Below are 57,671 nucleotides of genomic sequence, written 5' to 3'. Positions count from 1 at the left end.
TGCGGCAGATAAAACGGTCGCCAATGGGTTGGCAATGTCTTTTCCAGCAGCTTGTGGGTAAGAACCGTGAATGGGCTCGAACAAAGAGGTCTCTTCGCCCAATGAAGCGGACGGCATCAATCCCATAGACCCTGAAATTACGGAAGCTTCATCTGTTAAGATATCGCCGAATAGGTTTTCTGTAATCAAAACATCGTAAGCACTTGGCCATTGCACCAAACGCATCGCCACGGCATCCACAAATTCATAGGACACTTCCACTTCGGGATAGTCTTTTTCCAGTTTTTGAACGGTTTCCCTCCATAAACGCGAAGTTTCCAAAACGTTGGCCTTGTCCACGCAACAAAGCTTTTTGGAACGTTGCATGGCCATTTCAAAACCTTTTTTTGCCAAACGCTCCACTTCGGCTCGTGTATAAGTACAAGTGTCGTAAGCTGTATTATCGTTGTCCTCACGACCTCGTTTTCCAAAGTAGATGCCTCCGGTCAGTTCGCGAAGAAAGACAAGGTCAGTTCCCTCAATCCGCTCTTTTTTCAATGGAGATTTTTCAATCAATGATGGGAAAGTAAAGGTGGGTCGAACATTGGCGAACAATCCCAATTTTTGACGCATCTTCAACAAGCCTTGCTCAGGACGTACCTTGGCAGATGGGTCGTTGTCAAATCGTGGATGACCGATGGCTCCAAAAAGAACGGCATCGGCAGCAACACAGGCTTCGTGGGTTTCGTCCGGGTAAGGTTCGCCAACGGCATCAATCGCAGCGGCACCGGTTAGGGCAGGGGTCCAGCTTATTTCGTGACCGAACTTTTCGGCTACGGCATCGGATACTTTTACGGCTTGATCAATTACTTCGGGGCCAATTCCATCTCCGGCCAAGAGCGCTATGTTTAGTTTCATTTCTTCTAGTTATTCGTTTATCGTTGATAGTTCATGGTTTTTAGTGTCAAACCAGATTAAGCATTTTTTCCGTGGCTTTAATGGCGGATACCGTTTGGTCTGAATCGAGCCCACGGGTAGTAAAGTCTTTTTCTTTGGTCTGCCAAGTGATGACGGTCTCGCAGAGTGCATCGGAATTACTGCCAGGAGGTATGCGAACTGCATAATCCACCAATTTTGGCAATTCCCGACCCTCTTTTTTGTACACTTTTTTCAATGCTGTGATAAAAGCGTCGAACTGCCCATCTCCTTGAGCATTTTCTTCGTAGGTCTTTCCTTCAATTTCAATGGAAAGAGTAGTGGAGGGCTTCAGTCCTTTGGAATGTGTCAGCACATACGATTTCACAAAAACCTTTTGTTGATGAAGGTTGCTGTCCAGAACATCCGAAATGATGTAAGGCAAGTCGTCTTTTGTAACACGTTCTTTTTTGTCGCCAAGCTCAATGATTCGCTCCGTGACTTTTTTCAGTTCGTCATCGTTCAAGGTCAATCCAAGCTCTTGAAGGTTCTTTTGAATGTTTGCTTTTCCTGATGTTTTACCTAGGGCATATTTACGTTTCCTACCAAAACGTTCGGGTAATAAGTCGTTAAAGTAAAGATTCTTTTTGCTGTCTCCATCTGCATGTATTCCAGCTGTTTGTGTGAATACATTATCGCCGACAATGGGTTTGTTGTCAGGTATGCTGAAACCAGTAAAGGCTGACACCAATTTACTTACTTTGTATAGGGATGATTCTTTTACACCAATCTTAATTTCAGGTAAAAAATCGTTGATTACCGCCACGGCACTGGCCAAAGGTGCGTTACCGGCTCGTTCACCCATGCCATTAACGGTAAGATGCAATCCGTGGGCGCCAGCTTTTAGTGCTTCCATTACGTTCGCTACGCTCAAATCATAATCGTTGTGTCCGTGAAAATCAAAATGGTTGCTTGGATACCTTTCAATGATTTCCTTGATAAATTCTCCCGTTTCCGTATGCGTCAACACGCCCAAGGTATCTGGAAGCAGAATTCGCTTTATGGGCTGTTGGGTCAAGAAATCCAAAAACTGAAAAACGTAGTCTTTGGAATTGCGCATCCCATTGCTCCAATCCTCCAAATAAACATTGGTTTCAATTCCGAGCTTTTGAGCTTCGGAAACTACATTTTCAATTTCCGCAAAATGCTGCTCTGGAGTCTTTTTAAGTTGATGGGTTAAATGATTTAAGGAACCTTTGGTAAGCAGGTTCTGCACTTTTGCACCAGCTTCTTGCATCCATTTTAGGGATACCCCTTTATCCACAAAGGTCAAAACCTCCACCTTGGAAATATAGCCTTCCGCTGCCGCCCAATCGGTAATGTTTTTAACCGCCAGCAGTTCTCCTTCGGAAACGCGGGCAGAAGCCACTTCAATACGGTCTACCTTGAGTTCTTCCAGCAGCAGTTTGGCCAAGGTAAGTTTTTCGGAAGCCGAAAAAGAAACCCCAGAGGTTTGTTCACCATCCCGTAGGGTGGTGTCCATAATTTCTATGGTGCGTGTTTTCATTTTTTAGTGCCGTAGTGTCTGGGCAATCAATTACAAAGGCGTGCTTTCAGCGTATTTCTCAATGTCTTTCTGGATGTTCAACAAATAGTCGATATCGTCAAAGCCATTGAGCATATTCTGTTTTTTATAATCGTTGATGTCAAAGCTTTCACTCTCACCTGTTGCCAAAATGGTAATCTTTTGTTCCGGTAGATTGACTTCCAATTCCGTTTTTGGGTCAGCTTCAATAGCCTTAAAGATTTTGTTCAAGAACTCTGGACTTACCTGAACGGGAAGTACACCGATGTTCAAGCAGTTGCCTCTAAAGATATCTGCAAAAAAACTGGATACCACACAGCGGAAGCCATAGTCGTACACAGCCCAAGCTGCATGCTCTCGGGAAGAACCTGAACCGAAGTTTTTGCCTCCCACCAATATTTTTCCAGAGTAGATGGGGTTGTTCAGTACAAATTGCTCTTTTGGCGTGCCATCGGAATTATATCTCCAGTCACGGAACAAATTGTCCCCGAATCCTTTACGTTCAGTAGCTTTTAGGAATCGTGCCGGAATGATTTGGTCGGTATCCACATTTTCTATGGGCAATGGTACCGCTGAACTTGTTAGTATGTTGAATTTATCGTAAGCCATTTTTCTTTCAATTATCAGTTATCAATGTTCAATTAACAATAAGCCACTCATTGCTAATAGTTTATTGTATATTATTATGCCAAAACTTCTTCGTGCATTAATTCCCTTGGGTCGGTCACCTTACCGGTAACAGCTGCTGCTGCAGCCACTAAAGGACTTGCCAATAGGGTACGAGCTCCTGGCCCTTGTCGTCCCTCAAAGTTTCTGTTAGAAGTACTTACCGCATATTTTCCAGCTGGAATTTTATCATCGTTCATCGCCAAACAAGCAGAACAGCCAGGTTCCCTCAATTCAAAACCAGCATCGGTCAAAATATCCAAGATGCCCTCTTCCTTGATAGCCTCTTCCACTTTGTGTGAACCGGGAACCAACCAAGCGGTCACGTTGTCCGCTTTTTTTCTTCCTTTGATGATGGAAGCGAAAGCCCTAAAATCTTCAATTCTACCATTGGTACAGCTTCCGAGGAACACAAAATCGATAGGTTTGCCTACCATGGCCTCGCCTTCGCTGTAGTCCATATATTCCAAGGATTTCTTGTAAGTAGCAGGAGAACCATCAATAGTTTCAGCCAAAGGAATATCCTTGCTAATACCGATGCCCATTCCAGGGTTGGTACCGAAAGTGATCATAGGTTCTATCTCGCTGGCATCAAAAGTCACTTCTTTGTCAAACTCAGCATCATCATCAGAATAAAGAGTACTCCAGTATTCCATGGCAGCATCCCAATCCTTACCTTTTGGCGTGTATTCCCTTCCTTTTATATATTCAAATGTGGTTTCATCAGGAGCAATCATACCGCCACGGGCACCCATTTCGATACTAAGATTACAAACCGTCATACGACCTTCCATGGACATATTTTTGAAGACATCACCTGCATATTCTGCAAAATAGCCGGTTGCACCGGAAGTGGACAATTTGGAAATGATGAAGAGCGCTACATCTTTGGGTGTAACAGCTTCGCTTAATTCCCCATTCACATTAATGCGCAAACTTTTGGGTTTGGGCTGCATGATGCATTGTGTGGAAAGCACCATTTCTACCTCACTTGTTCCGATACCAAAAGCGATAGCACCAAAGGCTCCGTGCGTGGAAGTGTGTGAATCCCCGCAAACAATAGTGGCTCCGGGTACTGTAATTCCATTTTCCGGGCCAATTACGTGTACAATTCCGTTTTTCTTATGTCCAAGTCCCCAATAAGGTATGTTGTGCGCGTTGGCGTTTTCTTCCAAAGCCTTTAACTGATTTGCGGACAAGGGGTCCTTTACCGGCAAGTGTTGATTTCTGGTTGGGGTATTGTGGTCCGCGGTCGCAAAGGTGCGTTCTGGATACAATACTTTTATACCTCTGTTCTTTAATCCTAAAAAAGCTACGGGACTCGTTACTTCGTGAACCAAATGCCTGTCAATAAAAAGTACATCCGGACCGTTCTCAATATGCTTCACCACGTGTGAATCCCAAACTTTATCAAAAAGTGTCTTGCTCATTGTGTCTTCAATAATTTGTAAGCCTACAAAGTTAAAATTTGTGTGTAAAACCGATTTTCGGTTCTGGTAAAATTACGATGTTCAACCGCAATTTCAATGGGTTGTTTTTAAAGTTAACAAATCTTAAGGGTTGATTTTCAATTTGTAACAAAGAAGTGTAGAGAATTGCTTCATCTTCCAATTACAAACCTAATCGATGTTAACTAATATAATTCCAAATGGTTTTGTTGGCCATCATTTTGGAATAGGCATTTAAAATAGGTGCATTTTCTGCTTTTTCCAATCTTGGGTCGTCTTTCAGCAATTGGATGGCATGGTAACGAGCTGTTTTCAGGATTTGGTTGTCCTTTACAATATCAGCAATCTTAAGATTCAGCATACCACTTTGTTGCGTGCCCATCAAATCGCCTGGCCCACGTAGTTTAAGGTCTACCTCCGCAATCTCAAAACCATCGTTGGTGCGGACCATGGTTTGTAATCGGGTTTTGGAATCCTCGGAAAGCTTGTGGCCTGTCATTAAAATACAAAAGCTTTGTTCCGCGCCTCGGCCCACACGACCACGAAGTTGATGTAATTGGGAAAGACCGAAGCGCTCGGCACTCTCAATGATCATCACGGAGGCATTGGGTACGTTTACGCCAACCTCGATTACCGTAGTGGCAATCATAATCTGGGTTTCACCTTTAACAAAGCGTTCCATTTCGTAGTCTTTGTCGGCAGGCTTCATTTTGCCATGAACAATTGAAATCTGATACTCGGGCTGCGGAAAATCACGTACAATGCTTTCATAGCCATCCATCAAGTCTTTGTAATCCAAAGCTTCGGATTCTTGAATCAGTGGATATACAATATAAATTTGACGTCCTTTTTTGATTTCATCTTTGATGAAACCAAACACCTTTAATCGGTTACTGTCAAAACGATGTACTGTTTTGATTGGTTTTCGGCCTGGCGGGAGTTCATCTATAACAGAGATATCCAAATCCCCATAAAGACTCATTGCTAAAGTTCTGGGAATGGGGGTCGCTGTCATTACTAAAATATGGGGGGGTATGGCCCCTCCATCCTCGGATGAATTAGGGCTTCCTTTTTTCCACAATTTAGACCGTTGCGCCACACCAAAACGGTGTTGTTCATCCACAATGGCCAAACCAAGATTTTTGAACTGGACTTTGTCCTCCAAAACCGCGTGGGTGCCCACTAATATGTTCAAATTGCCATTTTCCAGTTGATTGTGAAGCAAAGTGCGTTCGGATTTTTTGGTAGAGCCCGTCAATAAGGCAATTTTAACGTCCATGTTTTCCAACAGTTCTTTGAGTCCGTTGTAGTGTTGTGTCGCTAAAATCTCTGTTGGGGCCATCAAGCAGGCTTGAAAACCATTGTCAATCGCCAATAACATGCACATCAATGCGACAATGGTTTTTCCTGAACCCACATCACCCTGTAAAAGTCGGTTCATTTGGGCATTGCTCCCCAAATCGTTGCGGATTTCCTTAATTACGCGTTTTTGCGCTTTGGTCAAATCAAAAGGCAAGTGGTTTTCAAAGAATTCGGTAAACTTTTCGCCTACGGCCTCAAAGGGCATCCCTTTGATTTTTTGCTTCCGCTGTAAATTTTGGGATATTAATCGTAATTGCACAAAAAATAACTCCTCAAACTTTAAGCGGAACTGTGCCTTGGCCAACAATTCCTGATTCTTCGGAAAATGAATATTGAACAGCGCGGAACTCTTCGAAATCAATTTCAGTTCCTCCAAAATGGTGGGCGATAACGATTCTGGAAACTTGCCTTGACATTCCAAGAACAATTGTTGGATCATTTTACCAATCACCCGATTCGTGATGCCTTTATTACTCAATTTTTCTGTAGAAGGGTAGATGGGCTGCATCACCATTTTTAATCCTTGTTGATGCTTTTGCAAGGTTTCCATTTCGGGATGGGGCATCGAATAGCTGCTTCCGTATTTATTTACCCGCCCAAAAACCACGTAGGGTTCGTTTAATTTTAAATTTTCCTTGATCCATTTGTGCCCTCGGAACCAAACCAGGTCCATTTGTCCTGTTTCATCCATAAAAGTGGCCACCAATCGCTTTCCCCGTTTTTGCTCTACGGTTTTTATATGGACAATTTTCCCAACTACCTGCACATCAGCGCCGCTAGGTTGCAGTTGATTGATTTTGTAATAACTGGTCCTATCCAAATAGCGATTTGGGAACAGATGTAGCAGGTCCCTAAAGGTCTCAATGCCCAATTCGGCCTTTAGTGCATCGGCCCGATTTGGGCCAACACCTTTTAAATATGCTATGGGAGTTTGTAGAAAATTGGGATTCATCGAACTAAAATATGTAATTTGGAAGGACTTTTGATAAGATGATGGTATGAAGCTGAGCCCCACACTTATATTTTTCTTGTTTGTACAGTTCCTGTCAGCCCAAATTCAGGATAAAGTAGACTTTGTGCATGCCAATGTTTTGATTGAACCCACACCTGCCGAAAACCGTATCAAAGGTACCGTTGCTTATGAGTTTAAAGTGATTCAGGATGTGGATTCCATTTTTTTGGATGCCGTGAACCTGGATTTTTCGAATGTTTCTTTTGATGGTGCAAAAATCGATTACGATTACAACGGCAAGAGGATTACCATCAAAGATGAAATGAAAAAAGGGGAGAACCACATCGTTTCAATGGATTATGTAGCTAAACCAAAACAAAACGGTATATTTTTTAGGATGGGATGACGAGGTCAGGAACAACGAACAAGTTTGGACGCAGGGTCAGGGAAAATACACAAGCCGTTGGTTGCCCAGTTTTGATGATATGACCGAAAAGGTCGAGTTTGATCTTGATATTCTTTTAAAAGAAGATTATACCGTGATTGCCAATGGGAATCTCATCAAAAAGGAACCCTTGCCAGAATCAAAGGGACATTTGTGGCAATTTGACATGAAAAACCCCATGAGCAGCTATTTGGTCGGTTTTGCCATTGGAGGCTACAATAAAAAAGTTATTGAATCAGCCTCGGGAATTCCCATTGAATTGTACTATGAACCCACGGATTTCACCAAAGTAGAGCCAACTTACCGATATACTCAGCATATTTTTGACTTTTTGGAGACGGAAATCGGCGTTCCTTATCCTTGGCAGAACTATAAACAGGTCCCGGTACAGGATTTCCTCTACGCGGGAATGGAGAATACTACCTGCACTATATTTTCGAATCAATACGTGATAGATTCCACAGCTTTCGTTGATAAAAACTACGTCAACGTCAATGCGCACGAACTGGCCCATCATTGGTTTGGCGATTTGGTCACGGAAACCAGCAGCGAGCACCATTGGTTGCATGAAGGCTTTGCTACATTTTACGCTTACTTGGCCGAAAAGGATATTTTTGGCGATGATCATTACTATTGGCATTTGTTGGAAACGGCCAACGCTTTACAACGATTTTCTGGAGATGATGGAGGCGAAGCATTGCGAAATTCAGGGGCCGGTAGCCTTACTTTTTATGAAAAAGGAGCTTGGGCCTTGGTAATGCTGCAAGAGCGGGTGGGAGCGAAGGCTTTTAAAAAAGGTCTCCAAAACTATTTGAACAAATATGCCTTTAAAAATGTGACCATTCCCAATTTAATGGAGGAATTAGAAGCGGTTTCGAATACCGACCTTGAAGATTTTGAGCAATTGTGGTTGCAGGAATCTGATTTTCCGTATGATCAAGTGGTTTCGTTTTTACAAGATAAGAATCCATCCATCAAAACCTTTTTTGAACTGAAAAACAAGATAGCGGAACAGCCAGATAAAACAGAGGAGATTTTAAAACGTCAATGGAGAAAATTTAAATCCAGTCCATTAAAGGAAAACCTTGTTTTGGATTATGGAATCAAGTTGTCGCCTGGGTTTTTAGGTTCCATTCTTCAATCTGGAGATGTGAAAACAAGGCAAGCGGTTATCCTGTCACAGAACAAAATCCCTACGGAACTTAAAATAGAAGCAGAAAGCCTTTTAAAGGATGAAAGTTATACCACGATAGAAGCTGCTCTATACCGTTTGTGGACGGATTTCCCGCAGAACCGGAGCAAATACCTCAATGAAACGGATGAAATCATAGGTTTCCCCAATAAAAATATTCGATTGCTTTGGTTGACGCTAGCTTTGGTTACTCCTGAGTACAACAAGGATTTAAAGGCAGTTTATTTTGATGAATTGAGCGGGTACACGGGATCCGTACATCACTTTGAGACCCGCTTGATTGCATTTCAGTATTTGAAGAGCATTGGCGGCTTTACGGATACGGTCCTGAAAAATCTTGTGGAGTCCTGTAGTCATCACGTATGGCACTTTAGAAAATCGTCTAGGGAAATATTGAGCGACTTTTTACAATCCGAAGGAAATACAGCCCGTATTAAGGGACTTTACCCTTTGTTAAGTCAGGAAGAAAAACAATATTTGGAGAAAACTTTAGGTGAATGAGGGCATTGGTCATTTCGGGAGGAGGTAGCAAGGGAGCCTTTGCTGGTGGTGTTGCCCAATTTTTGATTCAAGAGGCCAAGCATGATTACGACCTGTTCGTGGGCACATCCACAGGAAGCCTTTTGATTTCCCATCTGGCATTGAATAAGTTGGACAAGATCAAGCACATTTATTCAAACGTCAATCAAGATAGTATATTCAATAACTGCCCATTTATCATCAAGAAAAAACATGGTATCGAGACCATTGCCATCAATCATTGGAACGTCATCAAAAACTTCATCAAGGGTAAAAAGACCTTTGGAGAAAGTGAGAATCTACGAAAATTGATTCGCAGGTCCATCACAGTAGAGGAGTTCAATGAATTAAAACATGGTAAGACAGATGTGGTGGTCACCGTGTCCAATCTATCACTCAATCAGGTGGAGTATAAATCCATAAATGATTGTACCTACGATGAATTCATTGATTGGATATGGATTTCGTCCAACTACACACCGTTTATGAGCTTGGCCAAAAAAAATGGATGTGAGTATGCCGATGGTGGCTTGGGAACTTTAGTTCCCATTGAAGAAGCCTTGAACCGCGGAGCAACCGAAGTCGATGTGGTGGTACTCCATACCGAGGTAAACCATTTGAACCGTATGTCGTCCAAAAACCCTTTTGATCTGATCACTACTATTTTTGGGTTTATGCTCGACCGTATCGAGAATCAGAACATCCGTATTGGCAAGTTGGTGGCCAATCAGAAGGATGCCATCATCAATTTCTATTATACGCCAACGGTTCTCACCACAAACTCATTGGTTTTCAATAAGGAACGGATGACCTTGTGGTGGAAACGTGGTTATCTGTATGCCAAGAACAAGAACGAGGAAACAAGTCCTATAGAACCTGAAAAACAGGAATAGGCTGTTTGATGTCAGATGCTTGGTGTAGGAGAACTCGTGAAGTCAGTTGGCAGTTTGCAGTAACTCAATAACCGAATAACTCCTAACTCTAAACTTGAGTCTTGGCTCGTGTTTCTCTTCTTTTTGTGCTAGAGTTTGAACTTGGCACTTGAACTTAATTTATTAATCCCAAAGTTCAGTTACCTCTTTTTTAACAAAAGCAAGGGCCGCAGCAGAGGGAGATTCCTTCTCCATGGTCTGGTTAAGGATGTCCTCACGCAATTTATCAGGCGAGTCGGTTTCGCTCATTCCAGCGGAACGAATGATTTGTATGGTGGCGTTTTTAGCCGTTTTGATGATGTTCCAACATCCATCGGACATATAAATCTGCTGTGATAGATTGTGCTCAAACTCCGTCTCTATCTGTTTGATCAATAGGTTTTCGTAATCACTTTTCTTTTTACCTGTTGGTGATACACGGACCACTAGACTGTTTAGGGCAATGCGTTCCAAGAAAAGGGCCATGCGCTCATAAGCTTGCAAACGAATGGGCAATGTTTCCTTTTGGGAATCTTTGTGCAGCAAAAACCGTCTGCGTCCATCTTCGTTTCGGGTATGCAATCTAAAAAAGTAGAAAGCGACAACGCCAGTGACAACGGCTGGTAATAAATAAGCAAATAACTGAAGGATTTGATCTCCACTCATAAGGTAGTCTGGTTTTTTATTGATTTTACACTACCTAGAACGCATCAAAACCTCAAAAAGTATTTCAGACCAAAAGGTTATTGCGCCCCTTTTGTACTTTCTTTGGCCTTTGCATAAAAACCTTTGTAGTCAGGCTGTAGTTTGATGTTGATGCCTTCCTTGAAATTTCCATCCTTAGCGGTAACACTGATGCTTTCTGCGGGAACCTCCAGAACAGTCACCAATTCTGAAGCCACAGCGGCTACCTGGTTGTAGGTAGGGGCAAACTCCCCTGTGATGTTCAATCCCTCGACTACTGTCTTGAAATTTGGATTGGCTATGATCACGTCGGCCACCCCGGCCAACCATGTTTTCCCTTCTTCAGTCAATTCTGCACCAGTATCCGAACCAAAAAGAGTGGTTAGACTGTTACTGATCGTGACAATGCCTTGTTCAACACCAACTTTGGCATTTTCCCCCATTGTTTTTTTTATGTTGGTCAAGGAAACGATGGCAGTGGAGTCGTTGGAAGAAATCATATCGTTGATGCCGCTGAGCTGTCTTTCCTTTCTGGCCAAGGCTTCCATGGCACGGTCTACATTGTCCGAATTCTGTTTTGACAATTGTGAAAAATTGCTCATGTTGCCCAACAGCGTAGCATTCGCATCGCGAAGGGTTGCGTTTTCCGAACGTAAAGCCTCTGCTTCGGCATTACTGGAGGATATTTCGCGCTGTGCTACGGCCAATTCCTGTTCCACTTCGGAGATTCTGGTCTTCAAGGTGTCAATTTCAGCAAAGAGTTCACTTTTTCGTTGGGAAAAAGTGCTTGTCGTTATCGCCAGAAGTAGGATTAGAAGTAAATTTCTTTTCATAAGTAGTACAATTGCTTGTTTAAATATTTGGGTCTAAATTAAAATGTTTTTTTTAATGCTGGTTTTCCGCCGAGGTGTTCACAATCAAAAAGCTGCTGCATGGATTCAAACTCGACCTTTTCCTTTTGATAGCGATAAACGGCTTCCAAGTTGCTGCTAAGATAATCATCATCCACGTTTACTTGCACATCATTCATATTAAATTGACAGGGATGTTCGTAACCTGCGGCATGTGTGATCTCCAAAAGCTCTTTCCTGAAAGTTTTGAAATATTGGGCCAATCTATCGGATTTTAACGGGACATTGATGCCATTTTGACGCCATTTGCTTTGGGTGGCAACTCCGGCAGGGCATCTATTGGTGTGGCAAACCTGAGCCTGAATGCACCCAATGCTCATCATGGCCTCTCTGGCCACATTGATGCAATCGGCTCCCATGGCAAATGCCATTGCTGCTTTACCTGGGAATCCCAATTTTCCACTTCCGATGAATACGATTCTTTCGGTAAGTCCTCGTTCCATGAACAGACTGTATACTTTGGAGAATCCATAGGTCCACGGCAGGGAAACATGGTCGGCAAAACTGGGCGGTGCTGCACCTGTACCTCCTTCACCGCCATCAATGGTAATGAAATCGGGGCCTTTTCCTGTTTTTTTCATTAAATCGGCCAGCTCTATCCACTGGTCCACTTTTCCAATGGCGCCTTTGATGCCCACGGGCAATCCGGTTTCTTCCGCAATGGATTCAATAAAATCCAAAAGTTCGGGAATAGAGGAAAAAGCCTTGTGGGTAGGAGGGGAGATAACATCTTTTCCTACTTCGACGCCACGAATTTCTGCGAGTTCTGGGGTTATTTTTGATCCAGGGAGTACACCACCCTTACCGGGTTTTGCACCTTGGGATAGTTTTATTTCAATGGCTTTGATGCATGGGTTGTCGTCTACCAAGACCTTTAGTTTGTCCATGGAAAACCCACCATCTCTTGACCTTACCCCAAAATAGCCTGTGCCAAAATGGAAAATTACGTCACCGCCTTGTTTGTGATAGGGGGAGAGGCCACCTTCACCAGTGTTGTGGTAAGCACCGCATTTTTCAACACCCTTGTTCAAAGATTCTATGGCAGCGGCCGACAGTGAACCAAAGCTCATCGCGGAAACATTGATGATAGAAGCTGGGCGATAGGGTTTTCTACGTTTGTTGTAAGACCCCATGACCTTGGCACATGGCAAAAAATAAGGATGCTCTATATTTGGATGGTTTTCGGAAGCTTGAAAACCGATCATCGCATTTTTAATAAAGATATGCTGGTGTTTGTAGATGTCCCTATCGGTACCAAAACCTTCGTAATTGTTCTCTTTTTTGGCTGATGCATAAATCCAGCTACGTTCAATACGGTTAAATGGAAGTTCCTCCCTATTGTTGGCCACAAAATACTGGCGCATCTCAGGTCCTATACTTTCCAACCAATACCTTAAATGGCCTACTATGGGGTAATTATGGCTAATGGTATGGGCTTTTTGGAAAAAGATATCACGTATGGCGACCAATGCAAGAAAAATCAATACCCAGGTCCACCAAGGGATATCGCCCAGAAATTCAAGGAATGTTTCCATTTATATAATTTGACGTAGTAGCTACAAATATCAAACCCCAATGTCCAAATTCCAAATGTTAGGATATTGAGGTCTATATTTTTATTTTATGAAAGTAATATTATTTACTTCTGTCCAGATAATCCAGTGCAATTTCCGTCATGGCCTTTACGCCCAATTGCAAACCACTATCAACGATTTTGAAGTCAGGTGTGTGATGCGGGAAATGCTCATCGGGACCGGCGTTGGGGTCTTTTCCACCTAATATGTAGAAGAAACCCGGTATTTTTTCTTGGTAGAACGAAAAATCCTCTGCTCCCGTGATGGCTTTGATCAAATGTACATTTTCAGACCCTGCCACTTCTTGAAGGCTGGGCAAAGATGCTGCGGTCAAATCCAGGTCGTTGTAGGTAATGGGGACTCCTTTATCTATCTCCACCGTAGCCTCGGCACGGTAAGCTTTGGCGATGGTCTCGGCCATTTCCTTCATTCTTTGGTTGACTTGCTTTTGCATATCGTAATCCAAGGTGCGAATGGTTCCGATAAGTTCGGCACTTTCCGGAATGATATTGTTCCGAACTCCTCCACTGATTTTTCCAACGGTAATGACTGCAGCTTCCTTGGTCAGTTCCATTTCACGACTGATGATGGATTGAAAACCATCAACAATCTTGGAGGCCACAAAAATGGGGTCGATACCTGCCCAAGGTTGTGAACCATGGGATTGTTTCCCCTTTATTTTCACAACAAATCGCTGTGCAGCGGCCAACGCACCGCCTGGTTTGTAGGCAATGTGTCCCGCAGCGAGATAAGAACCGATATGCAGGCCATAAATGGCATCCACTTTTGGATTGTCCAGCACACCTTCCTTTACCATGAGCTCGGCACCACCTTCTTCTCCTGGAGGTGCACCTTCTTCAGCGGGTTGAAAAATGAACTTGATGGTCCCATGGATTTTGTCTTTGTTCTTGGCCAAGACCTCTGCAGTTCCCATCATAATGGCAATGTGTGTGTCGTGCCCGCAAGCATGCATCACCCCGACTTCTTGTCCCAAATATTCGGATGTCACTTCGGATTTGAACGGAAGATTGTTCCGTTCGGTAACGGGCAGTGCATCAATATCGGCTCTGAGTGCCACCACTTTTCCTGGGTGGTCTCCTTTTAAAAGCCCCACAACGCCTGTATGGGCAACTCCAGTTTGCACTTCAATCCCCAAAGATTTTAAATGTGCGGCTATTTTTTCCGCAGTTTTGAACTCCCTGTTGCTCAACTCCGGATGTTGGTGCATATCATGTCGCCATTCAATCACTTTGGATTCCACTGCGGCAATGTCGGCTGCTAGGCCATGATCTTGTGCATGCAAGATGGAACCGGTCAGGATTAAGGTAAGGGATAGTATTTTTTTCATGATGGTGTTGGTTTATAATTTGATTGGACGATATCCTTGGTTTTGCAACTGGATGTTCGCCGTCATTGCGGAAAGGGCAATCTTGATGCCCGGAATCAAATCTTCCTTTGGAAGCCCCCTTGTTTTAGAGGATTGTCCGCACATAATGACTTCCACTCCGGCTTCCAACAAACTTTCCACAAGTTCACTGTTTGGGTTGTCCACATTGTACCTTTCTTTAAAAGCCTTGTCTGTCAATAAGTTTCTTGCTGCCGTACCATGAACAATAAGAGCAACAGTTAGTTGGGAGGCGGGGATTCCGCTTTGGGCGTGCATGTTCAAAAAGCGTGCTACGGTATTCAGGTTTCTGTTGATTTCGGTATCCGACTCGGGGCCGTCTTTCACATCAAAAACCACTTTGAATTCTTGGGATTTGTCCGTTTTGAAGTCGGGGTTGTCTATTTTCCAAACGGCACCATGGTTTTCTATGATGGGGCCTGTTTTGGTGGTTTGAGAAAACCCTGAATAAGCAACAATAAGAATAAAGAACAGCGGTAAATGGTTAAAATTCATCAGATATTTTAGTTAGGAGTTTAAATATATTTAAAAATCAGACCAAAAACGGTAAACGGTGTTTATAAATATTGAAAGCTTGATTTTAGCAAAAGGTCAATAATGGCTAATTTCACGCCTACTTTTAAAAGCTTCTGGCCCTTGAGTAATTTTATAGATGAATTGAATGATGCGCAGCGTGCCCCGGTATTGCACAAGGATGGTCCTTTGATGGTAATTGCAGGTGCGGGCTCTGGAAAAACACGAGTGTTAACCTACAGAATCGCCCATTTGATGGAGCAAGGGGTGGATTCCTTTAATATCCTTGCTCTTACGTTTACCAACAAGGCAGCGCGAGAGATGAAAAAACGTATTGCCACTATTGCCGGTTCTTCCGAAACCAAGAACCTATGGATGGGTACGTTCCACTCCGTTTTTGCCAAACTGCTTCGTTTTGATGGGGATAAACTGGGCTACCCGAGCAATTTCACCATATACGACACGCAAGATTCGCAACGCCTGATCGCTGCGATAATCAAAGAAATGGGCTTGGACAAGGATGTGTACAAGTACAAACAGGTTCAGAATCGAATTTCTTCGTATAAAAACAGTCTGATTACCGTAAAGGCCTACTTTCAGAATCCAGAATTAATGGAAGCGGATGCCATGGCCAAACGCCCACGATTAGGGGAAATCTATCAAAATTATGTAGACCGGTGTTTTAAAGCTGGTGCTATGGATTTTGATGACCTTTTGTTGCGTACCAACGAATTATTGACCCGTTTTCCAGAGGTGTTGATGAAATATCAGGATCGTTTTCGATATATTTTGGTGGATGAGTACCAAGACACCAACCATTCGCAGTACTTGATTGTGAAAGCATTGTCGGATAGGTATCAGAATATTTGTGTGGTGGGGGATGATGCACAGAGTATTTATTCCTTCCGTGGGGCGAACATCAGTAATATCCTCAACTTTCAACGGGATTATGATGATGTAGCTGTTTATCGTTTGGAACAAAATTATCGTTCGACTAAAAATATTGTCAATGCCGCCAACTCCATCATCGCGAACAATAAAAACCAGTTGGAGAAGAATGTTTGGACTTCCAATGATGATGGAGGGCTCATAAAAATACACCGTAGCGTTACCGATGCTGAAGAAGGACGCTATGTAGCTGGTTCCATTTTTGAGAACAAGATGCAGCAACAGATGCAAAACGGGGACTTTGCCGTATTGTACCGTACCAACTCGCAATCCCGTGCCATTGAGGATGCTCTTCGTAAGCGTGATATTCCGTATCGTATTTATGGAGGTTTGTCCTTCTATCAAAGAAAGGAAATCAAGGATGTATTGGCTTATTTGCGATTGATCATCAATCCAAAGGATGAGGAGGCGCTCAAGCGGGTCATCAATTTCCCGACAAGGGGGATTGGTCAAACCACTGTGGATAAACTTGTGGTGGCCGCCAATCATTACGGGCGCTCCATCTTTGAGGTCATGGAGCATTTGGACAAGCTAAATCTGAACATCAACGCAGGTACCAAGCGCAAGCTGAAGGATTTTGTGACCATGATTCAGAGTTTCCAGATTATGAACGAAGGTTCGGATGCCTTTACGTTGGCGGAGCATGTTGCCAAAAAAACGGGGCTTCTGTTGGAATTCAAAAAAGACGGTACTCCTGAGGGGATTGCCAAAATGGAGAACATTGAGGAGCTATTGAACGGTATTAAAGACTTTGTGGAAGGTCAAAAGGAAATTGCCGATGCCACGGGTAGTTTGACAGAGTTCTTAGAGGATGTTGCCCTTGCAACGGATATGGATAAGGACATCGAGGATGATGACAGGGTGGCCTTGATGACCATTCACTTGGCCAAAGGACTGGAATTCCCTTATGTGTACATTGTGGGAATGGAAGAGGATTTGTTTCCCTCGGCCATGAGCATGAACACCCGAAGCGAGCTAGAGGAGGAGCGTAGATTATTTTACGTGGCCTTGACCCGTGCCGAAAAACAGGCATTTCTAACCTATACCCAGAACAGGTATCGTTGGGGTAAGCTGATTGATGCAGAACCCAGTCGATTTTTGGAGGAGATAGAGGAGCAGTACGTGGAGAATTTGACGCCTGTTAATGATGGCTATCGATACAAGTCCATGATTGATAAGAATATTTTTGGCGAGGTGGACAAAAGTAAACTTCGACAGGTAAAACCAAAAAACGGTACACCGCCAAATGTTCCAAAACCGAATGAAGAGCAACTAAGAAAATTAAGAAAGCTGAAACCTGAAATATCATTACCGGGGAAACCATTGGATTTAGACCCTGGTTTGGTTACTGGTGCGCGTGTTAACCATACCCGATTTGGAAGAGGTAAAATACTCAATATCGAAGGTGCTGGCAATGACAAAAAAGCGGAAATCCATTTTGATCAAGGTGGCATCAAAAAATTATTGCTACGTTTTGCCAAGCTTGAGGTCTTGGATGAGGCTTAATAGTTTTCGCTTTCTTGTAAATCCTAGAGATATTTATCTTGGTTTACAAAATTACTCCCTGAACTTATTGGTCCATGCCAGAAGAAGCATACTGCTGATTTTTATTAGCTATCGATGGAATTTGGGATTCTGTCAAGTATCCGTTGGTTATTTTATATCCCTTTGCTGTTAAATCCTTTGGTACTTTGTTTATGGAAGAACTGCCCAATAAAAGGTATACGGTTTTGCCCTCAGCCTGTTTTTGGGATTTTATATCATGGAATATCATCGATTTGCCATACAAAGAGGATGCTAGTACTTTATTGTCGGATTTGTATAGCGCAATGTTTTTGATGTTATTGCCCAAACAATCCATTTTGGTGCGCCAAGAGAAAACACCAAATTGTTCATCTTCAGAAATCACAAAGTCAATCTGGTTTGTATTGGCATCAAATGCCTGGACTATACTGTCAAATGCATTGGTAGACCTGATACTTTCAACGATTCTACGCATTTTTTCGTTGATGGTTACAATGTCGTCCAAGTTCGAGCAGTCAGAAGCATCAAATTGGTCGAGTTGCATCAATACTCCATCCAGTTTAGCTAGAGCATCTTTTCCATTAAAGTGATCGTTTTGGGATTTATTGGAAGTGCCACAACCCAAAAAAAGTGCCAGAAAGCTATAACTCATCAGTATTGTGGAAAATATTTTTGATTTCATAGGAATGCTATTTTTATTTAAAGTTGCGGCATTTATTTCAATATGTATGGTGCCAATTAACCAATGCCCCATATGGATTGACGAATGCCCCTTTTCCTTTTACAGAGATTCCAAAAAATGAATGGGTTGGGTGCTTTATCATAAATTTAACAGGGTATTTTGGATGCTCAGCACGCTACAATAAGTAGTATCTTTGTAATCAATCCGTTAGGAATTATTTAAATAGAAGATGGCAGAGCTGATAAAACTTTATGAAGAAAATCCCAATCCAAAGCAGGTTGAAAAAGTTGTGAACGTGCTTAGGAAAGGCGGGCTTGTAATCTATCCTACGGATACGGTTTATGGGTTGGGTTGCGATATTACCAATTCAAAGGCTCTGCAGCGTATTGCAAGAATCAAGGGCGTAAAATTGGAAAAGGCGAATTGGTCCTTTATCTGTGCAGATTTGAGTAACCTGTCCGATTATGTACGACAGATAGACAGCTCAACTTTTAAAATATTAAAGCGAACCCTTCCCGGGCCTTACACCTTCATACTTCCGGGGAACAATAATCTACCCAAAGATTTCAAGAAAAAGAAGACCGTGGGTATCCGTGTGCCCGATAATGCGATTGCCAGGGCATTGGTAACAGGGTTGGGGCATCCCATAGTTTCCACGTCCATTCGGGATGATGATGATATCTTGGAGTACACCACTGACCCGGAACTCATTTATGAGAAATGGCAGAACTTAGTGGATATTGTCATTGATGGCGGTTATGGGGATAATGTTGCTTCGACGGTCATAGACCTGTCCGGCGATGAGCCTGAGCTTATCCGTGAGGGTAAGGGAAGTCTTGAAATCTATTGAATAAAAAAAGCGGCCAATTGGCCGCTTTTCTATTCTTAAGCTAAAAGCTTATTTCTTATTTGCCAGTACCTCCGATGGCAGGATCTTTCATTCCTTCTTCAATCATGTTGTAGAACTGATCGATTTTTGGAAGTACAACGATTCTTGTTCTTCTGTTTTTGGCTCTGTTTGCAGAAGTATCATTGTCGACAAGTGGCACGTAGTAGCTACGTCCAGCAGCAGTCATTCTTGCAGGATCTACACCAAAATCATCTTGAAGGATTCTAACAACGGAAGTTGCTCTTTTAGCACTCAAATCCCAGTTGTCCAATAGAACACCGCTTCTGTAAGGTACGTTGTCCGTGTGTCCTTCTACCATAAATTCAAAATCAGGCTTGTTGTTCACTACTTTGGCAACTTTACCAAGTACTTCTTTAGCAGCATTTGTTACGTTGTAGCTTCCGCTTCTAAACAACAATTTATCAGAAATGGATACGAATACAACACCTTTTTCAACACTGATTTCGATGTCATCATCATCCAAGTTGCCCAACACACCTTTTAGGCTCTGTACCAAAGCAAGGTTTACAGAATCTCTACGTGTAACGGCATTTTGAAGTTTTCTGATAGTAAGGTCTTTTTCTTGAAGACTCTCAAGGGATTTCTCAAGGTTTTCAGCACCTTTTGTGGTAAGCGTAGTCAAATTGCCCATGTTGTTGATGAGCTCTTGGTTGTTGGCTTTAAGGAATGCATTTTGATCTTCAAGGGTTTTCAATCTGGAGTCTGCAGTTGCTTTTTCTTCCAAGCAGTCGTTCAATTTAACGGTTGCTGAGTTCAAAAGGTCTTGCGTTTCTTTGTGCTTGGCTTCCAAATCAGCATATTTCTTTTGCGATACGCAAGAAGATAAAAGGATTGTCATCGCCAAGGTTCCTAGAAAAATTTTTTTCATAGTTCAGAGTATAATTTAAGGATTGTTAGATATTTCAAATGTTAAAGAAACTACACCAAAATTAGAGAAAAAGCAAAGTCCCCATATTTCGGCATCGTTAATCTTTTACTAAAATGTTAAAATTCTCTACTTGATTTACGAAATAGGACCATACAATGGATGTCGCGACATAGTACTTTAATAAAAAATTAGCTTTTTCACGCTTTCTGTACATTTTTATAAAGTTAAGATAAAAACCCAAATGGGCCTTGAGTATGGCAAAGCAGTGATCGAATTTTAATTGAAACACAAAGCGTAGGGCTGCAATGCCATCCAAGAGTAAGCGAGCAATTATGATAGGAAACGCTTTTCTCCTAGGTAGATTTTTTGTGATGGAGTACAGGGAATTCCTAAAATTTAGAAAGGTCTTCTTCGGGTTCATGTTGGATAAGGTGCTTCCACCCAAGTGATAGACCTCACTGGTTCCCACATAAAATACCTTGTATCCGTTATTTTTGGCTCGCCAACAGAGATCGATCTCTTCTTGATGGGCAAAATAGTCCTCATCAAAACCATCTAATTCTCTATAAACATCGCTTTTGATGAACATACAGGCGCCCGTGGCCCAGAACACTTCCCTTATATCGTTGTATTGGCCTATGTCCTTTTCAATGGTCTGAAAAATGCGTCCCCGGCAAAATGGATACCCGAACATGTCAATAAATCCCCCTGCGGCCCCTGCGTATTCAAAATGGTCCTTTTTGTTCAGGTCCAATATTTTGGGTTGGATAATGGAGGCATCAGGAAGGGATTGAAATGCATCTTTTATAGGTTCCAACCAATTGGGCGTGACTTCCACATCGGAATTCAATAAGCAAAATACGTCGGCTTCAATATGTTTAAGGCCATCGTTATAGCCTTTGGCAAATCCACCGTTGATATTGTTTTGGACAATTCCGACTGTTGGGTAGTGCTGTTTTAGAAAGTCCACGGATCCGTCGGTACTATCATTGTCCACTACATAAATATCAGCTCCATGTGAATACTCCATAACCGAAGGCAGAAACCTTTCCAACAAAGCTTCTCCATTCCAATTGAGTATGACTACGGCGATTTTCAAAACGGAGGCAAATTAACGGCTAAAATCAGGAATATCCTTCAAAAAGGTGTACTTTTCATTTTCATGGTCCATTTCGCAGTAGTAGTGCTCCAAACCATTCGTTACCATTAAATACTCTGCCTTCAATTCGTAGTTGTACCTTGCAATCTGGTCAAAGGTGTCTTGTGTGATCTTTACCTCTGGAGCCTTGCATTCGATCAATAGAAAAATAGAACCATCAGGATTAAAGACAACCACATCATATCGCTTCTTCAGCTTATTGACTGTGAGCTGTTTTTCAACATTGATCAAGCTCTTGGGATAATTCTTTGTGAACACTAAATATCGAAGCACATGTTGACGCACCCATTCTTCGGGTTGAAGTACTACAAATTTTTTACGAAGCCCATCAAAAATGTACTGCCTATTTTGGCTATTTTTGATTCGAAACGAATAAGGCGGAAAGTTCAAATCTTGCATTCTACAAATCTGGTGATATAAATTGAATGGACAAAGTAAAAGAGATCGTAGCGGAAATCAATAAGGGAAATCCAAAACCTATCTATTTTTTAATGGGGGAGGAGCCCTACTATATTGACCGTATCTCCCAATATATTGCTGAAAATGTTCTTACGGAGGATGAAAAGGGATTCAACCAGATGGTATTGTACGGAAAGGAGACCTCTGTGGATGAGGTTGTTGCCAACGCCAAGCGGTTTCCCATGATGGCCCAATACCAAGTGGTCATTGTGAAAGAGGCGCAACACCTTTCCCGAACCATTGAAAACCTTGTGCCCTACGCTGAAAATCCACAACCGACCACAATTCTGGTACTGTGTTATAAATACAAAAAGTTGGACAAGCGTAAAAAGCTCTACAAAACCATTAAAAAGAGCGGGGAACTTTTTGAGAGTAAAAAACTATACGAAAATCAAGTTGCGGATTGGGTCCGGAGAACCTTGGCCACCAAAAAATATAAGATTTCCCCCAAGTCCTGCGTAATGTTGGTTGAGTTTTTGGGAACCGATTTGAGTAAAATCAGTAATGAACTGGATAAACTTACATTGATAGTGCCTTCCACTACCGAAATCACTCCCGAATTGATTGAGGAGCACATCGGAATCAGTAAGGACTTCAATAATTTTGAACTAAAAAAGGCAATAGGGGAGCGAAATGTGAAAAAGGCTTCACGAATAATCGATTATTTCGCCCAAAATCCAAAGGACAATCCGTTTGTGGTAACTGTCACTTTGTTGAACACCTTCTTTACTCAGCTGTTGCAATATCACGGGCTCAAAGACCATTCGCCAGGTAACGTGGCCAAAGTGTTGGGGGTAAATCCTTATTTTGTGAACGAATATGTGGTCGCTGCTAAAAACTATCCCATGAAAAGGGTCAGTGGGGTTATTTCCAGCCTCCGAACATTGGATTTAAAGGGTAAAGGGGTGGGCGCCAATAATATGGCGCAAGCAGACTTGCTGAAAGAACTCCTTTCCGAAATAATGTAGGATTACTTTCTGTCCACACTATATTTGCCAGGACCCAATAGCATAATAACCACAAATACGGTCAGATACATCAAGGCCATTTCCTTTCTTCCGAACGGGTCAGCTCCGTGGATGATAAATCCGGCAACAAACATGGTAATAGCGGTGGGTATAGCTGCCCAACGCGTTTTGAAACCAATGATTATCAAAAGCGGACAAACAAATTCAGCAACAACGGTCAAGAACAGGGAAGGGGCTTGACCAATACCGAATGGGTTGGCAAATTCCGTATTACCGTTGATAAGGTTCATAAGTTTTGGGTAACCATGGGTCAACATAAATGCAGAAGGTACGATTCTCAATATGGCTAGACCTAGGTTTATTAAAGTGTTGTTTCTCATGCGGGGATTTTTTAATCCACGTGAAAATATAAATTCTGTTTTAGAAAACGTAACAATAATTGACGAAAAGTGGTTTTGAATTGACCTATACCAAAAATCTATCTAAGCACAGGGTAGGATTTTGGGTCGGATTCGTGCATGATTTGGTACACTTTCTCAAAAATATCCTCGGCATTGGGTTTGGAGAAATAATCCCCATCAGACGCGTATGCGGGTCGATGCGACTTGGCGGACAATGTTTGTGGAGCACTGTCCAAGTAGCGGTAACCACCTTGTTTCTCAACTACTTCCTGTAGCAAATAAGCTGAACAGCCTCCAGGAACATCTTCATCGATTACCAAGAATCTGTTGGTTTTTTGTAGACTTTTTACCACATCGTGGTCCAAATCAAATGGAAGCAAGGACTGCGCATCGATTACTTCGGCATCTATACCTACTTCCAAAAGTTCATTCGCTACTCTTTCCACGATTCTCAATGTAGAACCATAGGACAGCAGTGTGATATCTGTTCCTTCTTTCAGAGTTTCCACTTTTCCAATGGGTGTACAAAACTCTCCAAGGTTGGAAGGTTTTTTCTCCTTCAAGCGATATCCGTTTAAGCTCTCGATAATGAGCGCAGGTTCGTCACTTTTCATGAGGGTGTTGTAAAAGCCTGCGGCTTGGGTCATGTTTCTAGGAGCAAGGATGTACATTCCCCGCAATAAATGAACCAACCCACCCATGGGAGACCCAGAGTGCCAGATACCTTCTAAACGGTGTCCTCTTGTACGGACGATCAATGGTGCTTTTTGTTTTCCAACGGTTCGGTACATCAAGGTGGCCAAATCATCGCTTAGGGTTTGAATCGCATAAAGAATATAATCCAAATACTGTATTTCGGCGATGGGGCGCAAGCCACGTAGCGCCATACCGATTCCTTGGCCAATGATGGAGGTTTCCCGGATTCCTGTGTCAGCAACCCTGAGTTCACCATATTTCTTTTGAAGACCTTCCAGTCCTTGGTTTACATCCCCAATGTTTCCAGTATCCTCACCAAAAACCAGAGCCTCTGGGTACATACTGAATAATTTATCAAAGTTGTCCCTCAGAATGATTCTGCCATCCACTTCTTCAGCATTATCGGAATAGGAGGGAGTTACTTGATCCACTTTTGTGGCCTTGTTGCCCAATTCATTATAAAGATGGGAGCTGTATTGTGGTTCGTTGGTCGCCAAGAAATCATCCACCCATTGTTGAAGCTGTTTTTTCTCAGGTGTGGATTCTTCCAAAAGATATCGAAGTGCTTGTCTGGATTTGGAGGCCAAATCTTTTTTCAAGGGTTCTTCGATAGCAATCAAATCGTTTTTCAATTTGGTAATGAAAGCGCGATTAGGACTTTGGGCAGCAACTTTTTCAAGCAATTGCACCAATTCCTTTTTAGCGGTCAGCTGTGGTTTTAAAAACTCGGACCAGGCATCTTTTTTGGCAGCCCTGACTTTGTGCTTGATTTCACGCTCCAACTTTTTCAGGTATTCTTCGGTGCTAATGCCATTTTCCAGTATCCATTCCCTAAAACGTTTGTTACAATCGTTTTCCTTTTCCCACTGCAAACGTTCGGAAGACTTGTATCTTTCGTGTGACCCCGAAGTGGAGTGACCTTGGGGCTGCGTGAGTTCCGTTACATGGATCAATACGGGCACATGGCTTTCCCTGGCTATGTCAGATGCGTTTTCGAATGCATGTATCAATGCGGTGTAATCCCAGCCCTTGACTCTTAAAATCTCAAAGCCTTCTCGTTCTTCATCACGTTGAAACCCGCTAAGCGCCTCGGAAATGCTCCCTTTGGTAGTATGGTATTCCGAGGGCACGGAAATTCCGTATTCATCATCCCAAATACTGATGACCATGGGTACTTGCATCACGCCAGCGGCATTCAGTGTCTCAAAAAAGTGTCCTTCGCTGGTACTTGCGTTACCAATGGTTCCCCAAGCCACTTCGTTGCCATTATTGGAGAAGTTGGTTTGATCGATACCATCAACATGTCTGTATATTTTGGAAGCTTGAGCCAAGCCAAGCAAGCGAGGCATCTGTCCGGCGGTACAGGAAATATCCGCGCTACTGTTCTTTTGTTCCGTTAGGTTCTTCCATGTGCCGTCTTCATTCAAACTATGGGTCACAAAGTGGCCGCCCATTTGTCTACCGGCACTCATGGGTTCCTTTTCCAAATCCGTGGTGGCGTAGAGTCCGTGAAAAAATGCTTTGGGGCTCAAATATCCCAAGGCCATCATAAAGGTTTGATCACGGTAGTAACCACTTCGGAAATCACCATCTTGAAAAGCTCTTGCCATGGCCAATTGGGGAAGTTCCTTTCCGTCGCCGAAGATTCCGAACTTGGCTTTCCCGGAAAGAACTTCACGGCGTCCCATCAAGCTACATTCCCTACTCATGACGGCAGTCTCATAATCTTGTAGGATTTGAGATTTAAAGTCATCAAAAGAAATATCGTTGCTTGTACTAGGGTTAGGTTTCATAGATCGTTCAAGATTTCTGCGAAATTACTAAAAAACCATCAGAATTGCAATACTAGACCTTGTTAATGAATTGAAATTAATTCAAAATTAAACCTAAAAAAATAATAATTTTTTAATGAAAATGAATTTTAAAAGCTACTAATTATTAATTTGATAATCAAAACCACTTTCTGGTAAACAGGCCAATCAGTGTTCTAGGGCTTATGGTCACTATAAAACGGATACGTTGGCTATAGTCATCTTCTGCAATTTCCCAGCCTCTGTTGGAGTAAACAGGAAAGTACAGTTCAAAATAATCCGTTACCAGATTCAAACGAATCCCTGAATCATACACAAAACGGGTGTCCTGTCCTTTGTTTTTGATAAATCCAAGGTCACCATACGCTTCTACCCAACGCCAAATATTGGTGCTTGCATTGGTGGTAGCGATCCAATCGTTGGCAAAAGGGTTTTCGAGCTTTGATTTAAATCCACCTTCAGCAATAATAACCTGTTGGCTGTAGAGTCCAGAATCTTCGGATCTACCCAAATAGGCTAAGTCGAACATGTAGTCCGTGGGTCTGTCCAGAGCAAAACTGAAAAAGTTGGAATCTGTTTTATTGCGCAAAAACTTTCCGGCATAAAATCTAAGATTGAATTGTCTATTGCTTTGGAAAAGCTTACGGTATTCCAATTCAAAGGCAAGTTTGGTAAATTCACTGGAATGCTGTGCATCCACGGACCAAGAGGAGTAGTTCAAAATGTTGTTGTCCAAATCCGTAAAGCGAACATTCATTACCCCATAATCGGGGTCAGTGTCCAATTCCCCAACCAGACTCTCATCAATATTTCTGAAAACACTCCTATACCGGAACATTAAACTTTGCCTGCGGTTGGACAATAGATCATTGGGGCGCCACCCAAAGACCACAGCAGGAGTAATGGTGGTAAACCTCGAATTTTCTTGAAAGTGCGAGGTGGATGCCGAAAACGAATAGTTGGTAACATATAGTCCCGTTTTCTTATGGTATTTACGATATCTGAAACCAACTTTCCCCACCATCGTATGCTCTAAGAAAGAATATGTGGGAGATATGTCGTACTGGAACTGACGCTCCAAAAAGGTTTTGTTGTACAGCCTTAATCCGGGTGTTACTCCATCATACAGGTTGAAATTCACAATTGGGACATAAAACACCTGATTGTAGTAGGGGTTTTCAGTGTCCTTGAAGAACTGAAATTTTAATTTTTTGTTGCTCGATAGCCATCCATTCAATGTTTTCCAGTTGTCGCGCTGGTTGAATTCCGGAATTTTCTGATTATAGTTGAGCACCAAACGATCTTCACTTTTTCTGGGAATGGTAAAGGTTTTGGTAGTGTCGATTCCTGTGAACCAGTATTGCGATACCACGGAATCATTTTTCAGTCCAAAAACGGAAATGGGCACATTGGTACCTCTTTTGTTTTTTAAGGTAAAGGTTATGGAGTCCTCGGTTTTTTCGATTTTCTTGATTTTGTAATCGATTTTATGATCTGTGGACACATATTCATCAAAAAACCAGTCAACGTCTTTATCGGCATATTTTTCAATGGTTTGCTTAAAATCAGAAGCGGTTACCCATTGTTTTTGTTTGTAATTTTTGAAGAAATCCAAGACCGTACTATCTATTTCCTTTTTTCCAAGATAAGCGGACAGATATGACATTCCGAGTCCAGCTTTGAACCCATTGGCTATTTTTTGGTTGAATTTTATCAAGGAGTCGTTCGAAGTGGTCAAGGCTTGATCTATGTTTTTTCTGGCCGAGAGCATGCTGAACAGTGCATACTGTTCGTTGAAATCCATTTTTGCCAAATGAAAATTCTTCAAGCCCCAAATTCGAGACAGTTTTCCGATAAGTTTTTGATTGGGATAGTATTCTTCCACAAACTTGATCATCAAGTAGTATCCGATGGCATCGTTTACCCATCGTTCTTTTCTTGGGTCGAGATACAAAGATTCCTTTAAATAACTGCGAATGGCAGTTTTCAAAAACTTCATTTCGAACTGGAATTGCTCTTCGTAGGGCCGTATAAAAGAGGGGAGTTGACTAATTCCGTACAGAGGAGACCTGTTGTAGTCATACTCACTTACCAGTAGATTGTCATGGGGATATTCCCCTAAGTTTTCATAAAGAAATGCGGAAATTTTACTGATGGATATTCCTTGGGCTATTTCTTCATATTTATTGGATTCTATATCCGTTGTGATGGTCAACTCATCCGTAACATGTTTAGTGAATCTATCATCGATGGTCAGGATGATTTCACAGTTTTTTCTTTTATTGCCAATGAGTTGTACGTGCTGTCCTTCAGGGAAATTGGAAACACTTGATTTTCTGTAATTGGATGCCAAGAACAAACGGTTGGGAAACGTGAAATTAATCCTGGTTTCCGTTACATCGGTATATTGATCATCAAGGTTCATATTGTTGTACAACTTCCAATTACCATCGAAAACAGCCGGGGTAAAGTACCAATCCATCAAATTGTATCCCCTGCTATCAGTATGTCCGTAACCGGTAAATTTTGCTTCAGGCAACCGAATGGTGTAGGTGAAAAATAGTTGAATCGACTCACCGGGCTTAAGAATTTCATTCAGGGTTACGGAAATAATATCCATGTTGCCTTCCCGTTTCCAGTCCAACCCGGCATAGTTGTCATCTACTATGGTTCTTATGGTGGTCTTGCCGCGTTCCCTGTCTTTGGCTAAATGTAAACTCCGGTTGAACTCTTCGGCAAATCGCTTGGCCAAAGCTGTGTTTTTGTTGGAGTAGGCATGGTTCCAATCGTTAAAGTACAGGGTGGAAAGCCCTTGGCTGGATTGGTTGACGTAGGTAAAATGTTGCCGAATCCGTATTTGATTGGTGGGACCATCGAGTGTGGCCACTATCTCATTTTGGTGCTGGCCCCAAAGCATGGGGCACACCATTATGATAAGCAGCGAAACGCTAAGTATAGCTCGATGGTTGATCAATATAGTAGGATTAAAAATTTGGACTCAGTGTTCTACCCTTGTAGAAGGCATCTATGATTTCTACCACCTCATCTTCGGTGTCCACTAATTTGATCAAATCCAAGTCCTTCGGACTGATGTTGCCCGCTTCGACCAAGGTATTCTTGATCCAATCCAACAAACCTTTCCAGAATTCCGTTCCCACAAGAATGATAGGGAAGGTGTGTATTTTATGGGTTTGAATCAGGGTAAGGGCCTCAAAGAATTCATCCAAAGTCCCGAATCCACCGGGCATAACCACAAACCCTTGCGAGTATTTTACGAACATGACCTTGCGAACAAAAAAGTAATCAAAATCCAAACTCTTGTCATCATCGATGTAAGGATTGTCGTGCTGCTCAAAAGGCAGGTCAATGTTCAATCCTACGGAAGTACCTCCCGCTAAGTTGGCACCTTTGTTACCGGCCTCCATAATTCCGGGTCCACCGCCGGTAATGACTCCATAGCCTGCTTCGGCTATCTTTTGGGATACCTTTACGGCTAAATCATAGTAGGGGTGTCCTTCCCGAACCCGTGCCGACCCAAAAACGGAGACACAGGGACCGATGACACTCATTTTTTCAAACCCATTGACAAACTCCCCCATAATTTTAAATATGGCCCAGGAATCGTTTGTCTTGATCTCATTCCATCCTTTGGAATGTTTTTCTCTTCGCATATGCATTGTTGTTCAGTATTTTTTTAAACGGCGCGTTTAATTTTTTGCTTTGTATTGTCCAATTCTTTCTTTAAAAACTTAGCGGTGTAGCTTTTTTTGTCCTTGGCGACCTCTTCCGGTGTACCCGTTGCAACAACCGTTCCACCGCCTCTTCCACCTTCATATCCAATGTCGATGATGTGATCCATCATTTTGATAACGTCCATATTGTGTTCAATTACCAAAATGGTGTTGCCTTTGTCCACCAAACGGTCAAGCACTTCCATAAGCACTCGTATATCTTCAAAATGTAAGCCTGTGGTCGGTTCGTCGAGGATGTAAAATGTGTTTCCAGTATCTCTTTTGGAGAGTTCCGTAGCCAATTTTACGCGTTGGGCCTCTCCACCAGAGAGGGTAGTGGATTGCTGCCCCAGTGATATATAACCCAAACCTACATCTTTTATTGTCTTAAGTTTACGATGAATTTTTGGAATATTCTCAAAGAAATCGACAGCTTCGTTGATGGTCATCTCCAACACATCTGCAATGGATTTGCCTTTGTATCGAATCTCCAAGGTTTCCCTGTTGAACCGTTTGCCATTGCACGTCTCACATTCCACGTACACATCGGGCAAAAAGTTCATTTCAATGACCTTGAGTCCCCCTCCTTGACAGGTTTCACATCTACCGCCCGCCACATTAAAGCTGAACCGTCCAGGTTTATATCCTCGTATGGTAGCTTCAGTGGTTTTGGAGAAAAGCGACCGTATTTCACTGAAAACCCCAGTATAGGTAGCAGGATTGGATCGTGGTGTACGGCCAATCGGCGATTGGTTAATGTCAATGACCTTATCGATATGCTCCAGCCCTTTGATTTTTTTATAGGGCATCGGTTTTTTGACGCCATTAAAATAGTGGGCGTTCATAATAGGGTAGAGGGTCTCGTTCACCAAAGTGGATTTGCCACTGCCCGATACACCCGTGACCCCGATGAGTTTTCCCAAAGGGAAATCCACGGTAACATTCTTTAGGTTATTGCCCGTACAACCGGAAAGCGTGATTTTTTTGCCCGTACCCTTGCGTCGTTCTTTGGGTACGGGAATTTCCATCTCACCTGTAATATACTGGGCTGTTATGGTATGATGGTCTATCAATTCCTTTGGACTTCCTTCGGAAATAATCTCGCCCCCGTGTTTTCCCGCTCTTGGGCCAATATCGATGACATGGTCCGCACATTCGATCATATCACGGTCGTGCTCCACAACGATTACGGAATTTCCAATATCGCGTAGTGCTTCCAAGGAGTGAATCAAACGTTCGTTATCGCGTTGGTGCAGTCCAATGCTTGGTTCATCCAAAATATAGAGTACGCCTACCAATTGGGAGCCGATTTGAGTGGCCAATCGGATACGCTGAGCCTCACCACCGGATAAGGATTTGGAGCTTCGGTTCAAGGAGAGGTAATCAAGTCCTACATCCAATAAAAACCCAACTCGCGCTTTGATTTCTTTTATGATTTCCTCGGCAATTTTCTTCTGGTTGCCCTCCAAGGTGTCTTCCAGATGTTTGAAAAAATCGGCGAGCTCAGCAATGTCCATTTGAGCCAATTCCGCAATGTTCTTGCCATCTATCTTAAAGTAGAGTGACTCTTTGCGCAAGCGGGAGCCTGCACAAGCTGGACATTCCACTTTGTCCATATAATCCTTCGCCCACCGTTTTATGGAAGTGGAGTTGGCTTCTTCGTATTGTGTTTTGATGAAGTTGGAAATGCCCTCGTAATCAATTTTGTATTGTCTTTTTACGCCGAGACTTTTGGAATCCACTTCAAAACTTTCTTTACCACCGTTCAAAATAACGTTAATGGCTTCATCCGGAATCTTTTCAATGGCATCCGTTAGGTCAAAATTATAGCGTTGCGCAATGGTTTCCAGTTGTTTGAAAGCCCAGGATTTTTTGTATTCCCCCAAAGGAGCAAGCCCACCTGATTTGATGGATACTTTTTTGTTTGGGATGATTTTATCCTCATTGACCTGAAATACGTGGCCCAATCCGCTACATTCGGGGCACATGCCTTTCGGCGAGTTAAAGGAAAACGTGTTGGGCTCGGGAGTGGGGTAGGAGATGCCCGATGACGGACACATTAAATCCCTACTGAAATATCTTGGCACCGATTCGCCTTCTTCCAGCACCATGAGCACATTGTCACCACTGTACATCGCTGTGTTGATGGTTTCGCTCAAGCGTTTATGGAAATCTTCGCTATCGCCCACTTTCAAGCGGTCGATTACAATCTCAATATCGTGGGTTTTGTAGCGGTCAACCTTCATTCCTTTGGTAATGTCGGTAATCTCTCCATCGACCCGTACCTTAACAAAACCTTGCTTTGCGATCTGCTCAAACAATTCACGGTAATGTCCTTTTCGTGATTTGATAACAGGAGCCAGCACGTTTATCTTCTTGTCCTTGTATGATTCAATGATTAAATCCTTGATCTGCTCATCACTGTAGCTCACCATTTTTTCGCCCGTGTTGTAACTGTAGGCGTCGCCCGCACGTGCAAACAACAATCGTAAAAAGTCATACACTTCGGTAATGGTGCCAACGGTAGAGCGAGGGGATTTTGAAGTGGTTTTCTGTTCAATGGCTATTACAGGCGAAAGGCCATCAATTTTATCTACATCGGGGCGTTCCAATCCACCCAAAAATTGTCTGGCGTAGGCTGAAAAAGTTTCAATGTATCTTCGTTGGCCTTCGGCGTAAATGGTATCAAAGGCCAAAGAGGATTTTCCACTGCCTGAAAGTCCTGTGATCACCACCAATTTTTCCCGTGGAATGGTAACATCAATATCTTTTAGGTTATGGACCCTTGCGCCCTTAACCTCAATATGTTCTTCGTAATTGATCATAAATCATAGCAAACCTCAAATGTAGCGATTTGGGATGTAAAAAGGAAGTGGCCTTCTGGTTTCGTTTTTGTTAACGAAAGCTGCCCCGACCATTATTTGCCACCATCAAATGATGAGCCGCACTCCGCCCAAATCCTGTAGGGGGTAGGGGAATTTGTCCCCAGGACTTCCAATGAACATAAAATTGATGGGAATGTTCCACTTATCAGATAATTCCTTGATTAATTTTGGTGTGAATTCCCCGTGTAATTGGATGTACTCAATTTTGATTTCCGGATATTCCCTGTCCAACACTTTCAAATCAGAAACGAAGTTATCGGTGGCTTGTTCCCCTTCAGGAAAAACAGATACGATCTTTAGTTTTCGGGTGTGTTCATTGTTTCTGATGTACAGCAACACTTTGTTGAGGGCGGCCACATCATCTTTCTTGGTAAAGTATACAAACTCTTGGTCGTTGATGCGGTCGATTACCCGATTGATGCCTCGGTAGGATTTCACTAAAAAACGGTTGATGGGATCCAGAAAATACCGTATCAAACGCAATAACAATTTTAAAAGAGCTGTTCTGTTGAGCATGACCAAAACGAGCGCAATGGTCGGGATAAAATACTCCATGAAAACAGCGAGATAATCAGGGTTGAGCAATATGTTGCCCACTAAGGCCACGATTACGGCAGCAATGGCAATCAAGAGTGATAGCCAACCTGAACGCTCCGGTCTCGGAAGATTCTTTCGCCGTACTTTCAACAGGATATTACCAATGCCAAAAAGGGCCATTACGGACAAAAACGCTATGGTGTACACACCGGCCAAGGCTTCCAAGTTACCTTCGGTAATCAATAGAATGGATACGCAAAGCATGAAAAATACTATGGCAATCCGATAGGTACTTCCGTTCTTGTTTCTTTTGAGAAGAAATGGTGGAAGGATTCTATCTAAAGTGATACGTTCCACTAGACCTGACACCCCGACAAAGGAAGTAAGCACTGCCCCGCTCAACACCAGTACGGCATCCAATGAAACCAGAAATGACAACCAGGAGCCGCTTACCTGATCCCCCATGATGGATAACAAGGCTTCACTATTGGATTCAATGTCAGAGATGGGCAATACTGCCAAGGCCAGAAAGGCGATTAAGGGATTGAAAATAGTAACCACAACCCACATATTGCGTAGGGTTTTCGGGAATACCCCTTTTTTTTGCTCCTCAACAAAGTTGGCCGAGCTTTCAAACCCACTTATTCCCAACATGGCGGCAGAAAACCCAAAGAACAAGGCCATGGGCAACGCTCCGTGTTTTACGGGAAGGGCGTTGTTTTCGGCAAATACATCCCACCCGTGTTCAAAAAGGTAAATACCTGCAAAGGACGACAATAAAACCAAAGAAGATAGGTGGAAAATAAAGATGGCAATCGCAACTTTAGAGGATTCCCCAATACCGATGATGACAAGTCCCATAAAGACAGCCAATAGACCAATCGTGGCCAAAATAACGGGAAGTTGGGGCACGATATTTTTTAAATAGGCCATGGCTTCATTGGCAGAAATGACTGCTGTGGCCATGTAGGACAATAAAGTCAAGGACGCTGCCAAAGATGCCATCCCTTTGCTGGTGGTATTCAATAAGGCATTGTAGGCTCCTCCATTCATGGGTAGGGCCCCGACGACTTCGCCGTAAATTTTTCTAAATAAAAAAAGAACGACACCGACAATCAATAATGAGATCCATGCATATTGTCCGGCATGTAAAACGGCTAAAGCGGAGACGTACAGGCAAGAAGAACTGATGTCGTTACCACTGATGGAAGTTGAAGCCAACTCCCCGAGCTTTGCTCTAAGTTTATGTGGTTCCATGAATGCTGGTTTATAAAACCAAGGACGAAGTTAGGGCATACAGCCAAAAATTCTAAATTTGAGAATAGAAAATACATGTTATTATGAAAATATTAGGCATTGGCTCCAGAATAGACCATCCGGAATATGGAAAGGGTGTGGTAACCAACGTATCGTCCAAGCATTATTGGGTGACCTTTTTGGAAAACGGATTGGAAACCATTGATTTGGATTCCCAATTTGAAGTGATTGAAGGTGTAGCCGATGAAGTGGACAGCGTGAGCTTTTTTGATGTGGAACGTTCCTTGGTCAAAATACTGGAAAAGTGGAGTGACACCCATGAAAAAGTGGCCATGGCCGATAAATGGAAAGGTGGCAAACTGATTTTGGAGCCTGATGATGGCACTGCCAACAAGGAAATGCCCATTGAGACCTTTTTTCATAAAATTGTGATGGTGCGCGACCGCATCCGTGTGATGGAGCAAAAAATAAACAGTAGCAAAAACCTAGACGACCAAGAAAAAGTGGACCTACAGCAATATATTACCCGTATTTATGGCAGTTTGACCAGTTTTAATGTGCTGTTCAAGACCAAAAATGACCATTTTGTAGGGGAGAGGAGTAAGGGTTAATTAAACCGCCTCTTTCTTCTCACTCAAATACTTCCAATAACGTTTTGGTACGTGCTGCGTATGTAATTTAGGATTGATACGCGATGCAATATTGGTGCTTTTAAAATAATCGTTCCAAAGGGTCTGATATTCATATTCCTCTGTGTCAAAGGCATCACTTTTAACCGTTTTGTTATGGTGGATGTCCTTCAAGTTGAGGGATACCATTTCCACATGGTTCAAATCGTAATAGATTCCATATTTCCGCTTAATGTCATAAATCAACCATTTTTGGTCGGCATAGCGATCCCGAAAATGCTTGGAGATCAACGGTAGCACATCAAAATCGGGTTCAATATTGGCAAAGTAAATCTCGTCCTTGGTCAATTGAAACCTTACAAAGGCCTCCATGCGATGTTTTTCGCGTCCCACTTTTTTGGCCAACTGGGCAATGTACAGCACGGTACTGTCCGAATAGTCCAAATACTTGCCGTTTTTGGTGCGCATTAATTTTTGAATGTAGGTGTAGAGCATCATTTCAACACCCTCCGCTTCACTCAAAAACGCAAAGTACACATTGGAAATGGCATTGTGACTCTTGTTGCGGATACCGTTCCAAACGCGTTTGGCTTTATCCACATGAGTGAAAACGGTTTCCGTTTCAGAAAACAGACCACTTTGGGATTGATTGTTCTTTTGTATGTCGGCCACGTTGATTTTTTCATCAAACGCAACAAAGACGGCGGTCAAGAATCCGTTAAAACTACCGTCATAAACTAATGTTGTTGAAGCATTCATAACGTTTGCTTTTTAGTTATAAAATCTCCCGAAGACTCCTTTGACTGCGCTTAGGATGACATTTCGAGATGAAATCATTGTCAATTCTTAATTGAACAACGACAATTGCGTACTGTGTTGATTCCGATACTTTCCAGTGGAATGTTGCAGAATCATACCTTTTATTTTATCCGCATCCAGGTCACGACGCTCCCAATGGCGGGAATCGCAAACCATAAAGTATTGGGCACGGTTGAGGGCCACTCCGATTTTTTTGAGATGGTCCCAGTTCAGTTTTCTAAATTTTCTGGCCTTTACGATTTTATCAACTGACCGCATTCCAATACCTGGAATTCTGGCCAAAAGGCGCTTATCGGCTGTATTCACATCCACAGGAAAATGATGGAGGTTGCGCAAGGCCCACGAGAGCTTTGGGTCCACATCCATATCCAAATTGGGGTGTTGGTTGTTCAATATTTCCCCAATGGAAAAGCCATAAAATCGCAATAGCCAATCCGTTTGGTACAATCGGTTTTCGCGTAACATGGGCACTTGTGAGCCTATGGCGGGCAAACGGGAATCGTGGGTCACGGGCACATAGCCAGAATAGTATACGCGTTTCATATTGAACGTTTTGTAGTAATAGGTCGCCGAATACATAATATCCTTATCCGATTCTCCGGAAGCACCCACTATCATTTGTGTGCTTTGGCCCGCTGGCGCATATTTCGGGGTACTTTTGATGATTTTACGTTCGGATGTATAGCGTACAATTTCATTCCTAACCTTTTCCATGGGTTTGGTAAAGTCTTCGTGCTTTTTGTCCGGCGCCAACAATTTGAGTCCCGAAATGGTGGGCACTTCGATATTGACGGAAAGTCGATCGGCATAAAGCCCCGCTTCGTACATTAATTCATCGCTTGCACCTGGAATTGACTTTAAATGGATATAGCCGTTAAAGTTTTCCTCTTCCCGTAGTTTTTTGGCTACGGAAACCAAGCGTTCCATGGTATGGTCGGGACTTTTGAATATTCCAGAACTCAAAAAGAGCCCTTCAATATAATTTCTTCGATAAAAATTGATGGTAAGGTCGACCACCTCTTGCACCTTGAAGGCAGCTCTCGGAACATCATTACTTTTTCGGGTAACACAATAGGCGCAATCAAAAATACAATGATTGGTCAATAGGATTTTCAATAAGGACACGCATCGCCCATCTGCGGTGTAGCTATGGCAAATTCCCATTTTGGAAGCATTGCCCAGTCCTTTCCCCTTGTTGGTCCGATCACTTCCGCTGCTGGCACAGGAGACATCATACTTTGCAGCATCCGCCAATATGTTCAATTTTTCACGTATCCTATCAAAATTCATAACTTGGAAATATTCCAATCAAATATATGGACATAATCCAAATAATGGAAATAATCCATAAAAGTTTTTGGAAATATTCCAAAATTTCTATATTTGAGAATGGATTGTCAGTTTGATTGCTTTCGTGAAAAATAAGTTGCGAGATGTCTCGATTGTACTCAACATGACATTATTGACTTGATGATGGAAAATGAAATAACCCTAAAACGATTTACCGATATTCGTAGAGAACTCGGTTATACTCAAACCGAGTTCGCTAAATTATTGGGCGTAAAGAACACCACGGCCGATATAGAACGGGGGAGGACCAAACTATCCGGAAAGGTGGTATCCGAGCTGCTCCGACAATTTAAGATCAATCCGTTGTGGTTGTTTGGTGAAAGTGATCAAAAACATCTGGATACTTCCAAAACCAGTGTAATTCCCAAAGTGGTCACGGTTGATAATTCCGAGAACGACAACATGGTAATGGTTAATGCCAAAGCAGCTGCAGGTTATCCACAGAACATTGCAGATACGAGCTGGTACCAACAGTTACCCGCTTTTGATATGCCCATTCCGGAGTTTCGGAACGCTACCTATCGTGGTTTTCAGGTAGAAGGAGATAGTATGTTGCCCAATTTAAGACCCAATGATTGGGTTTTGGCCCGTGCCATAGAGCATATCGACCATGTGAGTCCGAACAAAATGTACGTAGTGGTGTTGCAAGATTCTGTTATGGTAAAGAAAATTGAGCGTAAACCCAACTCCAACAATGTCACATTGGTTTCTTTAAACGAAACCTATCCGCCCTATGAAATCAAACCCTTTCAGATACAGGAAATTTGGGAGGTAAGCAGCAAGTTGACGTTTAATGTGGATGCCACTACGGAAACAGGACTGTTGAAACAACTTCAAGAATCGATGGAGGAGTTGAAAAAACAGATTTCCCAGTAGACATTTAGAAACCAGTCCCCTTAGTTTTGGTCTGAATTCGCATTAAATAGTTGTGTGCCGTCATGTAAAGGACAGTACCATCATCGCCCCATGTGCAATTGGCTGTGCGTTGCCCCGTTTCTATACGTCCTAAAAGCTTACCTTCAGGAGTAATGACCAATACACCACTAGGTCCTGTGGAGAAAATGGTTCCGTCTTGGGCCACCTTTAAACCATCCAAAGAACCCACAAATCCAGATTCGATCAACGAGGTTGCATCAAAAAAGATACGACCTTCATCCAAGGAACCATCCTGCTGAATGTTATAAGCCATGATGTATGGCGCGTTGGAATCCGATTGGTTTACGTAAAGTATTTTTTCATCTGGTGACAAGGCTACACCATTTGGACGGCTGAGATTACTGATTACCATATCCACCTGACCGTTAGGGTCTATTTTAAATACTCCAAAAGCATCAATTTCACGCGAAGCTGAATTTTGTTGTTCGGGCAAGCCATAGGGAGGGTCTGTAAAATAATAGGTGCCGTTGGAGGCTTGCACAATATCATTTGGGCTATTGAACCGTTTGCCTTGCCAAGTGTCTGCCACTGTCACTTTTCCGCCATTTGACAGGGGCATCCTCGATATTCTTCGGTCCCCGTGTTCGCAGGCTACCAATTCGCCATCATTGTTGATGATTAATCCATTACTTCCGGGCTCATTACCATAAGGCAAAACACCGGTGTAACCGGACGGTTTTAAAAATGCTGTTATTCCCTCATCATCCTGCCACTTAAAGATGGTGTTCTGCGGAGCATCCGAAAACAGCAAAAACCCACCGTCCTTTACCCAGACGGGTCCTTCGGACCATATAAATCCTTCGGCCAGTACTTCTATTTTAGCATTTTCGTCAACATAGTCAAAAAAAGCATCGTCCAATGCAACTAAATTTCCTGTGGTCGTTTGTTGTGCAAAACAGCCTAAGGTAATACTCAACAGAAGGATCGGTAAGTTTTTCATTTTTAAATATTTATATAAATATAAGTGTTGCAAACTAGACTTCATCGAGCAAACATTTCTCTTTAATGTTCCTCGCCAGCATGTTTGCGGCTTCTGGCTTAAGCCGAAACCAGAGTTCTGGTTCAAAAATTTCCAATTCGGCTAAGGCCCAGTTACCTTCATTATCCCTAAAAATATCCACTCTGGCATAAATGGGCAGCTCAGGTGCGGCATGTACCATACTTTTGGCAAAAGCTATTTGTTCTGCACTTGGCGAGTAATCATGAACAGTACCCCCAAAATCATCCTGAACCCTGAAATCACCGGGTTTGGCAATTTTCAACACGGCGTGGGAGAACTCGCCATTAAACACCATCATGGAGATTTCCCCTTCCGAAACAATGTTGTGCTGAAATTCCTGAAGCATCATGGATTCATTCGCTACCAATTCTTGAAAAATGGATTCATGGTCGACAATCCTATCTTGTCCTATTTTGTAGGTATGGCGAGCCGCTCCCGATACACAGGGTTTTAAAATATAGGCGTCCGCCATAAAACCATGCTCTGATTTAGCTTTGGCTATGGCTTCGACAAGTGTCTCAGTTGAACCTTTTTCTATAAATATTGTTCTAGGAATGTTTAATCCCGCATTGGATAAATCTTGCAGATAATGCTTGTCAATATTCCAATAAATCAATTCTTTGGAATTGATGAACTGTGTTTGTCTGGACGCTTTTTCCAACCATTCCGAGAATTCCACATAGCGGTCAAAATAATCCCAGGTGGTTCGGAATAGTGCATATTGGGTGGTCGACCAATCAAAATCGGGGTCGTCCCACGATATGCGTATGGCTTTTAACCCTTGATTTTCCAAAGCTTTCAAAACCAAGTGGTCTTCCTGAAGCACATTTTCAATATAGGGTGTCTTCTTCTGTGGAGCCACGTAGCGGTGGTCTGTCAAAACAACAACATCGTATTCCATTCAAAGAAAATTAATATCCCACGGCGGTGTCATCCCCGCGCTTGTCGGCTCCGCCTTCCAGTTTTCCATCGGGCAGTACGCGAATCGCATCCACTTTACCAATAATGGGTGTGCGGTCTTCATTGATGATGTATCCTTTGGATTTCAAGTCAGACTTAAGCTCTTCGGAAAACCCTTCGGGTTCAAAAACCACCACATCTGGTAACCACTGATGGTGGAACCTTGGTGCGTCTACCGCATCTTGCATGCTTAAGTTGAACTCGTATACATTTAAAATGGTTTGGGCAACAGCCGTGATAATGGTAGAGCCCCCCGGTGTGCCCACTACCATATACAATTGACCATCTTTCTCCACGATGGTGGGCGTCATGCTACTCAGCATACGTTTTTCCGGTGCAATGCTATTGGCTTCGGCTCCAATGAGCCCGAACATATTGGGCACTCCTGCCTTGGCGCTAAAATCGTCCATTTCGTTGTTTAAGAAGATGCCCACCTCTGCACAGTACAATTTGGAGCCATATCCTCCATTGAGCGTCGAGGTTACAGAAACCGCATTCCCTTCACTATCCACAATGGAGAAATGTGTGGTTTGGTCGCTTTCAACGATTTCCACTTCCCCATGGCTTACTTCTGATGATAGCGTGGCTTTATCAAAAGAGAAGTTGGACATTCTATCTTGAAGGTAATCATCACTTAACAAGACATCGTAAGGAATGTCCACAAAGTCAGGGTCGCCCAAGTAGTAATTTCTGTCGGCATAGGCCCTTCGGGATGCTTCTGTAAACAATTGAATGGTTTTTTCGGAGTTATGCCCAAATTTTGAAACATCATAAGGTTCCATCATTTTAAACATTTGATTGATGGTTACCCCTCCGCTACTGGGTGGGCTCATGGAAATCACTTTGATGTCCTTATAGTCAAAAACGATGGGGTCTCTCCAAACGGGTTCATACTTTTCCAAATCTTCTTCTGTGATCAGACCTCCATTTTCCTGAACAAAAGCGGCCAATTTTTGTGCCACTTCGCCTTTGTAGAAACCATCACGCCCTTCTTCCATGATTTTTTGCAATGTTTTGGCGTAGGCTGGGTGTTTTATGGTGTCCCCAGCGACAAAAGGACCTGCAAATTTGGTGCTATCGCCATTGGCCTCAATGAATCGCTCCCTATATCTTTCCAATCGGTTAGCTTGATTTTCAGTGACGACTAGGCCTTTATTGGCGAATTCGATGATAGGCTGTATGATTTCCTTTAAAGGAAGTTTCCCGAATTTTTTGTGTACTTCGAGCACTCCGGCCACGGTGCCGGGCACCCCCACTGCGGTTCCTCCAGAAGTGCTCATGCCTGGAATCACATTGCCCAAGGAGTCTAAATACATATCCTTGTGGGCTGCAAGTGGAGCTTTTTCACGATAATCAATTCCTCCAATCTCGCCATCATTCTTACGGTAGACCATAAATCCACCGCCACCTACGCTTCCCGCAAATGGATAGGCGACTACAAGGGTTAGTTCCGTTGCCACCATGGCATCAAAGGCGTTTCCACCTTTTTTCATGATGTCGACTGCCAATTGTGAAGCTTCTTCACGAGCTGATACCACCATGGCTTTTTCGGCGACCAGTCCTGTAGGTGTTGCGGGTTGTTGCTTGCAATTGATGAATAAGATAAGGGGGAGGAGGAATGTTAGTCTTCGCATAGGGAAATAAATTTTTGGTTGGAAAAAGTAATTAATTCTTCGAAAAAGGAGGTAAACTCATTTTCGAATTCTGTATAGTGTTCTTCAAGGTCCAAAATGGCAAAATTCATTCGGGACTTGTTCTTGGTTCTTCGGTTCATTCCGTTGAGCACACGGTCGATTCCCGCTAAATTGGCATAATTGAGCAACCAATTGTCTGCAATCATGTAGGGCATCATTCGTTTGGTGGCCATGGGGAGGATATCATAATTGTCCTCCAATAGATCATAGAAGTTTTCTACGTATTCATCCAAAGGCATATCCGAATAATCGCTCCAGTTTTTGGCCAAAAAATGATCGTAATAAATATCTACGATCACTCGGCTGTAGTGGCTGTAATTTTTATGGAGTCGTTTGCTGCTTTGTCTTACTGTAGGGTGTGTATCGGTAAATGTGTCGATTTCACGGTGGAGGAGGATGCCTTTCTGGATTTTGTCCGGCAAATGTTTGTATTTGTTACCACGTATATGGTCGGCAAAGAAATTACCCAAAGTTATTTCCTCATCATCAAAAGAGAGATAGATATGCGCTAAGAAGTTCATCGGGGCAAATTCCTTTTCTGTCGAAATTTACAAATTCAAAACATGTAATCGGGTAAGCCCAACTATATTTGCAAAAACTTTTTTAACAATTATGACACTGATCAAATCCATTTCTGGTATACGAGGCACCATTGGGGGCCAAACAAACGACAACTTAACACCTGTTGATGCGGTTAAATTTGCAGCTGCCTATGGCTCGTGGCTTAAATCGTATTCAGAGAATGATAAATTGAAGGTTGTAATTGGAAGGGATGCGCGTTTATCTGGGGAGATGATCCAGAACTTGGTGGTTTCCACCTTGGTGGGACTTGGAATTGATGTGATTGACCTAGGATTGTCCACCACGCCAACCGTGGAGATTGCGGTTCCTTTGGAAAAAGCGGATGGTGGCATCATTTTAACGGCGAGTCACAACCCCAAGCAATGGAACGCCTTGAAATTATTGAATGAAAAAGGCGAGTTTTTGGATGCGGAACAGGGGGCGAAGATTCTTGCCTTGGCCGAGAAAGAGGATTTCGAGTTTGCAGAGGTAGATGATTTAGGGGAAATCATTAAAAATGATTCCTATATCGATATCCATATTGATGAAGTGCTGGAGTTACCCTTGGTAGATGCCGAAACCATCAAAAAAGCTGGATTCAAAGTTGTGGTGGATGGTGTGAACTCCACGGGAGGTATTGCCATTCCCAAGTTGCTTGAAGAACTCGGGGTAGAAGTGGTAAAGCTCTATTGCGACCCAACGGGACACTTTCCGCACAATCCAGAACCTTTAAAACAACATTTGGGTGATATCTGTAAAAAAGTAGTTGAGGAAAAGGCCGATTTTGGTATTGTGGTCGACCCGGATGTAGATCGTTTGGCATTCATCAGCAATGATGGGGAAATGTTCGGCGAGGAATATACATTGGTGGCTTGTGCCGATTATGTGTTGTCCAAAACCAAAGGAAATACGGTTTCCAACCTATCTTCTTCGAGAGCTTTGCGCGATGTGACCGAAAAATATGGCGGTACGTACGAAGCCGCTGCAGTAGGAGAGGTAAACGTGGTAACCAAAATGAAGGCCAACAATGCCATTATCGGTGGGGAAGGAAATGGCGGAATCATATACCCAGAAAGCCATTATGGACGTGATGCTTTGGTAGGAACAGCCTTGTTCTTGATGCTGATGGCAGAGCGAGGAGGAACTGTGGCCGAACTGCGAGCCAGCTATCCGAGTTATTTTATGAGCAAAAAGAAAATTCAATTGACGCCGGACTTGGATGTGGATGCACTTTTGGAGGCCATGCACAACAAGTACAAAGATGAGGAGGTATCCACTATCGATGGAGTAAAGATTGATTTCCCGGAAAACTGGGTACACTTAAGAAAATCGAACACAGAGCCGATTATCCGAATCTATACCGAGGCAAAGTCACAGAACGAAGCGGATGGTTTGGCCGATAGAATCATCGGTGAGATCAAGGAAGTAGCAGGATTGGAATAAATCTATTTTTCTAACTCATAGATGATTTTTGAACTATCAAATTCATCGTCTGAAATATCGGTGCGACTATCGGAATCCAGCCAGATTTTCCACGTTCCGTTTTCCTTGCGGAGTCCAACATTGAAAAAACCATAACCTACATATTGAGGTTCGGCATTTTTTGTATCGTATCGACTTAAACGATAATAACCGGTTTGATAAGCAACATCTTTCATGGAATTAAGGGCAGTGGTAAGAATCGCAAAAGCTATGCTCAAATGGTTTCCTCGGTCTTTTACTCCATCTAAAAATCCACCAAAGCCTTCCAGATAGTGATTGCCGGATTCAATATTGTTTTGGGAAATGGTTACCCGAACAATATCCTGGGTATGGATGGACTTGATTTTTTGTGAATCCAATTGGTCGTAAGCTTCCATAAAAGGCACCCAAACATCGTTTTTGATAGCCTCCATGATTTCCGATGGTACTTGTTTCGGGGATGTTTGTCCAAAGCATAGACTAATTCCCAAACAAAAAAAGATAATGATTGATTTTTTCATCGACAGTGATCTTCTCTTGTCAAGATATCACTTTTTCAATGATTTAGGCGCTTTGTCTTTGTGTTTCCAGCGTTTGTGAGTCCAGAAATAGTACTCCGGTGCTTCCCGAATGGATTTTTCCGTTTCTCGTAGAAAGGCATCCGTAATTTCATAATCGGGAACTTCGGTAGGGTTTTCAGAAAGAATTTTAAATGTACCCTCGTAATATCCTCTTTTCTTTTTACGGACTTTGAGGTAGACAGGAATAAAGTTGATGGCTTTGCAGATTTCTTCGCCTCCAACGTGGGCGGGAACGACTATTCCCATGAAGTCTGTCCAATATTTTGCTTTACTTACCATAGGAGACTGATCACTAATGATACCAACCATCATAAGTTCTTTGCTTTCTTTTGCTTCTTTCAGAATTTTCCTGGATTCCCTGGTTGATATGAGTTCGGTATTGTATTTGCCTCTTATATCCCTAACCAATTTATCAAAATACTTGTTTTCCACTTTTTGATAAATACCGTAGCCTTTGGATATAATTTGAAGATTTAAGGATAACACCCATTCCCAACTTGCATAGTGCGGAAGCATGAGCATGGTATTTAAACCCTTTTTTTCCAAACCATTGAGCAATTCAATATTGGTAACGGTGAATCGTTCTTGAATTTCCTTTTTGCTCATACCCATGGTCTTCATCATCTCCAGAAATATATCGCACATATGCCTAAAGAATTTTTTCTCTATAACCAGTCGTTCTTTTTCTGATTTTTCAGGGAACACCAGCTTTAAATTGTTGCGGACCACTTTTTTACGGTAACCAATTACCCGATAGAGGAGTACATAGATACCATCAGAAATAAAATAAATGACTTTAAACGGGAGTCTGGAAATCAACCAGAGCAAAGGATAAACAAGGATATAAACTACTAGCTGCATAGACTATTCTTGTGTGCAAATATAGCTATATTTGAACCCAAACCTTTTTTTACATGCTCAATTTACATATCGCTACCATTGCCATTATGGCCGCTAATGTTTTGGTTTCCCTGCGCGGGTTCAGTAACACAACTTTTTTTGATAGATACAAGTTCAGTATTAATGCCATACAGGCAGGTCAGCGAGAGCGAATGGTAACTTCAGGCTTTTTGCATGTGGACATTTCGCATTTGTTTCTGAACATGTTCACGCTTTACTTTTTTGCTCCCGTGGTCATAAGTTGGTTCGGTTCCATCAAGTTTCTGATCATTTATCTGGTCAGTTTGATTGCTGGGAGTCTGTTGGCGCTTGTTTTTCACAAGGATGAGCCATTTTACAGTGCTGTTGGTGCCAGTGGAGCTGTAATGGGAGTTCTCTATGCAGCCATATTGTTGAATCCCGATATGCAATTGGGTATCATGTTTATCCCGATTCCGTTACCTGCCTATGTATTGGGTATTGCTTATTTATTGTATTCCATTTGGGGTATGAAAAGCAGGATGGGCAACATCGGTCATACTGCTCACTTTGGTGGTGCTATTGGTGGCTACGCAACAACGTTATTGTTTATGCCAGAGCTCTTTGTGACGGATACTTTGATTGTGGTATTGCTCGCTATTCCGATTATCATCCTTTTTGTATTGGATAAAATGGGTAAAATATAACCCAATAAAAAAGGCCTTGAAAACATCAAGACCTTCTTTTATCAAAAATATATTGTGCTGCTTAGCTCTTACCGAGGATTTCAGCAACTTTTTCTTCCAATGCAGGACCTCTAAGGTCTCTTGCTACAATAACGCCATTTTCGTCCAGTAAAAATGCCGCTGGTATCGCATTGATGTTGTATAAACGAGCGATTGGATCTTGAAAACGCTGTAGATTGGAAATGTGGTTCCATTCCAATCCGTCAGATTCAATGGCATTGGTCCAATGCTCGGCTTTGTTGTCCAAAGAAACGCCAAGGACATCAAATCCTTTTTCGTGATATTTTTTGTAAACCGAGACAATATTCGGGTTTTCAGCACGGCATGGTTTGCACCAAGCTGCCCAAAAGTCCACCAACGTCAGTTTGGCGTTGCTGGTCACATCGTTAAGTGCCAGTACATCGCCCGTCGGGGTAGGAGCTGAAAAGTCCGGGGCAACGGCGCCGACTTCTGTGGATTTTAAATTTTCCAATTGTTCGCCAATCTTTTTGCCGGGTTCGGTTGCTTTCATTTCAGGAGAAAGACCTTCGTACAATTCCCTTATTTCATCCACGGGAAGTGCTTTTGTGGCCAAAAGATTTCCTACTACCAATACAGATACAAATGCATTGGGATTGTTCTTGGCAAAATCAATGTTGAAGTTTTTTGCATCTTCTTGGAATTCCATGAATTCTTCGCGAAGTGCCGCCACTGTGGCGGTATCCCTTTGTTGCGCTGCCGTACGCATATCGTTTTGCATGCTCCTTGCACGGTCGGATAGTATACGGGACTCGGTCAAAAAGTCCATGAACAATTCATTTTGCTCAGTTCCTTTGACCTTTGCAAAACCGATACTGTCTTTTTGGAACTCTACATCAATGATTCCGTTTTCCACAATTATTGGAGCGTTCCCACGAACCTTGTCCACAAAAAGATAGTGCATTTTAGGCTCATCCTGGCTTCCGTTAAAACTAAACAGCCCGTTTTCCACGGTAGCTGTGTCCACATCTACCAATTGATTGACGGAATCCGTTGTTTTTAAGAACACCATGGTTCCATTTTCCGGTTCTCCTTTTATGGAACCGCTGATGACGTATCCTTCATGTTCAGAATCACAGGAAGCTAAAAATAGTACTCCCAAGAATATTGCAAATAGTCTTTTCATTTCTATATGTTTGGATTGCGAAGGTATTCAATGTTTATGGTATAAAAAAACCCTTGGCTTTAATAGGGGCCAAGGGTTGACTATAAAGTTTTCTAAATTTAGAATTGGTATCGGATACCCAGCGCAATGTCGAAATCAAAATCATTGTCGAATCCATCGTAACCGACCAAACCGATTTCAGGTCTAAAATCCAATGAAAGCAACAGTGGAATGTCAAAATCATATTCCACACCAATGTCTCCTGCCGCAAAAACGAACAAGCCGTCGTTGTCATCGTCGAAATTGGGGTTCGGTTCAAAATCTACACTACCTAATCCACCGCCTACGCCGTAGTACCAGTTAAAGTTACCGTCCAACTGGTGTACCCATTGGTAAACACCTGTTAGTTTAAAGGCATCAAATTCCCTACTGTCTCTCCAACCAAGGTCAAATTCGGCACGGTTGTATTGGCCTATTGATTTTTGATAGGATATCTCGGCTCCGAAGCCATCGCTATCGCCCAAACGCAATCCCAAGGCATGCTCGGAAATACTTTGTGCGCTAAGGCTAACTGTTGCAAACAAAAATAAAACTGAAAATAATGTGGTAATCTTCATGAGGTTCTCGTTAAGTTAAAAATTAGAGATAGTTTTGTATTAGATTTACGTTCTAAAACTGGTTTTAGTTCCCAAAAAGTATTCCGAATTGGATAAAAATTTGTTAAAAGACCTTTCTGAAGTATTGAAAGGCGAGTTGTTGTTTGATGATTTAAGTAAGGCCATCTATGCTACAGATGCCTCTGTTTATAGAAAGCTGCCCACAGCGGTGGCCTACCCAAAAAATGCTGATGACCTAAAGGTTTTATTGGATTTCGCCAACGCCAACAAAATCGGACTGATTCCACGAACGGCAGGAACTTCCTTGGCCGGTCAATGTGTGGGAGAAGGTATTGTGGTCGATGTCAGTCGTCATTTTACCCAAATCATCAGTTTGGATAAAGACAAGAAACAAGTTACGGTGCAGCCGGGCATTGTGCGTGACGAGCTCAATCAATATCTAAAACCATTTGGTCTTTTCTTTGGTCCTAACACCTCTACGTCCAACCGATGTATGATAGGTGGAATGGTCGGCAACAATTCTTCCGGGACCACTTCCATTCAATATGGGGTTACCCGGGATAAGGTAATTGCTATGCAATGTGTGTTGTCTGACGGAAGTGATGCCTTTTTCTCAGATATTTCAAAAAAAGAATTCGAAGAAAAGAAGAAAGGCGATTCGTTGGAAGCCAAAATCTATAACAAACTTTACGAAGAACTTTCCAACCCAGAAACGCAACATCATATAACATCCGAGTTCCCAAAACCCAGTATTCACAGAAGAAATACGGGTTATGCGGTAGATGAATTGCTCAAGAACAACGTTTTTGGGGATGACGAAGCTGATTTCAATTTGTGCAGATTGCTATCTGGAAGTGAAGGTACTCTTGCCTTTACCACTGAGGTAACGCTTCAGTTGGATGATTTACCGCCACCATATGCGGCGATGGTAGCTACGCATTACAAAACTTTGGAAGATTGTTTGAGTGATGTGGCACCTGTGATGCAACACAACCTCCATCTATGTGAAATGATGGACAAGGTAATTCTGGACTGTACCAAAAACAATAGGGCCCAATTGGCGAATCGTTTTTTTGTGGATGGTGACCCAGCGGGTATTTTAATGTTGGAAGTCAAAGCAGATACTAAGGAGGACCTGGATAAACAGCTTGATGGATTGTTGAAAACCATTGAAAAATCTGGTTTGAGCTATGCCAACCCAATTTTGTACGGGGAGGACATCAACAAGGCCATTGAACTGCGTAAAGCCGGACTTGGTTTGTTGGGCAATATGGTGGGGGACAGAAAAGCAGTGGCCTGTATCGAGGATACGGCGGTGGCTTTAGAGGACCTGAAAGATTTTATCGGGGAGTTTTCCCAAATCATGAAAGGGTATAACCAAGATGCCGTGTATTATGCACATGCTGGGGCAGGGGAATTGCATTTGCGTCCCATTCTCAACTTGAAAAAGTCCGGGGATGTAGTGCTGTTCCGAAGTATTACCACTGATGTGGCCAAGTTGACCAAAAATTATAATGGAAGTTTTAGCGGAGAACACGGTGATGGTATTGTACGTGCTGAGTTTATCCCGCTGATGATAGGCGAGACCAATTATGAACTCTTAAAAAGGGTAAAAGCCCTGTTTGATCCTAATTTAGTGCTCAACCCCGGTAAAATTGTGGATGCTTATCCCATGGATGAGTCTTTGCGTTACGAGGTTGACCGTAAAGAGCCTGATGTTGATACATTGCTGGACTTTTCGGATAGTGAAGGTATTTTAAAGGCTGCTGAAAAGTGCAACGGTAGTGGCGACTGCAGAAAAAGCCATCACATGAACGGTGGAATGTGTCCCAGTTATCAAGCTACGAAAAATGAAAAGGATACGACACGCGCTAGGGCCAATGCATTACGGGAGTTTTTGACCAATTCAGAAAAAACCAATCGGTTCGATCGCGAGGAACTCAAAACGGCCTTTGATCTTTGTTTGAGCTGTAAGGCGTGTGCCAGTGAATGCCCCAGTAACGTGGATGTTGCTGCCTTGAAAGCGGAATTCTTGTACAACTATCAAGAAGCCAACGGTTATTCTTTGCGAAGCAAACTGTTTGCCCATAATACCCAATTGAATGCCATGGGAAGCAAGGTTTCAGGCATCACGAATTGGATGTATGAGTCCAAATCCATCGGGGGAATGCTTAAAAAAGCAGTGGGAGTAGCCCCAGAGCGTCATTTGCCCAAAGTGGGCCGATTCAATTTTAAGAACCATTTGAAGAAGCATCAGGTAAAGCGAACCGACCTCTCTAAAAAGCAGGTGGTACTTTACATTGATGAGTTCGTGAAGTATCTGGACATCCAGATTGGGAAGGATGCCATTGAACTATTGTGCAAGTTGGGTTACGATGTGGAACTGTTTTATGGTGAAAGTGGCAGGACATATCTATCCAAAGGGTTTTTGAAGCAAGCCAAAAAATTGGTGGCCCAGAATATGGAGAACCTCAAAGATGTTTTAAACGAAGGAACTCCAATTGTGGGACTGGAGCCTTCCGCTATTCTATCATTCAGGGATGAGTACCAGCGATTGCATGAGGATAAGGGGCAATTAAGCAAGTTGGCCTCCCAATCATTTTTGATTGAAGAGTTTTTGGCTTCCGAAATTGCAGCGGGCCATATTACGTCCGACAGTTTTACCGATGAGGAAAAGACCATCAAAATACATGGGCACTGTCATCAAAAAGCATTGAGCAATCAAAAGGTAACCTTTGATGTGCTGAATCTGCCCAAAAATTACAAAGTGACGATTATACCATCAGGTTGTTGTGGTATGGCAGGTTCTTTCGGTTACGAAAAAGAGCATTACGAAGTAAGTATGCAGGTCGGTGGACTAAAGTTGTTCCCAGCCGTAGAGAAAAGCCCTGAAGAAACTTTGATTGCCGCCAATGGAACAAGTTGTAGGCATCAAATTAAGGATGGGACGAAAAGGGAGGCACAGCACCCGGTTTCAATCTTGAGACAGGCCCTTGTCATCTAAGAGGTCCTGGTCAACGTTTTCTTCTTCACTTTCGCTAAGGTGTTCTTCGGTAACATTCTCAATACGGACTTCTTTGTCGGTAATGGAGGCGATAAGGTCGTTCATGTCCATTTCCTTTAAATCCTCGTCCACAAAGAAAGGGGAAAGTCTATCGTGATTGTAATGGTAGATTCTCCAGCGTTTGAAGGAGTATTCCAAAGCGGTCAGGTTTTCCACCCAATCCCCTGAATTCAAATAGGTGCAACTACCGTGTTTATTTTCGTATATCTCTTTTTTAGGTTGATGGATGTGTCCACAAACCACATAATCATATTCGTTTTCTATGGCAAGCTCGGCAGCGGTCTTTTCAAAATTATTGATGTACTTGACAGCACCCTTTACGCTGTTCTTTATTTTTTTGGACAAGGAATATTTCTCACGTCCCATTTTTGCCAAACACCAATTGAGGAAGCTGTTGATCAAAATAAGAAGGTCGTAACCATAACCACCCAACTTTGCCAACCATTTGGCATTTTGTATCGAGACATCGAATACATCACCGTGGAAAATCCAGGCTTTTTTGCCATCCAGATTCAACACCAACTTATTCATGATTTTGAAATTTCCCATTGAAGTATCACTGAACTTACGAAGCATTTCATCATGATTTCCAGTGATATAGTAAACTTCAGTGCCTTTGGAGGCCATCCCGATGATTTTTCTCAATACTTTGAGATGGGAAGGGGGGAAATACCGTTTGCTAAACTGCCAAATATCAATAATATCCCCGTTCAAAATCAGCTTTTTAGGCTGTATGCTATTGAGATATGTAATGAGTTCATCTGCATGACAGCCATAGGTTCCCAAGTGTACATCCGAGATAACTGCCAATTCTATCTTCCTTTTTTTCAATCGTATAGGGTTTAATGCAAAATAAAATGGTTGGAATAAATTAAAAATGAAATCGAAGTCATCAATTCATGAGGATAATGTTAAAAAATCATCATGCTGAAACTAAATATGTTACAATAATATTAAGGCAAAGCATCGTTTTTGAATTAGATTTGTATGGTCTACCTTTGGGGACATCATAATTTTTATACCGAATGGCAGGAAATTCTTTTGGACAACTTTTTAGGCTCACCACCTTTGGTGAATCTCACGGAAAAGCATTGGGGGGTATCATTGACGGTTGTCCTGCAGGGATAACATTGGACTTGGAAAAGGTCCAAGAGGAGTTGAACAGAAGAAAGCCCGGGCAATCCGCTATTGTAACCCAGCGAAAGGAACCTGATACAGTTGAAATCTATTCAGGAGTGTTCGAAGGAAAGACCACAGGTACGCCGATTGGCTTTGCCATTAACAACACCAACCAAAAATCAAAGGACTATTCACATATCAAAGATTCCTACCGACCATCGCATGCGGATTATGTGTATGATAAAAAATATGGTTTCCGTGATTACCGGGGTGGTGGAAGAAGCTCTGCTCGTGAAACGGCCAGTAGGGTGGTGGCGGGCGCCATTGCAAAGCAATTCTTAAGTGATATCAAAATAAACGCCTTTGTCTCCCAAGTTGGGGAGATGAAATTGGACAAGCCTTATCAAGAATTGGATTTTTCAAATATCGAGTCCAATGCTGTTCGTTGTCCAGACACCGAAACGGCCCAGAAGATGGAGGATTACATCAAATCCATCAAAAAAGAGGGCGATACCATTGGCGGTGTGATCACTTGCGTGATTCAAAATGTACCAATTGGTTTAGGTGAACCTGTTTTTGATAAACTTCATGCCCGTTTGGGAGAAGCTATGTTGTCCATCAATGCGGTAAAGGGTTTTGAGTACGGGAGTGGTTTCGCGGGTGTTGCCATGAAAGGAAGTGAGCATAACGATGCCTTCAATACCGATGGCACTACAAAAACCAACCGTAGCGGGGGAGTGCAAGGGGGCATCAGCAACGGCATGGATATATATTTCAGTGTGGCTTTTAAACCTGTGGCCACGGTACTACAATCCTACGAGACCATCAATAAAGAGGGCAAAAAAGTGACCACGCAAGGGAAGGGGCGCCATGACCCCTGTGTTGTTCCCAGAGCGGTACCCATTGTGGAAGCCATGGCTGCATTGGTCTTAGCGGACTATACGCTATTGGCCCGTACCAACAAAATCTAGCCCGCGTTAGGACGTTTCCGTTCAAAAAAGTATCTTTCCGTCACTAACTTAACTTTTTTATGAAGAAACTCGAATTGCACTGGCAAATCCTGATCGGGATGCTACTTGGTATTCTTTTTGGATTTGTGATGACCCAAATTAGCTGGGGCAAGGAATTTGTAAATGACTGGATCCAACCCCTGGGTACCATTTTTGTAAAACTTCTTAAACTCATTGCCATACCCTTGATTGTGGCGTCCTTGGTCAAAGGTATTTCCGACCTCAAGGATATATCAAAATTCAGAAATATCGGTCTCCGTACCATTGCAACGTACATCGTTACTACGGTAGTTGCCATAACCATTGGACTACTTTTGGTCAATGTTCTGAATCCGGGAAGCGGTATTTCGGAAGAAACCGTTACCAAACTTACCGATACCTATGCTGGTGATGCTGGGGTAACTTCAAAATTGGAAGAGGCTTCGCGACAAAAAGATAGCGGTCCACTACAATTCTTGGAAGATATGGTACCGGATAATGCATTGGCGGCCATGACGGACAACTCTTTAATGCTTCAGGTCATATTCTTTACCATCTTTTTGGGTATTTCCATGTTGTTGATCGGGGAGAAAAAGGCAAAGCCATTAAAAGATTTTTTTGACTCCCTCAACTATGTCGTCCTAAAAATGGTGGATTTGATCATGTTGACGGCTCCCTACGCTGTGTTTGCCCTATTGGCAGGTGTTGTGGTGTCATCAAGTGATCCAGACCTGTTATTGGCCCTGTTGAAATATGCAGGTGTGGTAGTATTGGGTCTTGCTTTAATGATTGTATTCTACGCGACAGTTGTTGGTCTTGTTACCAAGAAGAACCCGTTTTGGTTTTTAAAAGAGATAAGTCCGGCACAACTGTTGGCCTTTTCCACCAGTTCCAGTGCAGCGACTTTGCCTGTTACCATGGAAAGGGTAGAGGAACATATCGGTGTAGATCAGGAAGTGTCCAGTTTTGTACTTCCCGTAGGAGCCACTATCAATATGGACGGAACCAGTTTGTATCAAGGGGTTGCCGCTGTATTTATATCCCAGGCTCTAGGTTTTGATTTGACTTTTGGCAATCAGTTGACCATCGTATTGACAGCTTTGCTGGCCTCTATTGGTTCAGCGGCGGTTCCGGGAGCGGGAATGGTGATGTTGGTCATAGTTTTGGAGTCCATTGGATTTCCACCGGATAAATTGGCGATTGGACTTGCCTTGATTTTTGCTGTGGATAGACCGTTGGATATGTGCAGGACCGTAGTGAACGTTACGGGTGATGCCACCGTATCGATGGTCGTGGCCAAATCCGTGGATAAACTGGGAGATCCACATGTGGAAGAATGGGATGACAATTACGATGAGGTAAAATAAACTTTAGAAAATTTTATTATAAAAAGGTCTCCAATGGGGGCCTTTTTTGATTGAAAGGGAAATAGATCAATCCAAAAACTTAGCTTTCAACTCAGGCGTGGGAATCATACAGGATTCCTGTTTCCCGAACCATTTATAGCGGTTTTTGGCCACAAAATCATAAATGCTGTTTCTAATGCAGGTCGGAATCCAAGTGAAAATCGTGGATAACTTCCATAACCCGCCTAATTCTTGTGCTATCTCCAAAGCGGCATCGGATTTTGTATAGTAGGCCACGCCGGGCTCGATAAGGATGATGGAATCCACCTTACTCGTATCAATATGGCGCTGCTTTACTAATTCCTGACCTGTCTCACTTTGCAAGGCCGCATAGCGGAATATATCTTTTTTGTCACGTTTGATTACAAACTGGACAGAGCTATTGCAGAGATTGCAAACGCCATCGAACAAGATTATCTTTTTATTTTCCATAGTGCTGTCATTCCTGCGCAGACAGGAATCCAATTACTTTTTCACAAAGATACGATAGTGTGTTATCAAAGCCTAGCTTGCGAATGGGGCTTGCCTTTTAAGGGTTTTAGTACCCTGCCAGTTGAAATATGTCATCGGGGCTGAGCTCACTTAATTCCAGTATGTTTTTACCGGATTCGGCCATCGCTTTTCGAATAAGATAGTTGCCGGTTCGGTATCCGATGGACTGGCGACCATCAGGATGCTGAAACATCCAAGTTTGATAGTCTGCATTTTGTGGTAATGCCAATAATTCCTGAGTCCAGACCTCAGCGACTTCGTCTTCCGGGGGACTATCGGCTTCCATGGCAGAAGTGTATTCTTCGGAGAAGACTACGGCCAAACCTTCATTGATGGCAGCAATGGGTATGCCCGGTTCAAACTTGTTGTCCTGAATGGCCCAACCGCGGTATAAATGGTGGAATTCATGAAAAATGGTATGCTTCAATGCCTTTTGGGTTGCAGCGGTAATTCCACCAGGGTAGTTCTCCGAAATTTGGATGAACACTGTGGGAGGAGAATTGGTTTCGGTACGTCCGGTAACACCCCCGACCACATCAAGGTCCCAGTCCACAATTTCAAGTGATATGTTGATACTGTCAGGTAGCGTGGGCAACAGTGTTCGGATTTCCCGTTCCGATTCCAAAATAACCCCTTGAATCAATTGTTTTTCCGATGCTGAAAACTTGGAAGTACCTTCATTAAAGGTTATGATTGAATTGGTCTGTTCCGCATTGTTTTTGGAATTGATGCAGCTGGTGATGGCAACAAGTATGCATACAAGTAATGCTATTCGTAATAGTTTCATGATGATGAATATTTTACTTGTAGACTCAGCGCAAGCAAAAATGTTACATCAAGCAAAAAATAGAGTGTGAGTAGAAACAAAGGAGGGAAAGTGAGCACTTTATTTTACCGTAAATGCTTTGCATCTTATTTCAAGATAACCGTAAATACAGTTTTACGCTGCTGTCGGTTTGATTTTTGTTTCCTTTTTCACAAAATACTTGACATAAAGCAGTACCAAAATGGGAACTATGATCAATCCACTGATAAAGTTCAATAAGGAGGCCCAATCCGTCAATTCATTCCCACCTTTTGATATCAGAACCAAATCGCCCAAAGGTCCTTTCGAGAATATGGTGTTGTAGATAAAATTCCAGCCCAAATGCAGTCCAAAAGGGAGCATTATGGATGTTGTTTTGGAAAAAGCCCAAGCCCAGGCATAACCCATTAATCCAGTCCCGATAAAAACCAAGATCATGGCCATTGCATTTCCCAGAACGCCATAGGAGAACCAATGGTAAATCCCGAATGCTATGGCTGAAATCAAAATACTTTTCGTAGCGCCTATTTTTTGGATGAGAAGGTACAATAATGCTCCACGAAAAATAAGTTCTTCAGTGAGTACGGACTTAAAATCCCACCAAAAAGCCTGTAAAACAGCTCCGGTTGAAATGTTTTTGTTCAAAACCCAAGTGGATGATTTTAAATAGGATTCCAATAACTGGACAAGAACACAGAGCACAGCTGTGATCAAAAATCCAATCAAGAATTGTTTGAGTCTTTTTGCTACGGGCAGGAACCCTAATGCTAAAATAGTTTTCTTTTCTATGAGATATAAAAACAACCACGAAATGGCAATCAAGACGAAAACTCCAATCATTGTACTGGCTGGTTTTATTTGCTTAAAAGTAGTGAATTAAGTTTAGGCTAAGTGTGATAAAATAAGTTATAGCCCATGTTCACAACTGTTTTTAAATCTGTTTCATCTTTTTGTAAATTTCTTTCTTAGAGTTCTCAAATAATTCTCCACCAAACTCTTCGTTGTCCAGAGAGATGATTGAAATGTCTTTTATACCCATAATTCCAAAAACGAACTTCAAGTAGGTTGTTTGGAAATTCATGTGTTCATTTTTTTCGTTTTCCCCATAACCTGTATCGCCACGACTGGACAGTATGAACATTTTCTTGTTTTTAAGCATACCCACATAATCTCCATCTGGTTCGCCCGAACGGAACTTCCAAGTCTCGTTGATTCGCATAAGTTGGTCGATGTAAGCCTTTAGTCCGCTCGGAATAGACCAGTTGTACATGGGCGTCCCCAAAACATAAATATCATGTGCTTTAAACTCTTTAACCAATGCATCGCTAAGGGTAACACCTGATTGGTTTTCTTTTGTCCTTTCACAGGGGTTAACAAATGCACTTGCAATCCATTTTTCATTTATTGGCGGGATTTCCTCCAATCCTACTTCTCGGTAAGTAAAAGCATCTTTAGGATTTTTCTTTTGCCAGTTTTCTTCGAAAAGTTTTGTCAGCTTTCTACTGTGCGACCTTTCCTTTCGTACACTTGCGTTGATGATCAATACTTTGTTCATAATTCATATTTTTTTGATTACGAGACAAAATTCCTAATCCGGAAAGTGAAAAAAATTGACCTAGTTCAAGATGCATCTATTTTTTTTCGAATTCTGCTTAAAAATTCGGCAGAAATGCCCAAATACGAAGCAATAAGATAGTTGGGTACTTTTTCAGCGATTTTGGGATAGTTTTCCAAAAAATCCAAATAGCGTTTTTCTGCGTCGAGTGTTTTGTTTAAAATGATTCTTTTCTGCAAACTCCCCAGATAATTCTCCAGGATGATTCTAAAAAAGCGTTCGAGTTTTGGTAGCTGCCCTAGCATTTTTTGAAAAGAATCCTGGCTGATTTGCAGTAGGGTAGTGACCTCAATGGCTTGAATATTGTAGATGGAAGGTTTTTGTTTTTGAAAACTATCCATATCCGTTGCCCACCAGTTTTCAATGGCAAAATATAGAATCTCTTCCTTTCCCGTATCGGGATTGATGTAAAAAGCCTTTAATGCACCGTTTACGACAAAATTATCGGTACGGCAGGTTTGCCCGTTTCTCAACAGATAATCACCTTTGTCGAGTTCTTTTTTGGTCCAAAACGTTTCTATTAAACGTGCTTCTTCGGAACTTAAGGTAATGTGTCTCGAAATTGATGCAATGAGTCCCTCTTTCATAGCTATGGGTGCCAACGGCCTCGGCTATATATGTTTAGTTTCTTAAAAATAGCGAATTTAGTTTAGGGAAGGAGGGGGTAATGGATTATAGCCATTGTTCATAACCTTTCCATAATGGAATAAGATAGTTGTCATTTCGAACCGACCAAAGGGAGTGTGAGAAAACTAGATTTCTCAATCGATGCTTTTGCATCTCATATCGAAATGACCTTGGCTGTTTAAACCCTACATATTTTGTAGCAACCTGCCCAGAGTGTAACCGACGGGTAGGGGATAACAACTGTAACCCTCCCTAAAAATGTAGCCTTACCCCTTTTAGGACATCGCTAAATTCATAAAATTATCATTATGACCTCCTCCCA

49 protein-coding genes (1 of these 49 running past the window's edge) are annotated in these 57,671 nt (G+C 42.5%); 13 read left to right on the top strand and 36 right to left on the bottom strand.

Features of this window, described 5'->3' with window-relative positions; genetic code table 11:
* The 5 genes from leuB to recG form a co-directional block, all read right to left on the bottom strand.
* A protein-coding gene (gene leuB, locus EO132_RS04270; RefSeq protein ID WP_127136744.1) for a 3-isopropylmalate dehydrogenase crosses the window boundary here: on the bottom strand, nucleotides 1-897 show its 5' portion. The gene continues 162 nt to the left of window position 1, outside the view; the window shows 897 of its 1,059 coding nt (coding positions 1-897); the start codon lies at nucleotides 895-897; its stop codon lies beyond the left edge, outside the window.
* 46 nt (nucleotides 898-943) lie between these two features.
* Entirely contained in the window at nucleotides 944-2,461 is a 1,518-nt protein-coding gene (locus tag EO132_RS04265; protein WP_127136743.1) for an alpha-isopropylmalate synthase regulatory domain-containing protein, read from the bottom strand.
* Between the two features lie 30 nt (nucleotides 2,462-2,491).
* Nucleotides 2,492-3,088, bottom strand: a complete 597-nt coding sequence (gene leuD, locus EO132_RS04260) for a 3-isopropylmalate dehydratase small subunit (protein WP_127136742.1) — start codon at nucleotides 3,086-3,088, stop codon at nucleotides 2,492-2,494.
* A gap of 74 nt (nucleotides 3,089-3,162) precedes the next feature.
* On the bottom strand, nucleotides 3,163-4,575 hold the full coding sequence (gene leuC / locus EO132_RS04255; protein WP_127136741.1) for a 3-isopropylmalate dehydratase large subunit: 1,413 nt from the start codon (nucleotides 4,573-4,575) through the stop codon (nucleotides 3,163-3,165).
* 199 nt (nucleotides 4,576-4,774) lie between these two features.
* Nucleotides 4,775-6,907, bottom strand: coding sequence for an ATP-dependent DNA helicase RecG (gene recG, locus EO132_RS04250; RefSeq protein ID WP_127136740.1), 2,133 nt, complete (start codon nucleotides 6,905-6,907; stop codon nucleotides 4,775-4,777).
* A 46-nt stretch (nucleotides 6,908-6,953) separates the two neighbouring features.
* Between recG and EO132_RS19525 the strand changes: the two genes are divergently transcribed.
* The 3 genes from EO132_RS19525 to EO132_RS04240 all read left to right on the top strand — a co-directional run bounded on the left by EO132_RS19525 (nucleotide 6,954) and on the right by EO132_RS04240 (nucleotide 9,956).
* Nucleotides 6,954-7,313, top strand: a complete 360-nt coding sequence (locus tag EO132_RS19525; RefSeq protein WP_262707580.1) for a hypothetical protein — start codon at nucleotides 6,954-6,956, stop codon at nucleotides 7,311-7,313.
* 61 nt (nucleotides 7,314-7,374) lie between these two features.
* Nucleotides 7,375-9,045 carry a M1 family metallopeptidase gene (locus EO132_RS04245; protein ID WP_262707579.1) on the top strand — a complete coding sequence of 557 codons (1,671 nt, stop codon included), beginning with the start codon at nucleotides 7,375-7,377 and terminating at the stop codon, nucleotides 9,043-9,045.
* Nucleotides 9,042-9,956, top strand: a complete 915-nt coding sequence (locus EO132_RS04240; protein ID WP_127136739.1) for a patatin-like phospholipase family protein — start codon at nucleotides 9,042-9,044, stop codon at nucleotides 9,954-9,956. Before EO132_RS04245 ends, EO132_RS04240 begins: the two co-directional genes overlap by 4 nt.
* A 162-nt stretch (nucleotides 9,957-10,118) precedes the next feature.
* Here the strand turns inward: EO132_RS04240 and EO132_RS04235 are convergent, their stop codons facing one another.
* The 5 genes from EO132_RS04235 to EO132_RS04215 all read right to left on the bottom strand — a co-directional run bounded on the left by EO132_RS04235 (nucleotide 10,119) and on the right by EO132_RS04215 (nucleotide 15,043).
* Nucleotides 10,119-10,640: a DUF7935 family protein gene (locus tag EO132_RS04235; RefSeq protein WP_127136738.1), complete on the bottom strand. Its 522-nt coding sequence runs from the start codon at nucleotides 10,638-10,640 to the stop codon at nucleotides 10,119-10,121.
* A gap of 77 nt (nucleotides 10,641-10,717) precedes the next feature.
* Nucleotides 10,718-11,491, bottom strand: a complete 774-nt coding sequence (locus EO132_RS04230; RefSeq protein ID WP_127136737.1) for a hypothetical protein — start codon at nucleotides 11,489-11,491, stop codon at nucleotides 10,718-10,720.
* 38 nt (nucleotides 11,492-11,529) lie between these two features.
* The gene (locus tag EO132_RS04225; protein WP_127136736.1) at nucleotides 11,530-13,104 is read right to left on the bottom strand and encodes an FMN-binding glutamate synthase family protein; all 1,575 of its coding nucleotides are present in this window, start codon (nucleotides 13,102-13,104) and stop codon (nucleotides 11,530-11,532) included.
* Nucleotides 13,105-13,204: 100 nt separating this feature from the next.
* On the bottom strand, nucleotides 13,205-14,491 hold the full coding sequence (locus EO132_RS04220; protein ID WP_127136735.1) for an amidohydrolase: 1,287 nt from the start codon (nucleotides 14,489-14,491) through the stop codon (nucleotides 13,205-13,207).
* A 12-nt stretch (nucleotides 14,492-14,503) separates the two neighbouring features.
* A complete protein-coding gene (locus EO132_RS04215) occupies nucleotides 14,504-15,043 on the bottom strand; it encodes a DsrE family protein (RefSeq protein WP_127136734.1) in 540 nt (179 codons plus the stop codon).
* A gap of 102 nt (nucleotides 15,044-15,145) precedes the next feature.
* Between EO132_RS04215 and EO132_RS04210 the strand changes: the two genes are divergently transcribed.
* On the top strand, nucleotides 15,146-17,515 hold the full coding sequence (locus EO132_RS04210; protein ID WP_235856373.1) for an ATP-dependent helicase: 2,370 nt from the start codon (nucleotides 15,146-15,148) through the stop codon (nucleotides 17,513-17,515).
* A gap of 64 nt (nucleotides 17,516-17,579) precedes the next feature.
* Here EO132_RS04210 and EO132_RS04205 read toward each other — a convergent pair whose 3' ends face one another.
* Complete coding sequence (locus EO132_RS04205) at nucleotides 17,580-18,215, bottom strand: hypothetical protein (protein WP_127136733.1); 636 nt, start codon at nucleotides 18,213-18,215, stop codon at nucleotides 17,580-17,582.
* Nucleotides 18,216-18,444: 229 nt separating this feature from the next.
* Between EO132_RS04205 and EO132_RS04200 the strand changes: the two genes are divergently transcribed.
* Complete coding sequence (locus EO132_RS04200; protein ID WP_127136732.1) at nucleotides 18,445-19,065, top strand: L-threonylcarbamoyladenylate synthase; 621 nt, start codon at nucleotides 18,445-18,447, stop codon at nucleotides 19,063-19,065.
* Nucleotides 19,066-19,120: 55 nt separating this feature from the next.
* Here EO132_RS04200 and EO132_RS04195 read toward each other — a convergent pair whose 3' ends face one another.
* The 3 genes from EO132_RS04195 to EO132_RS04185 all read right to left on the bottom strand — a co-directional run bounded on the left by EO132_RS04195 (nucleotide 19,121) and on the right by EO132_RS04185 (nucleotide 21,551).
* A complete protein-coding gene (locus tag EO132_RS04195; RefSeq protein WP_127136731.1) occupies nucleotides 19,121-19,993 on the bottom strand; it encodes an OmpA/MotB family protein in 873 nt (290 codons plus the stop codon).
* Between the two features lie 97 nt (nucleotides 19,994-20,090).
* The gene (locus EO132_RS04190) at nucleotides 20,091-21,092 is read right to left on the bottom strand and encodes a glycosyltransferase family 2 protein (protein WP_127136730.1); all 1,002 of its coding nucleotides are present in this window, start codon (nucleotides 21,090-21,092) and stop codon (nucleotides 20,091-20,093) included.
* Between the two features lie 12 nt (nucleotides 21,093-21,104).
* A complete protein-coding gene (locus tag EO132_RS04185; protein ID WP_127136729.1) occupies nucleotides 21,105-21,551 on the bottom strand; it encodes a type I restriction enzyme HsdR N-terminal domain-containing protein in 447 nt (148 codons plus the stop codon).
* 26 nt (nucleotides 21,552-21,577) lie between these two features.
* On the opposite strand from EO132_RS04185, the gene holA reads away from it, so the two are divergent.
* Nucleotides 21,578-22,579: a DNA polymerase III subunit delta gene (gene holA, locus EO132_RS04180; RefSeq protein WP_127136728.1), complete on the top strand. Its 1,002-nt coding sequence runs from the start codon at nucleotides 21,578-21,580 to the stop codon at nucleotides 22,577-22,579.
* A gap of 2 nt (nucleotides 22,580-22,581) precedes the next feature.
* On the opposite strand, the gene EO132_RS04175 is transcribed toward holA, so the two are convergent.
* From EO132_RS04175 to EO132_RS04150, 6 genes are all read right to left on the bottom strand, one after another.
* Nucleotides 22,582-22,959, bottom strand: coding sequence for a DoxX family protein (locus EO132_RS04175; protein ID WP_127136727.1), 378 nt, complete (start codon nucleotides 22,957-22,959; stop codon nucleotides 22,582-22,584).
* Between the two features lie 98 nt (nucleotides 22,960-23,057).
* Nucleotides 23,058-25,469 (bottom strand): alpha-ketoacid dehydrogenase subunit alpha/beta, encoded by a 2,412-nt coding sequence (locus tag EO132_RS04170; RefSeq protein ID WP_127136726.1) that lies wholly within the window; start codon nucleotides 25,467-25,469, stop codon nucleotides 23,058-23,060.
* A gap of 157 nt (nucleotides 25,470-25,626) precedes the next feature.
* Entirely contained in the window at nucleotides 25,627-28,374 is a 2,748-nt protein-coding gene (locus EO132_RS04165; protein ID WP_313781219.1) for a gluzincin family metallopeptidase, read from the bottom strand.
* Between the two features lie 97 nt (nucleotides 28,375-28,471).
* Nucleotides 28,472-29,158 carry an LOG family protein gene (locus EO132_RS04160; RefSeq protein WP_127136725.1) on the bottom strand — a complete coding sequence of 229 codons (687 nt, stop codon included), beginning with the start codon at nucleotides 29,156-29,158 and terminating at the stop codon, nucleotides 28,472-28,474.
* 23 nt (nucleotides 29,159-29,181) lie between these two features.
* Nucleotides 29,182-32,043, bottom strand: coding sequence for an excinuclease ABC subunit UvrA (gene uvrA, locus EO132_RS04155; protein ID WP_127136724.1), 2,862 nt, complete (start codon nucleotides 32,041-32,043; stop codon nucleotides 29,182-29,184).
* 105 nt (nucleotides 32,044-32,148) lie between these two features.
* A complete protein-coding gene (locus tag EO132_RS04150; protein WP_127136723.1) occupies nucleotides 32,149-33,897 on the bottom strand; it encodes an APC family permease in 1,749 nt (582 codons plus the stop codon).
* A gap of 83 nt (nucleotides 33,898-33,980) precedes the next feature.
* On the opposite strand from EO132_RS04150, the gene EO132_RS04145 reads away from it, so the two are divergent.
* Nucleotides 33,981-34,508: a hypothetical protein gene (locus tag EO132_RS04145; protein ID WP_127136722.1), complete on the top strand. Its 528-nt coding sequence runs from the start codon at nucleotides 33,981-33,983 to the stop codon at nucleotides 34,506-34,508.
* Here EO132_RS04145 and EO132_RS04140 read toward each other — a convergent pair whose 3' ends face one another.
* Both EO132_RS04140 and EO132_RS04135 read right to left on the bottom strand, forming a co-directional pair.
* Nucleotides 34,509-35,285 (bottom strand): TIGR03915 family putative DNA repair protein, encoded by a 777-nt coding sequence (locus EO132_RS04140; protein ID WP_127136721.1) that lies wholly within the window; start codon nucleotides 35,283-35,285, stop codon nucleotides 34,509-34,511.
* Between the two features lie 87 nt (nucleotides 35,286-35,372).
* On the bottom strand, nucleotides 35,373-36,635 hold the full coding sequence (locus EO132_RS04135; protein WP_127136720.1) for a putative DNA modification/repair radical SAM protein: 1,263 nt from the start codon (nucleotides 36,633-36,635) through the stop codon (nucleotides 35,373-35,375).
* A gap of 183 nt (nucleotides 36,636-36,818) precedes the next feature.
* On the opposite strand from EO132_RS04135, the gene EO132_RS04130 reads away from it, so the two are divergent.
* Nucleotides 36,819-37,571 (top strand): XRE family transcriptional regulator, encoded by a 753-nt coding sequence (locus EO132_RS04130; RefSeq protein WP_127136777.1) that lies wholly within the window; start codon nucleotides 36,819-36,821, stop codon nucleotides 37,569-37,571.
* 4 nt (nucleotides 37,572-37,575) lie between these two features.
* On the opposite strand, the gene EO132_RS04125 is transcribed toward EO132_RS04130, so the two are convergent.
* The 4 genes from EO132_RS04125 to EO132_RS04110 are packed head-to-tail and all read right to left on the bottom strand — an operon-like array spanning nucleotide 37,576 to nucleotide 41,806.
* Entirely contained in the window at nucleotides 37,576-38,571 is a 996-nt protein-coding gene (locus EO132_RS04125) for an SMP-30/gluconolactonase/LRE family protein (protein WP_127136719.1), read from the bottom strand.
* Nucleotides 38,572-38,605: 34 nt separating this feature from the next.
* Nucleotides 38,606-39,532, bottom strand: a complete 927-nt coding sequence (locus EO132_RS04120; RefSeq protein ID WP_127136718.1) for an ATP-grasp domain-containing protein — start codon at nucleotides 39,530-39,532, stop codon at nucleotides 38,606-38,608.
* A gap of 10 nt (nucleotides 39,533-39,542) precedes the next feature.
* A complete protein-coding gene (gene ggt / locus EO132_RS04115; protein ID WP_127136717.1) occupies nucleotides 39,543-41,225 on the bottom strand; it encodes a gamma-glutamyltransferase in 1,683 nt (560 codons plus the stop codon).
* A complete protein-coding gene (locus EO132_RS04110; protein ID WP_127136716.1) occupies nucleotides 41,213-41,806 on the bottom strand; it encodes an acyl carrier protein phosphodiesterase in 594 nt (197 codons plus the stop codon). Before EO132_RS04110 ends, ggt begins: the two co-directional genes overlap by 13 nt.
* Before the next feature lie 91 nt (nucleotides 41,807-41,897).
* Here EO132_RS04110 and glmM point away from each other — a divergent pair, with 91 nt between their 5' ends.
* The gene (gene glmM, locus EO132_RS04105) at nucleotides 41,898-43,289 is read left to right on the top strand and encodes a phosphoglucosamine mutase (RefSeq protein WP_127136715.1); all 1,392 of its coding nucleotides are present in this window, start codon (nucleotides 41,898-41,900) and stop codon (nucleotides 43,287-43,289) included.
* A gap of 2 nt (nucleotides 43,290-43,291) precedes the next feature.
* Here the strand turns inward: glmM and EO132_RS04100 are convergent, their stop codons facing one another.
* Nucleotides 43,292-43,828, bottom strand: a complete 537-nt coding sequence (locus tag EO132_RS04100) for a Cif family virulence factor (protein WP_127136714.1) — start codon at nucleotides 43,826-43,828, stop codon at nucleotides 43,292-43,294.
* 27 nt (nucleotides 43,829-43,855) lie between these two features.
* Nucleotides 43,856-44,749, bottom strand: a complete 894-nt coding sequence (locus EO132_RS04095; RefSeq protein WP_127136713.1) for a lysophospholipid acyltransferase family protein — start codon at nucleotides 44,747-44,749, stop codon at nucleotides 43,856-43,858.
* A 53-nt stretch (nucleotides 44,750-44,802) separates the two neighbouring features.
* Here EO132_RS04095 and EO132_RS04090 point away from each other — a divergent pair, with 53 nt between their 5' ends.
* Nucleotides 44,803-45,453, top strand: a complete 651-nt coding sequence (locus EO132_RS04090) for a rhomboid family intramembrane serine protease (RefSeq protein ID WP_127136712.1) — start codon at nucleotides 44,803-44,805, stop codon at nucleotides 45,451-45,453.
* A 61-nt stretch (nucleotides 45,454-45,514) separates the two neighbouring features.
* Here EO132_RS04090 and EO132_RS04085 read toward each other — a convergent pair whose 3' ends face one another.
* Both EO132_RS04085 and EO132_RS04080 read right to left on the bottom strand, forming a co-directional pair.
* Nucleotides 45,515-46,636 carry a TlpA disulfide reductase family protein gene (locus EO132_RS04085; protein WP_127136711.1) on the bottom strand — a complete coding sequence of 374 codons (1,122 nt, stop codon included), beginning with the start codon at nucleotides 46,634-46,636 and terminating at the stop codon, nucleotides 45,515-45,517.
* A 98-nt stretch (nucleotides 46,637-46,734) separates the two neighbouring features.
* On the bottom strand, nucleotides 46,735-47,232 hold the full coding sequence (locus tag EO132_RS04080) for a hypothetical protein (RefSeq protein ID WP_127136710.1): 498 nt from the start codon (nucleotides 47,230-47,232) through the stop codon (nucleotides 46,735-46,737).
* Between the two features lie 88 nt (nucleotides 47,233-47,320).
* Here EO132_RS04080 and EO132_RS04075 point away from each other — a divergent pair, with 88 nt between their 5' ends.
* On the top strand, nucleotides 47,321-50,236 hold the full coding sequence (locus EO132_RS04075; RefSeq protein ID WP_127136709.1) for an FAD-binding and (Fe-S)-binding domain-containing protein: 2,916 nt from the start codon (nucleotides 47,321-47,323) through the stop codon (nucleotides 50,234-50,236).
* Here the strand turns inward: EO132_RS04075 and EO132_RS04070 are convergent.
* Entirely contained in the window at nucleotides 50,207-51,127 is a 921-nt protein-coding gene (locus tag EO132_RS04070) for a UDP-2,3-diacylglucosamine diphosphatase (RefSeq protein WP_127136708.1), read from the bottom strand. The two genes, EO132_RS04075 and EO132_RS04070, sit on opposite strands and share 30 nt — an antisense overlap.
* A gap of 194 nt (nucleotides 51,128-51,321) precedes the next feature.
* Here EO132_RS04070 and aroC point away from each other — a divergent pair, with 194 nt between their 5' ends.
* Together aroC and EO132_RS04060 are read left to right on the top strand one after the other, a co-directional pair.
* On the top strand, nucleotides 51,322-52,386 hold the full coding sequence (aroC, locus tag EO132_RS04065) for a chorismate synthase (RefSeq protein ID WP_127136707.1): 1,065 nt from the start codon (nucleotides 51,322-51,324) through the stop codon (nucleotides 52,384-52,386).
* 59 nt (nucleotides 52,387-52,445) lie between these two features.
* Nucleotides 52,446-53,771, top strand: a complete 1,326-nt coding sequence (locus EO132_RS04060) for a dicarboxylate/amino acid:cation symporter (RefSeq protein WP_127136706.1) — start codon at nucleotides 52,446-52,448, stop codon at nucleotides 53,769-53,771.
* A 66-nt stretch (nucleotides 53,772-53,837) separates the two neighbouring features.
* On the opposite strand, the gene EO132_RS04055 is transcribed toward EO132_RS04060, so the two are convergent.
* The 5 genes from EO132_RS04055 to EO132_RS04035 form a co-directional block, all read right to left on the bottom strand.
* On the bottom strand, nucleotides 53,838-54,242 hold the full coding sequence (locus EO132_RS04055) for a thiol-disulfide oxidoreductase DCC family protein (protein ID WP_127136705.1): 405 nt from the start codon (nucleotides 54,240-54,242) through the stop codon (nucleotides 53,838-53,840).
* Between the two features lie 106 nt (nucleotides 54,243-54,348).
* Entirely contained in the window at nucleotides 54,349-55,089 is a 741-nt protein-coding gene (locus EO132_RS04050; protein ID WP_127136704.1) for a DUF2268 domain-containing putative Zn-dependent protease, read from the bottom strand.
* 153 nt (nucleotides 55,090-55,242) lie between these two features.
* Nucleotides 55,243-55,947 carry a CPBP family intramembrane glutamic endopeptidase gene (locus EO132_RS04045; protein ID WP_127136703.1) on the bottom strand — a complete coding sequence of 235 codons (705 nt, stop codon included), beginning with the start codon at nucleotides 55,945-55,947 and terminating at the stop codon, nucleotides 55,243-55,245.
* A gap of 91 nt (nucleotides 55,948-56,038) precedes the next feature.
* Nucleotides 56,039-56,662 carry an FMN-dependent NADH-azoreductase gene (locus tag EO132_RS04040; RefSeq protein WP_127136702.1) on the bottom strand — a complete coding sequence of 208 codons (624 nt, stop codon included), beginning with the start codon at nucleotides 56,660-56,662 and terminating at the stop codon, nucleotides 56,039-56,041.
* Between the two features lie 65 nt (nucleotides 56,663-56,727).
* Nucleotides 56,728-57,309 (bottom strand): Crp/Fnr family transcriptional regulator, encoded by a 582-nt coding sequence (locus EO132_RS04035; RefSeq protein ID WP_127136701.1) that lies wholly within the window; start codon nucleotides 57,307-57,309, stop codon nucleotides 56,728-56,730.
* Nucleotides 57,310-57,671: the final 362 nt, after the last annotated feature.

This window comes from Flagellimonas oceanensis, from assembly GCF_003992595.1.
GTDB classification, from domain to species: Bacteria; Bacteroidota; Bacteroidia; order Flavobacteriales; family Flavobacteriaceae; genus Flagellimonas; species Flagellimonas oceanensis.
This window is presented reverse-complemented; position numbering and strand designations above follow the sequence as displayed.

Bases quoted from the DNA above. Each gene is read 5' to 3' on its own strand.
- EO132_RS04135 (WP_127136720.1), bottom strand. From the start codon at position 36,635: ATGAATTTTGATAGGATACGTGAAAAATTGAACATATTGGCGGATGCT.
- EO132_RS04120 (WP_127136718.1), bottom strand. From the start codon at position 39,532: ATGGAATACGATGTTGTTGTTTTGACAGACCACCGCTACGTGGCTCCA.
- EO132_RS04160 (WP_127136725.1), bottom strand. From the start codon at position 29,158: ATGCGAAGAGAAAAACATTCCAAAGGATGGAATGAGATCAAGACAAAC.
- EO132_RS04110 (WP_127136716.1), bottom strand. From the start codon at position 41,806: ATGAACTTCTTAGCGCATATCTATCTCTCTTTTGATGATGAGGAAATA.
- EO132_RS04200 (WP_127136732.1), top strand. From the start codon at position 18,445: ATGGCAGAGCTGATAAAACTTTATGAAGAAAATCCCAATCCAAAGCAG.
- EO132_RS04040 (WP_127136702.1), bottom strand. From the start codon at position 56,662: ATGAACAAAGTATTGATCATCAACGCAAGTGTACGAAAGGAAAGGTCG.
- uvrA (WP_127136724.1), bottom strand. From the start codon at position 32,043: ATGATCAATTACGAAGAACATATTGAGGTTAAGGGCGCAAGGGTCCAT.
- leuD (WP_127136742.1), bottom strand. From the start codon at position 3,088: ATGGCTTACGATAAATTCAACATACTAACAAGTTCAGCGGTACCATTG.
- EO132_RS04050 (WP_127136704.1), bottom strand. From the start codon at position 55,089: ATGAAACTATTACGAATAGCATTACTTGTATGCATACTTGTTGCCATC.
- EO132_RS04085 (WP_127136711.1), bottom strand. From the start codon at position 46,636: ATGAAAAGACTATTTGCAATATTCTTGGGAGTACTATTTTTAGCTTCC.
- EO132_RS04080 (WP_127136710.1), bottom strand. From the start codon at position 47,232: ATGAAGATTACCACATTATTTTCAGTTTTATTTTTGTTTGCAACAGTT.
- EO132_RS04060 (WP_127136706.1), top strand. From the start codon at position 52,446: ATGAAGAAACTCGAATTGCACTGGCAAATCCTGATCGGGATGCTACTT.
- EO132_RS04170 (WP_127136726.1), bottom strand. From the start codon at position 25,469: ATGAAACCTAACCCTAGTACAAGCAACGATATTTCTTTTGATGACTTT.
- aroC (WP_127136707.1), top strand. From the start codon at position 51,322: ATGGCAGGAAATTCTTTTGGACAACTTTTTAGGCTCACCACCTTTGGT.
- EO132_RS04090 (WP_127136712.1), top strand. From the start codon at position 44,803: ATGCTCAATTTACATATCGCTACCATTGCCATTATGGCCGCTAATGTT.
- EO132_RS19525 (WP_262707580.1), top strand. From the start codon at position 6,954: ATGAAGCTGAGCCCCACACTTATATTTTTCTTGTTTGTACAGTTCCTG.
- EO132_RS04145 (WP_127136722.1), top strand. From the start codon at position 33,981: ATGAAAATATTAGGCATTGGCTCCAGAATAGACCATCCGGAATATGGA.
- EO132_RS04265 (WP_127136743.1), bottom strand. From the start codon at position 2,461: ATGAAAACACGCACCATAGAAATTATGGACACCACCCTACGGGATGGT.
- ggt (WP_127136717.1), bottom strand. From the start codon at position 41,225: ATGCGAAGACTAACATTCCTCCTCCCCCTTATCTTATTCATCAATTGC.
- EO132_RS04235 (WP_127136738.1), bottom strand. From the start codon at position 10,640: ATGAGTGGAGATCAAATCCTTCAGTTATTTGCTTATTTATTACCAGCC.
- recG (WP_127136740.1), bottom strand. From the start codon at position 6,907: ATGAATCCCAATTTTCTACAAACTCCCATAGCATATTTAAAAGGTGTT.
- EO132_RS04240 (WP_127136739.1), top strand. From the start codon at position 9,042: ATGAGGGCATTGGTCATTTCGGGAGGAGGTAGCAAGGGAGCCTTTGCT.
- EO132_RS04035 (WP_127136701.1), bottom strand. From the start codon at position 57,309: ATGAAAGAGGGACTCATTGCATCAATTTCGAGACACATTACCTTAAGT.
- EO132_RS04055 (WP_127136705.1), bottom strand. From the start codon at position 54,242: ATGGAAAATAAAAAGATAATCTTGTTCGATGGCGTTTGCAATCTCTGC.
- leuC (WP_127136741.1), bottom strand. From the start codon at position 4,575: ATGAGCAAGACACTTTTTGATAAAGTTTGGGATTCACACGTGGTGAAG.
- EO132_RS04095 (WP_127136713.1), bottom strand. From the start codon at position 44,749: ATGCAGCTAGTAGTTTATATCCTTGTTTATCCTTTGCTCTGGTTGATT.
- EO132_RS04230 (WP_127136737.1), bottom strand. From the start codon at position 11,491: ATGAAAAGAAATTTACTTCTAATCCTACTTCTGGCGATAACGACAAGC.
- EO132_RS04185 (WP_127136729.1), bottom strand. From the start codon at position 21,551: ATGCAAGATTTGAACTTTCCGCCTTATTCGTTTCGAATCAAAAATAGC.
- EO132_RS04195 (WP_127136731.1), bottom strand. From the start codon at position 19,993: ATGAAAAAAATTTTTCTAGGAACCTTGGCGATGACAATCCTTTTATCT.
- EO132_RS04045 (WP_127136703.1), bottom strand. From the start codon at position 55,947: ATGATTGGAGTTTTCGTCTTGATTGCCATTTCGTGGTTGTTTTTATAT.
- EO132_RS04205 (WP_127136733.1), bottom strand. From the start codon at position 18,215: ATGAAATCAAAAATATTTTCCACAATACTGATGAGTTATAGCTTTCTG.
- EO132_RS04175 (WP_127136727.1), bottom strand. From the start codon at position 22,959: ATGAGAAACAACACTTTAATAAACCTAGGTCTAGCCATATTGAGAATC.
- EO132_RS04215 (WP_127136734.1), bottom strand. From the start codon at position 15,043: ATGAATTTTAACCATTTACCGCTGTTCTTTATTCTTATTGTTGCTTAT.
- glmM (WP_127136715.1), top strand. From the start codon at position 41,898: ATGACACTGATCAAATCCATTTCTGGTATACGAGGCACCATTGGGGGC.
- holA (WP_127136728.1), top strand. From the start codon at position 21,578: ATGGACAAAGTAAAAGAGATCGTAGCGGAAATCAATAAGGGAAATCCA.
- EO132_RS04125 (WP_127136719.1), bottom strand. From the start codon at position 38,571: ATGAAAAACTTACCGATCCTTCTGTTGAGTATTACCTTAGGCTGTTTT.
- EO132_RS04100 (WP_127136714.1), bottom strand. From the start codon at position 43,828: ATGAAAAAATCAATCATTATCTTTTTTTGTTTGGGAATTAGTCTATGC.
- EO132_RS04210 (WP_235856373.1), top strand. From the start codon at position 15,146: ATGGCTAATTTCACGCCTACTTTTAAAAGCTTCTGGCCCTTGAGTAAT.
- EO132_RS04150 (WP_127136723.1), bottom strand. From the start codon at position 33,897: ATGGAACCACATAAACTTAGAGCAAAGCTCGGGGAGTTGGCTTCAACT.
- EO132_RS04140 (WP_127136721.1), bottom strand. From the start codon at position 35,285: ATGAATGCTTCAACAACATTAGTTTATGACGGTAGTTTTAACGGATTC.
- EO132_RS04220 (WP_127136735.1), bottom strand. From the start codon at position 14,491: ATGAAAAAAATACTATCCCTTACCTTAATCCTGACCGGTTCCATCTTG.
- EO132_RS04130 (WP_127136777.1), top strand. From the start codon at position 36,819: ATGGAAAATGAAATAACCCTAAAACGATTTACCGATATTCGTAGAGAA.
- EO132_RS04225 (WP_127136736.1), bottom strand. From the start codon at position 13,104: ATGGAAACATTCCTTGAATTTCTGGGCGATATCCCTTGGTGGACCTGG.